Here is a 57,671-nt window from a genome sequence, read left to right as displayed (position 1 = left end):
CAGCGGTGAGAGCGGCGCCGGGAAATGACGGGCTGCGGGCGGTACGTAGCGAAGACATGGGAGTCGGGGGCTCCTTCGGGGCACGGACGCACCGAGGCCGGCGGCCTGGTGACGCTGTGGCACGTGCGGGCCACGGTGGCGCGGGCCGCGGGGGAGGCGCAAGCAATTCGTCCCTGGTCGAAGGAGCCCGGCGCGCTCTTGTCAGCGGTGGGGGCCCTCGCTACGTTCTCCCCACATCTCACCCGTGCCTCGACCCGGCTCGGCCGGGCCGCCTCCCCACCTAGGAGCATTCGTGAGGTTCCTCAGACGACTTCCAGCTCTGTTCGTCGCCGCCCTGATGGCCCTGGGCGGACTGTCGGCCGCCCCGGCACAGGCAGGGGAGGCCGGTGCGACGGCCGCACCCGTCTTCAAGGCGCCCTACCCCTGCGGCCAGCGCTGGACGTACAGCCACCACTCGGCCGAAGTACGCCGGGCGCTGGACTTCGTGCGTTCCGACGGGGGCCCGACGGCAGGCACCCCGGTGCTCGCCTCGGCGGCCGGCACGGCGACCCGGTACTCGCAGCCGAGCGGTGCCGGCAACTACGTGGCCATCGACCACGGCGGCGGCTGGAAGACGTACTACTTCCACCTCTCCGACTACTCCGTCCCCAGTGGCGCGGCCGTCGCCCAGGGGCAGCAGATCGGCGTCACCGGCAGCACCGGCAACTCCTCCGGGGCGCACATCCACTACGAGCAACTGCTCAACGGGGTCGGCCAGAACATCGTCATCAACGGGGCGGGCCTCTCCTACCCCGGCAGCTACAACCAGGCGTACCTGACCAGCGACAACGGCTGCGGCGGCGGCGGCAGTGGCCTGGCGTTCAACACGTGGGGCAGCGGGGTGAACGTCCGCTCCGACGCCCGCGTCAGCGCGCCCGTCGTCACGACCCTCGCCGGTCCGACGGCTGTGCGCGTGCTGTGCCAGAAGCAGGGCGACACCGTCAACGCCGAGGGATACAGCAACAACTGGTGGAGCAAGCTGCGTGACCAGAACGGCTTCATCAGCAACATCTACATCGATCACCCGGACGCGAAGCTGCCCGGCGTCCCACTCTGCTGAGCAGCCGCAGCGGGGACAACCCCAGGCGGTCCGGCCGACGCGCGGTTCCGGCCGGACCGCCCGCGCTTTCCGGCCGAACGGGCGCCCGGCCACAACCGAAACATGGCATGCATGCGTCATGCCGTTGATGCGCGTAGAGTCTCGCTGGACGGGCGTCACCAGCGCCCGTGACCGCCGGGGGTGCGCGTGCTGCGGGTGGACTTCACGAGCCAGGAACTGGTCCGCCTACGGGTCGCGTCCGGCGTGGACCCGCTCTGGGAGACCGCGCTGAGTCTGCACCTCCTGCAGAACCGCCAAGCACCGCTCGCATTCGGTACATGGCGCAGGGAGGTGGGCGCGGCCCTTCGGCGCTCCGGCCTGGTCCCCATGGCACGTGCCCTGATGCGGCTCTGCCCGGACGGTTCCTACTTCCCGGACTTCCTCACGCCCGGCCGCGGGGACACGGATCTGGAGACCGGGCTCGACCGGCTTCTCTCGACACCCCGACACCGCCTCCGCGCCGAGATCGTCCGGCTCCACGCTCATACGTCAGGCCCCGTCCCGGCCGGACTGCACACACTGGCCGACGGGTGCCCCATTGCGCTGCACCGCCTGGGGACGGCTCTGCGCGCCTATCACCAGGTGGCCGTCGAGCCCTACCTCACCACGATGCGCACGCAGGCGGCTGCCGACCGGACCGTACGCGCCCAAGCCGTCCTCAGCCACGGCGCGGAGGGTCTGCTGACCGGGTACGACCAACTGCCCGGGTGGCGCTACCGGGAGGGAAGGCTGCGCGCCCCGTACCCCGTCGAGCGCGAACTGACTCTGCGGGGCAGGACCCTGACGCTCGTGCCCGCCTTCTTCTGCGTACGCGCCCCGCTCGCGCTTGTTGATGACAGGCTGCCGCTGGTTCTGGTGCATCCTCTGTCGCCCGCGCCCGGCTGGCTCGAGCGCAGCCGCTCCGGCGGGGACGCCCCGGTGGCGCAGCTCATCGGGGCCTCGCGTGCCGAACTCCTGCGGATGCTGGACCGTCCGATGACGACGATGGACATCGCCGCGGCGCTGCGCCTCGCGCCGTCGACGGCCAGCCGGCACGCCACTGTGCTCCGCGAGGCAGGACTGCTGCTCTCCCGGCGTGAGGGTGTGCGGGTGTTTCACTGTCGGACAGGGCTTGGGCGGGCGGTGCTGGCGGGTGCTGTGGAGTGAGTTTGCAGGGGGCGTGATTCGGGTCGTCGCTCAGTAGACGTGTCCGGTGTGGGCGAGGGCTTGCTTCAGGAGCACACCTTGGCCGCCCGGCATTTCGTTCTGTACGGCCGGTGAGGCTGCTTCTTCGGGGCTGAACCAGACTAGGTCCAGTGCGTCCTGGCGGGGACGGCAGTCTCCGGTCACGGGTACGACGTATGCGAGGGACACGGCGTGCTGGCGTGGGTCGTGGAACGGGGTGATGCCCGTGGTGGGGAAGTACTCGGCGACGGTGAAGGGCTGTAGCGAGGTAGGCACGTGTGGCAGGGCAACCGGGCCGAGGTCCTTCTCCAGATGGCGTAGCAGGGCGTCACGGACGCGCTCGTGGTGCAGGACGCGGCCGGACACGAGGGCGCGGCTGATGGCTCCGTCCGTGCCGATCCGTAGGAGCAGCCCGATGCTGGTGACGTCGCCGCTCTCGTCGACGCGAACAGGGACGGCCTCGACGTACAGGACGGGCATCCGGGCCCTGGCCATGTCCAGTTCGTCGGTGGTGAGCCAGCCGGGCGTGGTTTCCGTCGTGTCAGACATCGCTTGATCATACTTACCCGGTGGGGATTGTGGTCAGGTCTCTGCCTCTTGGATCTGCTGCCGGAGCCAGGTTCCTGGACGACGGGGCCGGTGCCGAGGGCCGGGTGGTGTACGTGTCCGGCGGGTGCCAGGTCCGCTCGGCCGGGACTTGGTCCGGTCTACTTCCAGGGCTGGTGTCCGGGGTTGAGGGATGGCCTGGCAGGTGTGCTCGGAGGCCTTGACCCGTCGCCGGTGCATGGCCTGGTGGCGGGCCCGTCCGGGCCGGCAGGCGGACCCGTGTCGTCGAGGGACTTCGGTTGGGCGTGCAAGGAGCCTGCCGTTGGTGGGGCAGGGGTGGACGGGTGGTCATGGCCCCTGGTCTGTTACCGGCCGGGTCGCTGTATCCGGTGCCGGCTCAGGACCGGCAGAGGCATCCGACCGGGTTGCGGTCGCGTGGATGGCGAGACCAGCCGGCCGGTGCGCGGGCTGTTTTGCCGTCCGTGCTTGCGCAGGTCCTTCCAGGCGGCGTGTGCGGGGGCTGCTGCTGGGTCTACTGGGCGTCGCGTCGTCGCCCACGTGCGCGTTCGAATTCAGCGGCATCCGATATCCAGGGACCGTGTTGTTCGAGTGCGGCGCAGCCGCCGCGGACGAAGGCGCTCACGAGGTTCCGGTATTCTCCGATCCCGTCGACCAGGCTGTACTCGACCCGGTACTCCGGATCCGACCCGCCTTCCCCCTCTCGGACCGTCGTGACCCGGGCGACGGAGTCCGCGTAGAAGTGGAGCTGGATCCCTTCACCCATCTCCTCGTCCTCAATGGTGAACACCTCGTTGTCCCCGGCAGAGCGATCAGCGACGAACTCCCAGAACTCCGCGGTGGCAGTGCGGGGACTGTCCTGGATCCACTTCTTCTCGACGCCCTTGTCATCGGTGAACGACAGTGCCGTCTTCCGCGCAGTCTCGCCGAAGTCGGCGCGGTCGCCGGCGGCTTCCCCGTCGTCCCCCACGGGCGTGTTCCTGGAGCGGTCGGCGGCCTCCGAGCACATCAGGAAACTCACGGTACGAACCGCGTCATCGACGAGCTCAGGATGCGCACGGTGCACGGCCGCGTCGACGGCCGTCGCCATCCGGTCCCAGTCGCGCTTGTCCGTGGCGCGCTTTCCGCGTCGCGGATCGCGGCCGATCCGCATCCCGGCGCCCGCCTGCTCCGCGGTCGCGATCACACGCAGGACTTCGGGCAGCAGCGCGGGCTCGACGGCGTCGGGGTTGCGCTTCGGTACCGTCGCTCCGTGCAGGTACTGGCCCGTGTACGTCAGAACCGCGGCGTCGAGTGGACCGAGCACCACTCCGCGCGCGGCGCGACGGCGGTCGGCGTGGTACTTCTGAGCTCGCTTCTGGTCGGACGTCTCTGTCGTCGCGCGCATCGCCGCGCAGACCTGACCGCGCTCGAGCAGTTCGATGTCAGCTCCGTGGGCGATGAGCCGGCCCTTGTCCCACCGGATGTGCCCGAAGAGCGCGTCGACGTCCGCGGGCGCGGAGAGGAGAATCGGGTCCAGGAGCGCGACGGCAGCGTTCTCGTCGAGCCGGCCCCGGGTTCCGGCGTCATCGCACAGCGGAAGGACAGCGCTCCACAGCAGCAGGTGTCTGGCCAGATCCTCCCGGATCACAGCGAGATGGGCTTCCCCGATCGAGAACGTGAACGTGCGAGGCTCATGGTTGGCGTCGGCCCCGGCACCGAGCATCAGTCCCAGCTCGCCGTCCTCGCGGATCACGTTCGGGATCCAGCCGCTGCTGCGCGTGAAAACGACGTCTCTCATGGGACCAGTCTTCACCATGGGACGAGTGCCTTCGAGATCAGGCGTCGAAGGGCTCGGTTCGGCACCATGGGCCGCAGTGATCTGATCGGTGCGGCAGGTCGAAGTCGGCGGCGGCGGTCAGCCGTAGCCGGCGTCAAACGGGCGTCATGCGGGGTGGTACCTGACCGGACATGGTTCCCGGTGCGTACGTCCAGTGCTGTGACCGGGAGAGTTCACCGGGTAGCCGGGCGTTAGCGAGGGTCCTGGAGGAAGGCGATGAGAGCGGCTGTGAGTTCGGCGGGCGCGTCTTCTTGGACAAGATGGCCCGCACCAGCGATTGGCTCAAGTCGCGCGCCCGGGATGCGGGCGGCGAGCTCCCGTCCCTTCGTCAGGGGAATCCAGGTGTCGTCCTGGCCCCAGCACACCAGCGTCGGGATGCCGATCTCGCCGTACCGGTCCTGCACCTCGTCGGTGTAGAGCTGGTCGGCCTGGGCGATCTGCCGGTAGAAGGCCGCCTGGCCGAGGTCGCCAAGCCAGGGCCGGACGAGCCGGTCGAGGACTGCCGGGTGCAGGCCAGGGCTGCTGGCCGAACTTACGTACTCGCGCACCAGGGCGTGGTGCAGTGCGGGCGGCAGCTGCTCGAAGACCTCGGAGTGCTCACCGACAAGCCGGAAGAACGGGGACCCCCACGGCGCCAGCGCGACCGGGTCGACCAGAGCGAGCGCGCCGTAACGGGCGCCGTGCAGCAGATGCGCCCGCAAGGAGACGGCACCGCCGAAGTCGTGGGCGACGACCAGTGGTTTCTCCAGTTCCCAGTGCGCCAGGAGCTCGGAGAAGACCCTGCCCTGGGCAGCCAGTGAAACATCCTGGCCGGCGGACATCTCCGATGCCCCGTAACCGGGCATGTCCCACACGAACACCTGGTAGCGGCGGGCGAGTGAGCGGGCGACAGCGCGCCAGACATACGAGGAGAAGGGTGTGCCGTGGAGAAGGACAACCGGATCCTGGCCGGGTTGTCCGAGACTGCCCCAGCGGACGTCGCCAGACGTGCTGCGGAATGTCTCGGACAGCTGCCATTCACTCACGGGTGCTGTTCCTCTCGGTCGTGCCTCCGGCCCAAGCGGGCTGATCAAGCCGGGTTCAGTCCGGACGGTACCGTCACAGGCCGGCCGGCAGCGCCGCGCTCGGACAACGAATCCACCTTGTGCCTGGTCACGCGGCTGCGGGCGTGAGCGGTCTGCCGCCCCAGCGGATGCCTTTCTCGCTGCGGAACCGGGCGCGCTCCTTGAGTTGGGCGGCCAGGACGTCGGGGTGGCGGGCGTGGGTGTTGCGCCGGCGCAGGTGACGGTGCTGCTCGCGGGTCTGGGCGGTGTGGTTGGGGAGGTGGGAGTTTGGCGAGGGCGAACTGCCGCAGCGGTCCGAAGTGCGCTTCGATCGGGTTGGTCCAAGAGGCATTGGATCGGTGTGAAGCACAGCTCCACCTTTTGCTTCTTCGCCCAGGCGCGGATCTTGGTGCCCTTGTGCGCGGAGAGGTTGTCGATGATCACGGAGATCGGGGCGCCGTCCGGGCGGGCGGCACGGATCCGCTGCAACGGCTTGACGAAAACCGTAGGGGCACGTCACCGGCAAGGACGGAGCTTCCGCGCTCTACGCCGACTCCGTCAACTCATCACGACCAGCTACAAGAACGAATACGAGACTCGGCGGCATGGAAGTGGTCCATGATTTGAGTGGAGTAAGGCCAGCCGTGCACCTCGAGCTTGTGCGCCGATGGCCGGGTGCCCAGAGCAGGCACCGCGGCATCGAGCAGGCGTCCAACTGTTCCCGGCTCGTGGAGGTTGCGCCAAGAACGGTCGGGGAGACGTACGACCGTGCCCGCCTCGAAGCACGAGGTCGAAACAATTCTGTCCGGGCCTGGGGAGAAGACCAAGGTCACTCGGCGCCGAGGGCAGAGGTTCGCTGGATCAAGGCCCGTCGAATCCGTGGGGCAGAGTGAGAAGCCCTGCAACCAGGGCGAAGGGCCACGGGGCGGAGCTCTTGTTCAGTCTCTATTCCAAAGTGCTGGCGTGGTCCGTTTACTGAAGCGTTGCAGGAGTTTTCGAGCGGGTTTGGGATGTTTGCCGTCGGGGGTGATGTGATCTTGCGTGGTGGTCAGGGCCGCTGTCGGAGTGGGGTCGGAGACTGGCTTCTCGGGGGGCTGGGCGCTTCGTCTGATCCGGTCCCGGACGGTGTGGGCCATGGCGTGGTGGGATGGTTCGTGGAGTAGGCCCTCTGCGGACAACCGCTCCCACATGTGGAGCAGTTCTTGACCTCGGGTTGCTACCTGGCTCTTGTCCTGCAGTCGTTGCCATGCTGCGGTGGCTCGGGCGACTTCGGGGACGGCGCGGTTGAGGTCGGTGCCGCAGCGGATGCGTGCGACGGTCAGCGCGAGAGTGGTTGAGATCAGGTAGTCGCCGCGGAGGTAGGCCATGTAGGCCTCGATCGCTCTGGCCTCCAGCGACAGTTCGTCTTCCGCGCCGCGGCGCAGCGTCAGGTGTTCGCGTAGTGCGCTGGCGAGAACGAACGCGGTGTGGAGTTCGTTGCGTTGGGCATGTTGGATGATGCGTTCGACGCGAGCGAGCGGGGGGAACGACTCTTCTTCCGCGGCGGTTCGTTCGAGGCCGGGCGGTAGGTCCTCGCCTTCGGCGATGGTCCGGCTGGAGCCGTCGGGATACACCCGAAGCCGCGCGATCTGCCGGGCCCTGCGGTCGATCAAGGTCGCTGCCACCGGGGCCCCCAGGGTCCGGGCGAACATGGCTATGGCGTCGAGGATCGCCTCGTTGGACGAGCGGACGCCGCCCATTTGCACTAGGTGGCCGTTTACCACAGTGGATCCGTCCTCAGCCACGTACGCGTCGAGACGGATCGGCGGAGGTGCGGCGAGCGCGGGCAGGTTTCCCGTGTCGCGGGGTGTCAGCGATTGAGGCATTCGCTCAGGCTCCGAATCGGGACGGGCCGGGGCTGGGCATGGTGGCATCGGGCATTGTCGTGACCGTGCGTCCGGGCGGTGGAATGTGGACCATTTGCCCGCCTCCGATGTTCACGCCCATGTGCGTGGCGTCATTCTAGTAGATGATCAGGCCGCTGGGCTGTGTGGTTGCCGGGCCGACCCGGTCAGTGCCTGCCGCTAGCTCCGGGCCTGCGAGGTACGGGGATGGAGCGTCCCGGAGTCGCCCGTCCCGTGGAGGTGAGGGACGAGCAGCTCTCGATGAGGGATCCGCGGCATCCCGCACGTTGGTGATCGTATGGAGTGACGTTCCGTCGGCGCGCGAACTGTTGTGATCGAGCTGGAACAAGCCGCCGCACGAGACCACCAGGCCAACGTCTCCGAACCGCTCCGGTCCAACCCCGCCCGACAACACCTCCGAGGCGAAGGCATCGTCCGCGGCGGCTTCCACATCGACTACGACCGAGAGCAGGTCATCTGCCACCAGGGCCAGGTCAGCCGGGGCTGGTACGGCCCCTACCCGACTTCCTCACCCACCGCAGCCACACTCATCGTGGCCCGGTCCACCAAGAGCCAGTGTCACCCCTGCCCGGCCCGCGCCCAGTGCGCCACCTTCTGCGAAAGCAACCGCATCGTCGGCAACAGACACTCGACTGGAAGATCCGCGACGCGGTCCGCTCCGGAGTGGATCGAGCCGTGCACGAGTTCGCCCACGGTTACGGCATGCACTGCTACCGAGGTCAGGGAAAGGTCCACCTCCAGCACGTCCCGACCTTCATCGCCATCAACCTCGAGCGCCTCAGCGGCCTCCCAGAGACCGAGGATGCCGCCCGACCGCCTTCCAGACCTACCTCGGACAGCACCGGATCCCCCGGCGAAGTCCCGGCGCACTCCATGCGCCTGATCTCAAATCAGGCGCTCGGTGTGACGGCAGTGGAGTCCTGGATCGGTCTTGCTCCGGAGTGTGTGAACTCGCCGGGTGGTGGGCCGGAGCTGTTCCACGCGAACGTGTCGCCGCCCGGGCGGCGCCTGAGCGGGGATCCGGGTGTTTCCTCGCCGGTCGGCACGTTGGATGTCAGAGTTCGGGTGGCCACTCGCCGGCTGACCGGTCCCATCGCGTATAGCGGCGATCGCTATATACCGTGCTCCTTGGCCCTGCGCGGCTTACGTGGCGCCTTCCCCCAGGGTCCGGCAGGCCGTTCCTGCCTGACTCCGGCCACGAATTCGGCACGGGTCGAAACGGCCCTTGGCTTCGGGCGCAGGAGCGACTCTGCGTCCCATGGCTCGACATCCGTCCATCCGAATCCGAGGACAATCTCGTCGAAGACCGGTGCGAAGTCCGCACCGACCAGGTCCGGCATCTGGTGGCGCAGCCCTCGAACCCGTTCAACGAAGGTTGCGGGCAACGGCACGTGGTACACCTCCAGGTAGTGCGCAAAGTCCGCGCGCCATACCCATCTACCATCGGATACCAGCGACGAGCAGCCGGAGGTGTGCCGGTGGACCTCTCCCGTGACGACATCGACCCCCGCCTCCATGAAGTACGTGAGGTGATGGCCTGCGTCGAGATACTCGACGATTTCCGCTTCATCCGGTTCGGCGGACGCTTGCACTTGAGCCAGCAGCGGTCCCTGAGTCAACTGGCTCGAGTAGCCGAAGTCGTCGAAGAAGCCGAGCAGCCTCAGCACGCCTATCCCCTCTCAACCCTTCTGCGCAACAATCGAGGCGAGCATACGCAGGTTCGTGGACGGCCAGTCCGGCGCCCGCGTGAATCAACCGGCGAGCAGATCAAGGAGACACGCTCTGTAGGACTGACTGACCGGATGACGAGCGTGCCCTTCCTCACCCGCCGTGGGCGAAGTACCGGCAGTGGAAGCTGTGGACGCCGCTGAGAAAGCGGTTCGGGTCACGTCGATGCCGTCGAGATGGCCTCGCCGGCCGGAGGGGGCCGCCGCTGGGCAGCGGGAGCGCTTGCGGTGGGCAGTCCGCGCGTTGGCCCTACCCGGCAGGGTGGTTCCTGGCAACATCAATGGGATTCGAACATAGGGGGGTTCCATGCGTTTCGGTGTCCGCTTGCTCACTGTCGCCACCGCTACCGTCGCCACCGGAGTGCTGCTCGTCGGCTGCTCCGCGACCCCTGCCGAGGAGTTGGGAGACTGGTGGTCTTCGGGGGGTGACGACAGGGTCAAGGCGCTGTCCGACAGCTCGAGCAACGTCAACACGGCGAGCATGCAAGTGATGGACGACAAGCGCACCGCTTGTCAGGAGTTGCTGGCAGCGGTGGCCAAGGCGAAGAAGTACGGCACCCCTCCGAGCGAGAAGGCGAAGGGTTTCTGGGCGGAAGCCCTTACCGACTTCGAGCACGGAAGCAACGCGTGCGTCGCCGGGGTCGGCCAGGAGGACGAGCCCCGGACCAACGAGGGCATCCGCGAGGTGCAGAGGGCTATCGGCATCCTGGCTTCCGCGGTGTCCATGATCAGGAGCGACTTGGAGGCCAAGTGATCCGGTGATCCGCCGGGATCGCCCGAACCGCTGATCGCCAAAATTCCGGGGGCGCCCGGCCGGCGCCCCGGAATTTTGGCGATCAGGCCGGCGTCGAAGCGCGGCCGGAGTCACCGTGCCATGGAATACGTAGGCTCGTTTGTCGTACCGAGTCGCCACGGCCCTGGATCCTTTGAGCGTGTTGAGGCACCGCTCGACCTCGTTTCTGCGGGCATACCGGGACAGGTCGAAAGCAGTGGGGCGACCGCCTCGGCTCCCGCGTCGTCGGCGGTTGGCTCGTTTGTCTCGACGCTCGGTGATCGTGTGCCGGATCTGCCGTCGTCGCAGGCACTGGCGGTTTCGACGCGAGCTGTATGCCTTGTCCCCGCATACGTGGTCCGCTCTCGTACGCGGGCGGCCACCGACTGGACGCGGAACGCGGATGCGATCCAAGACCGTGATCAACTGCGGAGCGTCACCCCACTGTCCTGGGGTTGTCGGAACGGACAGTGGACGGTCGGCTCCCGTCACTGGCCAAGCGAATCTTCGCCGTCAGGCCACCCCGTGAGCGGCCGAGCGCCTCGTCGGAGCGATGCTCTGGGGGCTGCGGCGTCGCCCCGGCACACATGCCGGTCGGCGACGGGCCCCGGCGGCATGTTGGTGAGCCCGGCACACTGCGGAGTCCCACGCTCACCACCGTCCGGTCGATCCGGTCCGGTGTCAGCGGCGGCGAGGACGGCACGCAGGATCCTCTCCCACGTGCCATCGGTCGACCACTTGCGATGCAGGTCATGGTCCGTCTGCCACTTCCCGAAGTGAGGTGGCGGGTCCCGCCAAGGCAGGCCGGTCCGCAGTCGGAAGAGGATTGCGTTGATCACGCGTAGATGACAGTGCCAACGCCCGCCTCGCCCGGTGTTCGCCGGCAGGTGCGGTTCCAGCTGAGCCCACTCGGCATCGGAGAGATCACCACGCCCCACATCAAGCGGAACGGTTCACTCCTCAGCGAGTCGCTCGACTCATCGAGCACGGCCTCGTTTCCTGTCCGTGCCAAAGCACCAGGATGAGACCAGGGCGGCGTACAGCGGGGGCGTATGTACTGGTGGACCGTCCTGATCCCGATGCGGAGTCCTGCTGCGAGGCGGGCGTAGGTGTCGCCGCAGCGCCAGGTGGGCCAGGACGAGCAGGGCCTGCCGATCGCAGGTCAGGCGACGCCACCGTGAGCCGATCCGACGGCGGTGACCTGCGAGGAGGCCGGAGAGGTGTGGCAGGGTGCGGCTGGACAGATCGATGCAATGGGGGCTCCCCTGCTCGAGCGGAGCCGAGAGCTCGGGGAAGGGTAGACAAGCACGCGAAGGCTCCTGGCGGACTGGTGATCTTGGTCGTGAACCCGTCTACCAGGAGCTTTCTTCATGCCCGCTGCCGGGGTGCCCGTCCAACCACCCGTCAGGTTGGAAACGGCTCACTGAGACCCTGTTGTCGCAGGCGGAGTACTACGAAATCGAGATTCCTCACCAAGCCGAGATCGTCGAGAAATCCATTCGGAGGCAGACCGGCGGCGGCAAGGCTGGCGTGGGCGCGTTCGCGCTGGAAGGCTTTAGGGGGAGCGACGTTGAGTTCCGATCCACCTACAGTCTGCCCCCGAGCAGAAGGCCACCTTCAGCAAGTTGATCGATGCGCTGATCAATGACGCTGGCGCGGTCAAAGTCGACCCGGACGGTGAAACTCCCCTCGTCAGGGACGATCTGGTCCAGATCGAGGGATCGACGAGGACGGCGACGGCTGGGACAGCCGCCGCGAGGTGCTCCCGGCCGAAGCCGTACCGAAGCCGGATCAGGGAGAGCGGTGCGCGATCACCGGGAAGATGCGCCCCTGGCTCCGGTGGCACCAGGACGGGGCTGTTGCACATGCCGTAGCGGCATGTGGTGGGGTCGGGGCATCACGCACGAAAGGCTCTGTCTGCGATGTACCCCTCCTTCACGCCTCCCCGGCAGGTCAAGATCGGTGATGCCGCTGCGTTCGCCGGGACCACTCCACGCGCTATCCGCCACTACCACGAGATCGGTCTGCTGCCGGAACCCGAGCGCGGTGGGGACGGCCGCCGCCGCTACGGCCATGACGACATGATCCGCCTGCTGTGGATCCGCAGGATGGCTGATGCCGGTATCAGCCTGGACGACATGCGGGCCGCCTTCAGCGAGGCCCGGGGCGAAGCTGGATACGAAGCCTTGGACCACACCCCGCATATCGAATCGGTCCTGAGCAGGCTGGAGGAAACCTTGGCGGCGCAGGAGGCCGCCATCAAACGTCGGCGCGCGGCTGTCCAGCGCCTGCAGGCGGTGGGCAGCCCGCTGGGGCTGCTCTCCGAACTGGTCACGGACCGGCTCAGCCACCTGCCCCCGGAAGCGTTGCGCCCCTCCGATCTGGACGCCCTGCTGGTCACGGAACGGATCTTCGGGCCGCTCGGCGCCGCCATCCAGGCCGGCACGTTCATCGTGCTGGCCACCCACCCCGACCTGCGGGCCGAGGAGGACCGTCTTGAGGCGGCCGAGGCCGCTCTCGACGACGGCGTCGAACCCGACGACCCGCGCGTCGATGAGCTCGCCGTACAGCGATGCGCTCACCAGATGGCCCTGAATCAGGCTATCGAGGCAACTGGTCTCGACGCGGCCGAGGAGAAGATCTTCGAGATCTACGACGCCGACCTGAAAGGGGAGGAGAGCACAGAGATGAGTGCCGCCGCAGCGATCACCAAGATGCCCTACGACTTCTCTCCTGCCCGGATGCGCTGCGCGGAACTCGCCGGACGATTCTTCGGGGAGGCCCTTGCCGACGCCCACCTCGCGGGCAGTTGATCGCCTGTGCCCGGCACCGACGTGGCCGCGACCGTGCACGAGCCGATGCGTCCTGGAAGATCCAGCCCCAGTGCTCCTCCTCGACAGCCCTGCCTGCTCCATCGCGGAGGATGCGCCACCTACCCCGACCAGGTCGGCCTGGTCTCCCGAGAAGACGCCATGGTGGCACTCGCAGATGCCGACATCGAGCCCTGCGACATCTGCCGGCCGCAGACCGGACTGCTGAGCTGAGCTGACACTGCTCTGCCCCGCCCCGGCCGCGCGCCTGCCCCCCACCCAGGCCGGCCCGGCAGCTGCTTCCGCGGGATGGTCATGCCGCACGAGGCCAACGACCGACGGCCGAGTGGGCGGCTGCCGAATCACTGCGAGCCGCCCTGATGCCCCTGGTTTGCCGCGGGGGGACGAGAGCCTTCGCCGCCCTCCCGTGGCATTTCGCTGGTGTGGGGTAGTCGGTCGTGGTGAGGTTCGGCCAGTCGAGGAGAGGAACGTCTTTCATGCGTGCTCGGAACATAGGTGCGTCAGCCGCCACGGCGTTGGCGCTGGTGGCCGCCCGCGACCTCGTGCAGAAGAAGCACGCACTGCTGAGGAACTTCCCCGTGGTGGGGCACGCCAGGTACTTGCTGGAGAAGATCGGCCCCGAGCTGCGGCAGTACGTCGTGACGTCCAACGACGAGGAACGGCCCTTCAGCCGTGACCAGCGCAGCTGGATCTACGCGTCGGCGAAGGAGGAGAACAACTACTTCGGGTTCGGCACCGACAACGACGTCGAGCACGTCCAGGGTCACGCATACGTGAAGCAGCGCACGTTCGCCGGCCGGCTGCCCGATCTGCGCGACGCGCAGGCGCCGTTGCCCTCGGCCAAGGTGCTCGGCGGACCACGAGGCCGCGCGAAGGCGTTCCGTCCGGCGAGTGTGGTCAACATCTCGGCGATGAGCTTCGGCTCGCTGTCCGGCGCGGCCGTCACGGCGCTCAACAAGGGTGCGGCGCTGGCCGGGACGATGCACAACACGGGCGAGGGCGGCCTGTCGCCTTACCACCTCAACGGTGGGGAACTCGTCCTCCAGATCGGTACGTCGTACTTCGGCTGCCGCAACGAGGACGGGACGTTCAACCTCGACAAGCTCAAGTCCGTGGTCGCGAGCGGGCCCGTCAAGGCGATCGAGATCAAGCTTTCGCAGGGTGCGAAGCCGGGGCTCGGCGGCATGCTGCCGGGTGCGAAGGTGACCGACGAGATCGCAAGGATCCGCGACATCCCCGCGGGCAAGGACTGCGCGTCGCCGTCGCGGCACACCGCGTTCCACGACGTGGACTCGATGCTCGACTTCGTGGAACTGCTCGCCACGGAGACCGGACTGCCCGTCGGGATCAAGAGCGCCATCGGGGAAATGGGCTTCTGGGAGGAACTCGCCACCCTGATGGAGCGAGGTGATCGAGGGGTCGACTTCGTGACCATCGACGGAGGCGAGGGCGGCACCGGGGCTGCTCCCCTGATCTTCGCCGACTCGGTGTCCCTGCCGTTCCGCATGGGCTTCTCCCGCGTCTACAGCGTGTTCGCCGAGCGCGGGCTGACCGACGACATCACCTTCATCGGCTCCGGCAAGCTCGGCCTGCCCGAGAACGCCGTCGTCGCGTTCGCCCTCGGCGTCGACATGGTCAACGTGGGCCGTGAGGCGATGCTGTCCATCGGCTGTATCCAGGCGCAGAAGTGCCACACCGACGCATGCCCCACCGGCATCGCCACGCAGGACCCGTGGCTGACGCGCGGCATCGACGCACCCTCGAAGGCCATCCGGGCCGCGATGTACCTGCGCACCCTGCGCAGGGAGTTGCTGAGGGTCTCGGGCGCCGTCGGCGTCGCCCACCCCTCGCTCATCACCCCCACCGACATCGACATCCTCAACGGCGACTACGACGCCCGTACCCTGGCGAGCGTCTACGGCTACAAGGACGGCTGGGGCTCGCTCGGCCCCGAGCTCGCCGATGAGATCGCCGGGCTGCTCACTGCCTGAGCACGTCCTTGCCCCCTCGTCGGGTATGCGGAGATACGACTGCGGCCCGATCAGCACGCGACGTGACGAGTCTGTGCAGTCCTGTCCGGGGCGGCTCGGTGTCGGGAGCCACTCGTCCTGAGCGGTGGGGCGTGACCGCCTCAGGGATCTTCGTCGGCATCAAGCGCCGGCCGCGGGGCTGGGGTGGTCTCTGCGCTCGGGCGCGGCGCCTTGCGGCATGCTTTCCCCGCGGGTGCGTCCCGCAAGGCGCCTCTTCCCCTGGCGGTGACGCCTGAATTGTGGACCGGTTCCGACGGGTGGAAGATGACCCCCGGTCCGTCAGTCGATGTTGTTCATTCCCTGGTGTCGGCTGCGGGAACCCGTCCGAGGTCGCGGCCGCGCATGCGGTAGGAGTCGCCCTTGAGGGAGATCACTTCGGCGTGGTGGACGAGTCGGTCGATCAGCGCGGCGGCGACGGTGTCGTCGCCGAAGACCTCACCCCAGCGTCCGAAAGGCTTGTTGCTCGTGACGATCACGGACGCGTGTTCGTAGCGGCCGAGATGAACTGGAAGAACAGGTTCGCGGCCTCGGGCTCGAAGGGGATGTATCCGATCTCGTCCACGACGATCAGCGGGATCCGGCTGAGCCGGGTGAGTTCGTCGGCCGGGCGGCCGTCGGCATGAGCGTCGGTGAGGCGTGCGACCTGCTGGGCGGCGGTGGCGAACGCAAAGCGATGACCGGCCCGGCAGGCCCTGATCCCCAGCCCGGGCGCCAGGCGGGTCTTGCCGGTTCCGGGCGGCCCGAGGAAGATCACGTTCTCCTTCCCGACCACGAGATCGAGCGTCCCGAGGTGGGAGATCGCCTCTCGCTCCACGGACCTTTGACGGTCGAGGTCGAAGTCCTCCAGCGACTTGCGGGAGGGGAGCCGGGCGGCCCTGATCCCTCCCTCAGCGCCGACGGCGGTCGCGGCCGGCCTGATGATCAACAAGCGGATGGGCTGGAGCCCGCCCTTCACCGAGTTCAAGCGCGCCTGTCTCCACGCGGCTCGATCCGGCCGGTCTCGGTGCCGTGCTGGTCGCCTCGGCGGTCTCGATCACCGCGTTCCTCGGGGCGTTCGGGCCCTATGCGCAGGCGTTCTCGACGTTCCTGGCGTGCGGGCCGGCGCTTGTGCCGTGCCCGCTGATCGCCTGGCTGACCAAGGGCCGCTTCCACCTGGCTCGGACGAACACCGTCAACAGGCCCGGGGTGGACATGCCCGACGTCACCGTCACCCCACGAGTGCGTGGTGTGCCGCACCCACTACGCGCTGCCCGACATCGCGGACTGCCCGGCCCACGACGGTCCGATCTGCTCGCTGTGCTGCTCGCTGGACAGCCAGTGCAGGGACGTGTGCCGCAAGGAGCCCACTGCCGTGCCCGCCCTGCTGCCGGTGCCCCTGCCGCCCTCCTCGGGGCGGGACGCTGCGCGTGAGGCGTGACAGCGGCCCGGGCAGCGCGGCCCGTACGGGAGCCGGGCCGCGCCGCGCGGGCGGGTCAGAGCACCGAGTCGAGGTGCCCGAGGTGCTCGATGAGGTTCATGTTCTCGGCGTAGTCCACCGGGCAGTTGATGATCGACACGCCCGGGTCCGCCAGTGCCTCATGGAGCGTCGGCAGCAGGTCCCCGGCGGACTCGATGTGGTAGCCCTTCGCGCCGAAGCTGCGGGCGTACTGGACGATGTCCGGGTTGCCGAAGTCGGTGTTGGAGTTCTCCCCGACCTCCAGATCCATCTTCCACTTGATGAGCCCGTAGCCGTTGTCCTCCCAGATCAGCACGGTCAGCGGGATGTTCTCGCGGACAGCCGTCTCGATCTCCTGGGAGTGCATCAGGAACGAGCCGTCGCCGACCGCCGCCAGCACCTTCGTCTGCGGCCTGGCGAGCTGGACCGCGAGCGCGCCGGGCAGCGAGAAGCCCATGGTGGACAAGCCGTTGGAGATGAGGCAGGTGTTCGGCGCGTACGTCGGGTAGAGCCGGGCCATCCACATCTTCAGCGCGCCGGTGTCGACCAGCACGATGTCGTCGCGACCGAGCGCGGCGCGGGTGTCGGCGATGACGCGCTGCGGGGCGAGCGGGTAGCGCTCGTCCGCGGCGCCCTGCTCGAGTTCCTTGGCCAGCAGCGCGCGGGTGGCCGTGGTGTCCTCGTCGTCGATGGTCCAGCGCAGGCCGTCGAGTTCGGTGGCGAGGGCGTCGAGGGAGGCGGAGATGTCGCCGATGATGCCGACATCGACCGAGTAGCTGTCGTCCACCTCCGCCGGGAAGCGGTGGATGTGGATGATCTTCTTGTCACCATCCGGGTTTATCCGGGACGGGTCGAACTCCTGCAGCTCGTAGCCGACGGCGATGACGACGTCGGCCTCCTCGAACCCGAAGTTGGTGTAGTCGCGCCGCATGAAGCCGAACGTGCCGGTCGCGCACGGGTGGTCGTCGGGCAGGACGCCCTTGCCGTGGAAGGTGGTCGCCGTCGACACGTCGAGTGCGGTGGCGAACGCCGTCAGCGACTCCTCGGCGCCGCCGCGCGCCGCGCCGTGTCCGGCCAGGATCACCGGCCGGCGGGCCTCCCGCAGCAGCTCCACCGCCCGCTTGATCTGCTTCGGGGACGGCGCCTCGGGCTGCACGACGTCCCTGCGCAGCGGGCGCAGGTCCGAGCCGTCCGTCGCCTCGTCGACATCCTCGGGCACGGCGAGGTAGACGGCGCCGGGCCGCTCGGACTCCGCGGTCTTGAACGCGCGCCGCACCATCTCTGGGATGGCCCGGGTGGCCGGGACGTCCGCCGACCACTTCGTGACCGGCGCGAACATGCTCACCAGGTCCACGAACTGGTGGGACTCCTTGTAGTTGCGCTCCTTGCCGACCTGCGCGGTGATCGCGACGACGGGTGTGCTGTTCGTCATGGCGTCTGCGACGCCCAGCATCAGGTTGATCGCGCCGGGCCCCAGCGTCGCGGACATCACACCCGCCGAGCCCGTGAGCCGGCCGTGCATCTCCGCCATGAAGGACGCGGCCTGCTCGTGCCGGGTGAGGACGTAGCGGATCTTCTCCGAGCGGGCGAGGGCGTTGGTGAAACGGATGTTCTCCTCGCCGGGCACGCCGAACACCACCTCGACGCCCTCGTTCTCCAGGCAGCGCACCAGGAGTTCGGCCGCTCCGTCGGGGGTCTGCTTCCGGTGCTCGACGTCGCTCACGCTGATCGTTTCCTCTCCTGGGTTTTGGCCGCGCCGATGGGTCGGGCCGGTCAGCCGTCTACCCCGGCCGGCCGCCCGGACGCCTGCGGACCGGGTCTTACGAGCCAGACCCCTTGCAGGGGGTCAACTTTCAGGTGTCGTTACCGGTTCACTTTTCGGCCGTCGCCGACACCTCTCCGCCGTCCAGTCCGAGGACACCGCACTCCTCAGACGTGGCAGGGCTCGTGCTGCGTTGCGACGGCGGCAGCCCGGCGTCCATGTTGGCATTCCAGCGGCTGGTCGCCCAAGCCGTCCAGGCGCAGGGGATCGCCATGCACTATGCCGACGAGGACGACCCTGAGGCCGCCGGTGAGGCCATGGGGCAGGCGCTCAGCGCGGTTGCCCTAGGGTTCGCTGCGGCGGCGCTCACTGGGCTTGCCGCCGATACCGGCCTCAACTTGAGCCTGGAGCAGAAACTGCGCAGCCAAGTGCTGCGCGCGCCGTTCCGCCCGCTCCGGGTTCTTGCCGAGGCCGCCTTTTGCGGCGGAGGTTGGCCAGGTGCTGTCCGATCGGTACGGGGTCTCCGCCAGCCGGGTCGTCCCACACCTGGTCCTGCCGGGGTGCGAGGTGCCCGCCGGCCCGCCGGTAGGAGCGGAGCGCGGCGAGCTTGTTCTCCCACGCCGCCTCCTCGCCCGGCTCCCACACCATTCCGGCTTCCGGCGCGTCCAGGAGCGTCTTGCGCCGCTCCTCCAGCTCACCCGCCCGCAGGGCTTTTCGCTGTTGATGGACCCATCGGCCAAGCGGGAACGCCTTCGTGACGCCGACCTCTACCTCAACGTCGTAGGGAACGGCGTGGACGCCGGTGATCCCGTTCTCCGCCCGCCACCGGATGCCCGCAGCATCTGGGCGACCTGCTCGGTGCCGCCGAGCTGCTTGACGCGGCACCGCATCTGAGCGCCCGCGGATTTGGGTGGTGGGCGGGTGAACGCCTTCTGCACGGCGGCGTCCAGGCCGTCCCCGATCAGGCTCATCGCCGCCGTTCTCCCCGCTCGCTGCTGTGGGTGGCACGGTATCCGGAGTTACTCATCGGTCACCCGGTCTGTCCAGAGTCCGAGTCTGTGATCCAGCGCCCTTCGGCGGAGTCGTGCACGTACGCCGGCCTCCCCCTGGTCCCGCTTGTGCGGAACGGCTTCCCGCCGTCCGTGATCCGCACCGTCCCGGTCCGGCCCCCGGCGCTCCACTCCAGCTCCAGGTACCAGCGGCAGTCGCAGCCCGCCGTCCGCGCGGAGACCAACAGCTCCTCGGGGTCGGAGGAGGTGACCTTGTACGGGAAGGAGACGGCCGGGATCTTCCGGACCTCGGCGCCGGAGGCGTCAAGGCCGTCGACGGGCCTCGCGAGCGGGCGCGGCCGGTCGAGGTCCACGGCGAAGTGGCGCGGGGTGACGGCGCCGCCACAGCCGTTGTCCATCCGGTACGCGTTCCACGGCAGCGGCGCGGCGCGGTCGACCAGGCGCACGTGCAGGGCATGGAGGACGACGGCGTCGGACGGCGACCGGCCATGGACCGTGATCCGCACCAGCGCCTCCCCGCCGTGCACGGCACCGTGCGTCCCGGCCCACGCCCCGGAGTCGGCCGCGACCGGCGGCGGGGCGACCGCGCGGGGGGCCCGGTCCACGAGGTAGGTGTGCCCGCAGCCGCCCTCCCAGAGCTGGGAACCGATGCTCCAGGTGAAGGGGAGGGGGGCCGGGGTCCGCCCCGGAGCGGTGGAAGCGGGAGCGGGGGCGGAAGCCGTACGGGTGGGGTGGCCGAACAGGGCGGCGGCGAGGGCGAGCATGACGAGGGCGACGGCGGCGGCGACGAGGAGGGGGGCGGGGGTGCCACGACGGGGTCGGGCGCGGGGCGCCTCCGGCGCGGACGGATCCGCGGCGCTCGGGTCCGGGGCGGGGCCGGGGCCCGGTTCCGGCGCGGACGGTTCCGGGTTCGATTCCGGCGCGGCCGACACGGCCGGCACAGACGTGGCCGCGGGCGAGGCCGCTCGGCGGCGGGCGCGGTCCGCCTCAGTCCAGGCCGCCTCCAGGGCCCGCCGTTCCTCCTCGTACGCCCCGCACAGCAGGGCGAGGCGGTCGACCACGGCGAACTCCTCCGGGACGGTCGCGCCCGAGCAGTAGCGGTGGAGGGTGGACGCGCTGACGCTCAGCCGCCGGCCCAGCGCCTCGTAACTCCTCCCGTCCCGCGCCTTCAGTGCGCGCACGAGCCCCGCGAACTCCTCGACGGCGGCGTCCTTCGGCATTCCATCCCCCTCGACCCTGCGTCCCATCCTTCACGTCCTTGCACGTCAGCTGGGGTGGAATGGTTCCGGGACGGCTGGTGGGCGCGTGCTCGTTGCAGCCGGCGGGCGCCGGCCCCACGCTGGTTGAGCACTGACCGAACGAACGACCCGACGGGGGATCCATCACCATGAACAAGCTCCGCACCGCACTCGCCACCGCAGCCGCTGCCGCACTGGGCCTCGCGGCTCTCGCCACAGCCCCGGCGCAGGCCGCTGCCCAGCCCGCCTTCCTCGCCGCCTCCCAGATGCCGCCGTCGTCGACGCCGTGGACCGCCACCCAGGTCTTCACCGGCGTCCCGGAGAACGGCGGCGTCCTCTGCGCCCCGTACAAGATCCCGGCGCAGAACACCCGCTACCGGGAGTTCAGCACCGAGCTCGACACCAACGGCGTCCAGGTCACCACCGTCGCCCGTACCGAGGCCGACGCCGTGAAGCTGGTCGACACCCTCCGCGGGGCCCTCGCCGGCTGCGGCCCCCTGCTGGAGCAGCAGAACCCGGGCCTGCAGGCCGTCAGCGCCTCCCACGGCAAGCTCGCCGTCGAGGAGGGCGCCTGGGTCTACAGCCTGGACACCGCCGACCCGCAGATCGGCATCTCCGACATCCACCTGTTCTCCGTCGGCCGCGACGGCCGCACCGTCACCCTCGTCCGCTGGGGCCAGATGGGCGACCTCGAGGACGCCCCGCTGACCGCCTTCCGCACCACGACGAAGACCGCCGTCAACAAGCTCCACTGACCCGGGGGCTGACCACAGCTCGACAGCGGTGCGGCCGGAACCCGAGGGCGCCGCTGTCGTGCCCACCTGCTCCGCCGGCGGCGGAGAGGGGCCGGACTGCTGCCGGGATTCCGCACAGCCGATGTGCGGTCACCGCGCGACGAACGAACGCCCGTAGCGGTACGCGTCCCGCCCCGCCGGTCTCACCGCCACCACAGCGCGAACCACAGCTCCATCCGGACCTCCGCGTCGTCCAGGTCCATGCGCGGCCGGGCTCGGAAGAGAACTGATCCGTCGGCGCCATGGTCATCTGAGATCCTCTCGATCGTGTCTTCGGGTTTGGTCGGCTGCCAGCACCGACCAGTGGGAGTTCGACCGCCACGTCACCGGGACTCCCACCGGGGAGCGCATCGCGCTCGGGTTCGTCCGCGTCGCCCAAAGGGACGGATGGACGCTTACCGGCCTCGGCCGCCTGGACTGGGACGGTGCCCAGTTGACCGGGGTCACGTCGGAAGCGTGACCCCGAGGGGCCCGCCACGGCGAGCCCCTCGGCCTGGGTGGCGCAGGGTGCCGACGGGAGGCAACGCCCGTTCTGGCGATGCGCCCGAAATGGCCTGACAGCCCCTCAGGCCCGCACCATTGAGGGAACGATGTAACCGCAGCGGGGCAACGACGCAGGACGTTGTTGCCCCCGCTCCATTTCGAGTGCAGGCGTTGCCATGGCCAGGATTACGACCCTCACGCCACCGCTGCCGACGTCACGGCGCAGCTCGGCTAACCCGGTCCGCCCGCTCATCTCCCGCCGAAGGACAGCGGCCGGGCGCTCGGCTCAGTAGTCGTCGCGTTCGGAGGGCGGTCCGGTACTCCTCGATGAGGTCGCAGGTGCACGTGCCGCCTTCGTAGGACGCCTTGTCGCGTTCGTCGTGGTGGGTTCGCTGTGGCGGGCCTGTCGGCGGTGCGGGCTGCAGGGCGAGTCGCGCGGGGGCGGCCTCGATAGCCGGTGGCGGTCCGGCCCAGTCCATGCCCAGTTTCGCGAGGGCGGCGAGCTGGTCGGTGTCCAGCCGGTCCCTTCTGGATTTGGTGTTCGAGATCCATACGCCCAGCTTCACGACCGCCGGCTCCGCCTCGCCGTCGACCACGATGATCTCGCTGTGCCCGCGAGGTACCGGCCGGTCGGCGCCTTCCCGTGCGACCCACTGCGTGAGGGCTGCCAGGCCGCGCTGGAACGCCTGCTGCGCCTTGCTCGGGCCCTTCGTCGCACGCGTGGTTGCCGGGGCGGGAGACGGTGCCTGGTCGGGTTGTACGCCCAGCGTCGACAGCCGCTGTTGCTGCTCGGTCGCCAGCTGCCCCCAGGTGCCCGGATTCTTCTGCCTCCGGAGCCACTTGCCCAGGTCGTCGCCCTCGAACAGCACCCCGGGTTCGATGGCCGGCAGGACGCCGTCGGCGTCGACCAGGTCGGCGAGGACCCGGTAGTGCCGTTGCCAGTTCAGCGGCCACGGGCAGTCCCAGTCCGGGTCGATCTCCGTCAGCTGCTGCGCGCGTGCGACAGCCCGCTGCGGGTCCTTGCCCAGGCCGCCCTTCCGGCGCAGGTTCGCCATGTGCTGCCCGACCGGCATCATCGCCTGACCCTCGCCCCACACCGCGTCCTGACGCGGCGCGAGGTGCCCGGTGGCCCGCCGGTAGGACCGGAGTGCGGCGAGCTTGGCCTCCCAGGCTTCCTCGCCTGGCTCCCAGAGCATCCCGGCTTCTGGCGCGTCCAGCAGCGTCTTGCGTCGTTCCTCCAGCTCCCCGGCCCGCAGCGCCTTCCGCTGTTGGTGCACCCACCTGCCAAGCGGAAAATCCTTCGTGACGCCGACCTCGACCTCGACGTCGTAAGGCACGGCGTGGACGCCGATGATCTCGTTCTCCGTCCGCCAGCGGATCAGCGCCTGATAGCCCTCCAGCCAGACCAGGGACTCCGGCCGGTAGACCCGGGTCCGCAGGAACGCCGCGATGGTCGCCGCGTCGCGCGGGCTGGAGAAGTGGAGCAGGGCCGCTTCGGCGGCGGCCTGCGTGTCGTCGTCGTGCTCCTGGTCCCGCCGTCACCCTCACCACCAACCCCGGCGATCCTCCCGTCTTCATCGCGCCGGACGTGTACCTTGCGCTTGCCGCTCGTGAGCGCCCGGGAAGCGAGCTGCTCAACAAGTCGATCATCATGAGAGCGGATCCCCTGGAGGACCGCTACAAGGGGGCGGAAACTGGCGCTGGCGACCATGTCGGTGGGGTCCTCGCCGGGCTCCAGGAACACCGGCACGATGATCCTGGCGACCTTGGTGGAGCCGTCCTTGTTGAGCCTCAGCGCCCGGCCGATGTTCTGCACGATCTCCACCTGCGATCCGCGGGTGTCCGCGAAGCACACGGCCTCCACGCCCCGCTCGCCGGTGATGTCCACGCCCTCCCCGAGGACGCGAACGCTGGCGAGGAACGCCCGGTGCACCCGGCGCCCGGCCGCGTCGATGCCGTTGGCGAACTGCCGCAGAGCCTCGCGCCGCTCACTGACGAGGTGGTCGCCGCACAGCCACGCCGACCACACGCGGTCTGGGGGTACGTGGCGGCCGGCTTCCAGCTCGTAGAACTCCGCGTCGATCGACGACTTCGGCAGCTTGTCAGCGGCGGCCAGGTCGGCGTCGGACGCGTCGTTGACGTACAGCTCGGCAGCGGTCTCCGGCAGCTTTTCCGCGAACGCGGCGGCCTCCTCCATCTTCTGGTGGAACGTCATGACCGTACGGAGGCTGTACGCCGCCGCGTGCTCCAGGAGCGCGGTCTGCAACAGGGCCAGGCGCCGGCCCCGCCGCGCCTCCTCCGACTCCCCGAGAACCGGCGAGGGATCGCGGATCTCCAGTACGTCGATCTCGAACCCGGCGAGGATCTCCCGCTCGATGGCCTCGCTCAGCCCGAGCTCCGCGAGCCACGCGCCGTACGTGCCCTCCGGGTCGTCGGCCATGCTCGCGATCTCCGCCTCCTGGCCGCCGGCGCCCCGCTGCGGGCTGGCCGCAGCGAGGATGCGTGGGGTCGCCGTGAGGTAGAGCCGGAAGTCCGCCGGGATCCGGGCGTTGTCGTGGATCGCCGCCCACGGGCGGCCAAGATCACCAGCGGTTCCGTGGGCCTCGTCCGTTTTACCGAATGCCGTCGTGTATGACATGTCGCTGATCTGGCAGTCCACGTGCCGTACGTGTTCGTCATGGTCGGAGTGCCGTCATAGGACAGGCTGTGGGGATACGAACTCCCGGATAGCGTCGGCATGTGGCGGGCCTGTCGCCGACGGGCTGAACGGGGTGCAACGGGAGGCGGGGCGCAGGCTAGGGCCGGCCGACGAGCCCTGGCCGAGGTGCGCCGAACCGGACCACTACAAGCCGCTCGACGCGCCCGTAGGGCCGGAGCCGGTCGCGATGGTCCCGGTTAGTCCAGCTGTATGCACGGGATGTGCCCGGACTTGTCTTCCCCGCCAATGCTGCCTCGTTTGGAGCGCGGGGTCATCTTTGCCAAAAGCCAGTTGAGATGGTGCCCTTGGTGGGGAAGGGTCTGTGGTCATGGAGTTCTTCTGCTACCACCGTGATCGGCCCGGCTCTCTCGCGTTACGCGAGGAGTTGCTGGAGGAGCACTGGTCCTACATGGACCGGTACGCGAAGGAGCTGATCGCTCGCGGCCCGACCTTCGCTGATGATGGTGAAACACCCACCGGCAGCGTGCACATCGTCGATCTGCCCGATCCCGCCGCTGCCCGTGCGTTCGCCTTCGACGAGCCCAACTACCAGGCCGGCGCGTACCGGGATGTGCTGTTGCGCCGGTGGCGCAACGTGCTGGGGCGCACCATGTGGGATTTCCCCGGTGGCCCAACCGGTGGCAACCGGTACCTGGTGCTCGGTCTCGGCGAGGGTCCGGCCGCCGATCTTGTCCTGCCGTTCGACCGGGACGAGCTGGTCGCGTACGGGCCGTTGCTGTCCGGCGACGGCGACACCTGGCTGGGTACGGCGGTGCTGCTCAGGGCCCCGGATCCGGAGACGGCACGAGCCGTCCTGACTGCGGACCGGTACGCGGACATCGAGGTCCACGACTGGGAGTTCGGCGGGCGCCGATGAGCCGTGGAGACACCGGGTCGATGTCATCTCCGGACCACATTGACCTGGGACAGGAGCGGTGACGGTGGCGCTGCGGGCGGTCCCGCTCGTGGGCGGGCCGGTGGAGTTACGGGGCGCGCTGGACCTGGAGACCACACAGGCAGGGGTGATGCCGCGCCGGTTGCCCGCGTGGACCAAGGAGCAGTACCAGGACCCGTCGGTCTACGGGGTGACCGTGATGCCCTCGGGGGTGCGGCTGGTGTTCCGCACCGATGCGCACACATTGGAGTTCGAGGTACTTACCTCCACCGGCCAGCTCGATTCCGACCCCCACCCTCGCCCGACCGGGATGCTGGAGTTGCTGGTGGACGGCGCCTTGGCCGGGCGCCAGCAGGCGCCGGTGGGCAACGTGCTGCGGATGGCGGGCCCCGGGGCCGTACAGCGACTCGTCCCGGGCGAGCCAGCAACCGTACGGTTCGCCGGGCTGCCGGCCGGCATGAAGGGTGTCGAGTTGTGGCTGCCACAGCAGACCCCAACGGAACTGGTGGCCCTACGCGCAGACGGTGACGTACTGGTACCGCTGCCGGACGGGCGGCGCCGCTGGGTGCACCACGGCAGTTCCATCAGCCACTGCATCGAGGCCGACGGCCCGACCGGGACCTGGCCGGTGGTGGCAGCTGCGCTCGGAGGGGTGGAGGTGATCAACCTCAGCCAGGCGGGCAATGCGCTGCTGGATCCCTATGTCGCCCGGACGATCCGCGATACGCCCGCCGACCTGATCAGCCTCAAGGTGGGCATCAACATCGTGAGCCTGTCCGCCTTCCGGCTGCGGACGTTCGGCCCGGCGGTACACGGGTTTCTGGACACGATCCGGGATGGGCACCCGGACACCCCGCTGCTGTTGATCTCTCCGGTGAGCTGTCCGGCCCTGGAGGAGGCTCCCGGTCCGGCCGCGACCGGCCCGGACGGCAGGCTCGCTGCCCTGGGCGACCCGGCCGATGTGGCCGGCGGGGTATTGTCGCTGGCAGTGGTCCGTGCCGAGCTGGCCCGGATCGCTGCGGCACGACAGGCGTCCGATCCCCACCTCCACTATCTCGACGGACGCGAGCTGCTTGGCCCGGACGAGGCAGATGACCTGGCCGACGGCCTTCACCCCACCGCCGCCGCATACCGTCGAATGGGCAAGCGCTTTGCAGCCCACGCCTTCGCGACCGACGGTCCCTTCCGCGCCTTCGCGACCGACGGTCCCTTCCGCTGAGTGAGCTGGGCTCCGCACCCTGCACCAGGTGTGGAGCTTCCACGCTCCTCCGGCCGGAGATGGGCGGTGGGGGATTCAGGGCACTGCTCGCCAGGATGGGTTCGTGTGATCTCTTCCTCTGGAACGTCGTTGTCGCCGTTGGGGCAGCGGTTGCGCGTGCTGCTGAGTGCAGAGCGTGTCGTCGGTGACCTGCGGCGCTACTTCGGCATTGGCATGCCGCCCGGCGGGGTGGCGTTCACCGGCAGTCGGTTCGAGCATCTGGCCGGCGGGGGAGACCGGCCGGGGATCGCCGATCGGATCACGGCGGAGGATCTGGTCGCGGTGCAGACCTTGTCAGTGACCGTTCCGGCGCCTGTCGCGCTGGACATTCTGGAGGGCCGCCTCGGCGCGCAGCTGTCCGGTCTGCTGCACGCCATCCCCAGGGACATCGACATGGCCGATGCCCCAGCAAATGTCTTGGCCGATGGCTCGCCGGCGGATCAGGCCTGGCATCTCCTTCGTGACCAGCCCGATGTCGGATGGGTGATCGCGGGCAAGCTCCTGGCCCGCAAGCGCCCGCGGCTGCTCCCGGTCTACGACCGCGTCGTCCGCTGCGCTGTCGGCCGACCACCGTCATTCTGGCTCGCCCTCCATGCCGCGCTGCGCGAGGACGATGGCGCTGTGCACCGTCAGTTGCTCGCGCTGCGGCAGATCGCAGGGGTGCCGGAGACGGTGAGTGCTCTGCGGGTATGCGATGTGGCGGTGTGGATGGGGCACCGGGCGGAGGGTCACGCCTGTCCTCGTTGACTTCTGCAGCGAGGTTGCGCCTGCGGCGTTCTGGCGTGTGAGGGTGACGGACTTTACCAACCATCACCGAAGTGTGTGGGACGTTCGTGTGAAGTGGTCCGCCGGTGCGGGGGAGGGGTGTGGACTCGGGGCAGGAGTGCTGCCAACGGGGCGGTTCCCGGTTCGGAGGGGACGGCACATGATGGATGGCCGGTTGGTGGTGGGCGAATTACGGGTGCAGGAGATCGTCCGCGGGGACGGTCGGGTGTCCTACACGGTCGTGGACACGGACTGCATGCTTGTGGCGGAGGCGGACGGGGTTCCTGCGTTCTTGCCGGGCGGGTACGGACCGTACGTACGCGTATGTGCTGGTGGATCATCTGCGGTGGCTGCGGTTCGCGGGTCTGGATACAGGCGCGGTGTCGCTTGAGGACCTGCGGCACTACATGGCGGCTTTGGGAGCGGACTACCCGGGGCCCTTCGGTCTGCCGTGGCGCGAGGGGAAACGCCCTTAGAGCTCGTAACACGATCATGATCGGGCCTTCTTGAGTCGTCTCCAGCAGATGAGGCTGCAGGCGAGGGAGATGAAGGCGTCGTGGAGTTCGGTGCGGCGGTCCCAGCGGATGGCGAGGCGTTTGAAGTGGTGGAGCAGGGCGAAGGTCTGCTCCACCACGTAGCGGAGCTTGCCCAGGCCTTTGATGTTGGGTGAGCCCTTGCGGGAGATGACGGGCAGGATCCGTCGGTGACGGAGCTCGTCTCGGTTGGGGTTGGAGTCGTAGCCCTTGTCGCCGAGCAGGGCGTCGGGCCGTCGGCGGGGGCGGCCTGGACGGCCCGAGACGGGCGGGATGCCATTGACCAGGGCGAGGATCTGGGTGACGTCGTTGACGTTGGCCGCGGTCGTGATGACCTTGAGCGGGATGCCGCGTCCGTCGCAGATCAGGTGGTGTTTGCTGCCCGTCTTCCGCCGGTCGACCGGCGACGGACCGGTGTCGGCGCCCCTTTTTTCGCGCGGATGTGGGAACCGTCCACACACGCACGTGACCAGTCGAGCTCGCCGGCCGCGTTCAGTTCGGCGAGCAGGACCCGGTGCAGCCGGTCGAAAACTCCTGCCTTCTGCCACCGGTCCAGCCGCCGCCAGCATGTCTGTCCCGAGCCGAACCCCAGCTCCAGCGGGAGCAGTTGCCAGGCTATGTCGTTGTAGAGGACGAACAGGATGCCCTGGAGGCAGAGCCGGTCCGACACCGGCCTCGGCCCCGGCGACCGCTCCGGCCACGGCGGCAGCAACGGCTCGATCAACGCCCACAACTCATCGTCCACGATCCACGGTCGAGTACCCACACCTTCACGAACGGCGGAATCGTCACACCGGTTACGCCCCACCAGCACACTTCAGCAAGATCGTGTTACGAGCTCCTAGGCGGAGGAATAGCCGGCGGCCTCTTGGGTGGTTCGGCGAGCCTTCTTCCGAAGTAGAAAGGAAAGTAAATGGGCATAGGGCTGTTAGCGGTCGTCGTAGTTCTGCTCGCACTCTGGAGTGCTGTGTTTGGCAGTTCCGCGATTGCTTATCCGGTGGGGGCGAGGGACTAACCTCCCGGGGCGCGTTATGACCGGCCCTCCGACAGGAAAGCATGTGGTACTTCTGAGGGGATGCGGAGTAGTTCTCGTATTAGGAGCCCTGTGTCTGACGTTTGTGTGAGGAGCTGACCGAGCGCGTCGGACATGCTGCGGGGCCCCGGGGGAGCAGCCATGACGTTCCCGGGGCCCGGCTTGCTGGACTCGTAGGGGGCGACGACGGGCCGCCGCTATCTGGCACGCCCTGGACATGAACCAGCCGCCGCCGTGCTCCACCGACCCTGGCGGCGGCGCGTACAGCGATAGCTTCCCCGCCGCCTACCTCGGAGTGATCTGCGGAGACTCCTGCTGGCCGACCAACCTTGCGACCTGTCGGCACAACGTCACTGTCGACCGCGTGCGCCACCCGATGTATGGCGCGTTCACCGTCAACATCCGGCTGTGCGCGCCTTCTGGCCCGCCCCCGCAGAGCTGAAGATGAGGATCACCGCCCGGAGATCCTCCGACGTGCTCATGGTGCAAAACCTCCGCGATCCAGCGACCCCGCTGTCCGGGGGTGATCCGCACGCGCCGGGCCCTCAGTGAACGGGTCCGGACCCGGGCGGAGCTCCAGAGGACGGCGGCGGAGCGCCAAGCCCGCGCAGAGGCCGACGCACTGGAGTCGGCGGAAGCCGCCGCCCGCCGCGACGCCGCCCAGGCCCAGGAACAGGCCGCCGAAGCGAGCTCCGCACCGCACGCATCCGCGAGGAGGCGGCGCGCACCACCGCCGAGGCGGAGCGCCGCGAGCAGGAAGCGGAGCGCACCGCCGCCCAACGCGCCGAACACCGCCGCCAGCAGACCCCGGCGGAACACCAGGCCGCGGAGACAGAACTGCGCACCGCCCAGCTCCGCGAGCAGGCCGCCCGCATCGAGGCCACCGCCCAGGACACCGAGGACTACGCCCGCCTCACCCAGCACCGGCCGCTCCGGCGCCGGCATCAACGCCTTCAGCGCCCGCTGAAGGTCCGCGATGTGCTCGCCCCGCGCCGCCAACTGCTCCCGCAGGGCTGCTTAATCAACGCAGTAACGATAAAAATCGACACTGTGTAGACTTCTTGTTCAAGGGAGCGAACTGGCTCCCGGCAAGACCTCTGGAGGAACAGTGCGGAAGCAGAACTGGCTCATCACCGGCGTCAGCACCGGTCTCGGACGTGCCTTCGCCGAGGCCGCCCTGGCCGCAGGTCACACCGTCGCCGGCACAGTCCGCTCGGAGAAAGACCTGCGGGCCTTCGACGAACTCAGGCCCGGTAACGCTCACGGTCGTCTGCTGGACGTGACGGACGACGACGCCGTCCTCGGCGTGATCGCCGAGGTGGAGCAGAGCGTCGGCCCTTTGGATGTCGTCGTCGCCAACGCCGGCTACGGCCTGGAAGGAACCTTCGAGGAAACCCCGCTGGCTGAGGTGCGGCGGCAGTTCGAGGTCAACGTGTTCGGGGCCGTGGCCACCCTGCAGGCGGCGCTGCCCCACATGCGCCGACGTCGCCGCGGACACCTGATGGCCGTCACCTCCATGGGCGGACTCATGGCCGTGCCCGGCATGTCCGCCTACTGCGGCAGCAAGTTCGCTCTCGAAGGCATCCTCGAGGCGCTGGGCAAGGAAGTCGCGCAGTTCGGCATCAACGTGACGGCGATCGAACCCGGCTCCTTCCGCACCGACTGGGCCGGACGGTCCATGACACGCGCCGCGCGGACCGTCGACGACTACGACGAGCTGTTCACCCCCATCCGCGAAGCGCGGCAGAAGGCCAGCGGCAACCAGCTGGGCAATCCGGCCAAGGCCGGGGACGCCCTCGTGCACATCGCTTCGCTCGAGCGCCCGCCGGCCCACCTCGTCCTGGGCTCGGACGCGCTGCGACTGGTCACCGCCGCGCGCACGGCCGTGGACGAGGACATCCGCGCATGGGAGGCACTCTCCCGTACGACCGACTTCGCCGACGGGGCGCAGCTGTGATGCCCGGTCACCATCCCGCGCGGAGTCGTCGCGCCGCCGAACGCAAGGGGGACCTCCGGGAGCAGGCCATCCTCGACACCTGCGAGGCCCTATTGGCGGACAAGGGATACGACGCCATGACCGTCGGTGACATCGCCCAGGGCGCCGGCATCACCCGCGGCGCGTTGTACTTCTACTTCGGTTCCAAGCAAGAAGTGGTCACGGCACTCGTGGCCCGGACCGTGGAGCACCTGTGGGAACGATCCCGGGCCACCGCGCAGACGGAGGAGCCGCGCCGGGCCGTCACGGCCGCCATGCAGCGCACGGTCGAGCTGTGGAACGAGCACGGCCTGGTCATGCGCACGGCTATCGACCTCTCATTGACGGTGCCTGAGGTCGGCAAACTGTGGAACCACACGGCTGACCTGTTCATCGCGGCCATCACCGCCGTCCTGGAACGTGCAGGGATCCAGGCGGGCACCGCGCCGGACCAGGCCCCGGCGATGGCACGTGCCCTGTGCTGGATGATCGAGCGCACCTTTTACCACGCCTCACAGGAATCCCGCGAGCAGCTCCACCATGCCTCGGCGACGTGCGAACACATCTGGCTGACCAGCGCCGGCCTGACCGCTTGAGGTAACCGCCGTAGCCGCCATGAAGCGCGGTCACCCATCCCTACCGATCCAGCCGCCAATGATCCAGCTGACCGCTATCAACCCCGTGGCCCGCCGCCTCACCCGCGAGACCACCCCCAACTGGCGTGACACCGAGACCAAACGAAGCAGACATCGGGTGAAACCCGCACTCACAGCTCTTGGCCCACCGCATGGAGGCCCAGTTCAGGGCCCTGCGTCAGTTCGCCCTCGACGGAACCGACCACGCCACCCACAAGGAACAGGGCAGCATGCTCCGCCGCTACATCATCTGACGGAACAAGAACGCCGACGACAAGTGCCTCACTCTCCTCGCCCACAGGGTGAACGCCGCCTGACCCGCGCCGTCAGCGTCTGTCTCGGGTCGTCAGGTCCGGGTCGGTGGCGCACTCATCGCTGCCGTCAGGAACGTGATCGCCCATTGCCGGGCCGCCTCGCCCGCTACCGGGGGCGTGCAGCCTGGGGAGGGCTGCTGGTGGACCTCGAGGCGGTCGACGGCCATCACGGCAAGGATCCCCCGCATCCGGAACCACAGCTCCTCCGGGGAAAGGCCAGGCCGTGCGCGTGCGAAGGCTGCGAGGTAGCGCTCACGGACCGTTTCCTCGCCCGGTCCGGTCCAGCTGCGCGCCTCCTCGGCCGGGTCGCTGAGGATCGTCACGATCAGCCGGGACGTCCGGGCGCCGCCCTCGTCGTCGGCCGACATCTCGTCGAACAGAGGCCCCGCGAATGCCTCCACCAGCTCGCCGACCGGCGGGTCGGGGGTCCGGGCGAGCAATGTGTCTAGCCCTGCGCACTGGGCCGCGTTGATGGGCTCGATCACGCGGCGGGCGACCGCGGCCATCAGCTCCGCCTTCGACCCGAAGTGGTAGCCGACGGCGGCCAGGTTCGCTCCGGCGAGTTTCGTGATCGCGCGGACCGAGGCGCCGCGGTATCCGTGCTCGGCGAAGAGGTGCTCGGCCGCGTCGAGAAGCTGGGTGCGGGTGTCTGAGGTCGCCACGCGACGGACTCTACATATGTTTGAATGAAACGAACGTATGATTAAATCGAACGGGTGAAAGAAGGCTGTCATGAAGCTGCTCGTGTACGGCGCCGGGGTTTGCGGCAGCCTGTTCGCCGCCCGCATGCATGAGGCCGACCACGACGTCTCGCTCCTCGCCCGGGGTGGTCGCCTGACCGCTCTACGCCAGCACGGCGTGCAGCTCGCCGAGGAAGACAGCCCAGCCGTCCGGCGGGTACCGGTACCGGTGATCGAGCACCCGGGCAGCGAGTACGACCTGATCACCGTCTTCGTCCGCACCCACCAGGTGGACACTGTGCTGGAATCACTCACCGGCGTCCAAGGTGATGTGCTGTTCCTGCTCAACTGGGCAGCCGGCCCGGAAACGCTGGGCGCGGCGATCGGCCACGAACGGGTGCTACTCGGCTTCCCGGTGACGGGCGGCACGATGGACGGCGACGTGATCCGCTACCGCAAGGGCAGTTTCCTCACCCGTCGGGTCGCGATGCCGATCGGCGAACCCGACGGCCGCACCACCCCGCGACTGGAACGGATTGTGGGGACGTTCCGAACTGCCGGGATCAACGCCAAGGCCGAGCCGCAGATGGACGCCTGGCTCAGGACGCACGCCGCATTCGAGGTGCCTCTAGGACAGGCGGCCCACGCTGCGGGCGGCCCGGTAGCGCTGGCCGACGACCCGGACGCGGTCCGCAACATGCTCCACCTCATGCGGCAGAACCTTGCCGCGATGGAGACACCGCCGGTACCACGCGCGTTCGCCGCGTTGCGGGCCCTGCCGCAAGGACTCCTCGTGGCCGCGCTCCGGCGCTTCCTGAAGAGCCCGACGGCCGTGCACAGCGGACTCAACGACCCCTCAGCTGCCATGGCGGCCGAACTCGAGCAGCTAACCGAACAGCTCCGCGCCCCTGCGAGAGCCCGCTCCCACATTCGGCCGTTTGCCGAGTGACCTGCGCAGACACGCACGCGTTCATGCACGATGGCAACGGCTAAGCAGGGGGCCGCGGTCAGAGGCGGATCAACCGCCGGCCAGGGCCATGAGGAACTGAGTTTCCGCGTCGTCCCTACCTGCGCACACTCTGGGGACCGCAGTGAGGACGCTCAGGGCTTGGCACCACCCCAGCACACGTTGAGGAGACAGAGCAGGAACCAATGCTGCCAGCTCCTCGATCCTCTGCTCCAAAATGGCTAGATCCGCGACTCCTTCAAGTATCCAGTCCACAGCGTCGAAGTCTGGATCGCCCCACGTCGGTCTCGGATCGATCGCCACCATGCGGGCGCCCGGACCAGACAGCACGTTGGCCGGATGGAGATCACCATGAACGAGCCCCACGGGTCCACTGGCTGCAAGTTCCAGGGCCGCCGCTCGGGCCTGACTAAGCACCGTCGGGGCAACTGGGCCGTTCACGCGAGCTGCAGCCAGCCTGCGGTCGGTCAAGTCAAACACGAAATCGATCCGGTGTGAGAGGGGCCGGAGGACCGAATGCTCTCCAGGTGCGGGAGAAGGGACCCGCAGATCCCGCAACAGCGCCGCGACCTCGAGCAAACTCCAAGTGAGCTGCCGCACCGGCACTCCCGGTTCCACATTCTCAAGCAGCAGGGCCCCGGCGGCGAGGTCCTCTGCCAGAAGAGTGACAACCGACGGCGTTCCCGCCCAGGCCCGCAGAGCTTCAGCCTCCTCACGGGCAATCCCGGACTCCGGCGTGAGCTTCAGCCACACCGAGGTGCCGGTGTCACGTCTCAAGCAGCGGAACACCCGCGAGGTGCCTCCGCCACTCGCCGCGACAGGTTCCAAATCCCAGTGAGCAGCGAGTTCACTGAGGAGAGCCGGCAACTCATCACACCAACCGAGCACATCAGCGCCGAACCGAACGACGAGTCGATCCCGGACCTCAGGAGCGACGCAGGCCAACTCTTTCAACGCGTTCCCCTACAGGTGGTCGATGCAGTCCCAGGGCATCCTAAGAGGGCGGTTCGTGATTCTTTGAGTTTTTCTGTCGTCGCCTGATGGTGTGGGTGCGGGCGGAATCCGCTGGTCCGCGGCCGGTGGTCTGCTGGGGTGGCGGGGTGAGTGAACGGAAGCCGTACCCGAGCGACTTATCGGATGGGCAGTGGTCGTTGATCGAGCCGGTGATCACAGCCTGGAAGGACCGCCACCGCTCGGTCTGCGGCCACCAGGGCGCCTATGCGATGCGGGAGATCGTGAACGCGATCCTCTACCAGGGCCGGACCGGCTGCCAGTGGGCCTACCTCCCCCACGACCTGCCGCCGAAGAGCGCGACGTACTACTACTTCGCCGCCTGGCGCGACGACGGGACTGACCAGGTCATCCATGAACTCCTGCGCTGCCAGGTCCGTGAACAGGCCAGCCGATTAGAGGACCCGACCCTGGTGGTGCTGGACACCCAGAGTGTCCACGCGGCTGCCGGGGTCCCCGCCTCGACGACCGGCCGGGATCCTGCGAAACGGGTGCCGGGCCGCAAGCGGGGGCTGGCCGTGGACGTGCTGGGCCTGGTCATCGCCGTCATCGTCCTCGCCGCGAGCGCGCATGACAACGCCGCGGGCATCGCCCTGCTCGACCAGGTCGCCGAGAACGCCGGAGGCGCCGTCGAGAAGGCGCTGGTCGACCAGGGCTTCAAGACCGCCGTGGTCGCCCACGGCGCCCTCGTGGGTATCGATGTCGAGATCGTCGAACGCAACCCGCAGGACAAGGGGTTCGTCCCGCAGCCGAAGCGGTGGAGGGTCGAGCAGACCTTCGGGATCCTGATACTGCACCGGCGCCTGGTCCGCGACTACGAGCACCGCTCGGCCTCCTCCGCGTCCCGCGTCTACTGGGCGATGACCCAGGTCATGGCCCGCCGGCTCACCGGCGCGAGCACTCCCACCTGGCGCGACCCGCAGACGGTGACCGCGTGAACATCCAGCCCCTCCTCGACGCGCTCGGCATCCAGGAGGACGCCGACCGGGCCCTGGCCGACGACCTCCGCACACGGATCGTCGAACTGCAGACTCGACTGCGGGAAGCCGAGACCCACCTCGAACACCTGGCCATCACCCGCAAGACCGTCACCGCCCTGGGCGAACGGCTCCCCAACCACCCGGTCTCGCCCGACCTGCCCGAGCACCCGGACTACCCCCGCATCCTCGCCGTCTTCAACGAGGCCACCGGCCAGCTCCGGGCTCGCGATGTCTGCGAAGCCCTCGACCACGAACTACTGCCCAAGAACATCGAGGGCACCCGCGCCAAGCTGAAACGCCTGGTCAAGCTCGATGTCCTCACCGAGATCGACGCCGGCAGCTTCACCAGGAAGCAGTAGCCGACCGAGCGCCGTGACCAGCAGCCCTGCCCCAGCCCCACCCGGAAATGGACATCAATTCACGAACCGCCCACTAAGAGGGCGGTTCGTGACTCTTTAGGTGCTTCTGCTATCACCTGATGGTGTGGGCGTGGGTGGAATCCGCCGGTCCACGGCCGGTGGTCTGTTGGGGTTGCTGGGTGAGTGAACGCAAGCCGTACCCGAGCGACCTATCGGACGAGCAGTGGTCGTTGATCGAGCCGGTGATCACGGCGTGGAAGGACCGGCACCGCTCGGTCAGTGGCCACCAGGGCGCCTATGCGATGCGGGAGATCGTGAACGCGATCCTCTACCAGGGCCGGACCGGCTGCCAGTGGGCCTACCTCCCGCACGACCTGCCGCAGAAGAGCGCGACGTACTACTACTTCGCCGCCTGGCGGGACGACGGGACCGACCAGGTCATCCACGAACTTCTGCTCTGCCAGGTCCGTGAGCGGCCCGCCGATTAGAGGACCCGACCCTGGTAGTGCTGGACACACAGAGTGTTCATGCGGCTGCCGGGGTCCCCGCCCCCACGACCGGTCTGGACCCGGCGAAACGGGTGCCGGGCCGCAAGCGGGGCCTGGCCGTGGACGTGTTGGGCCTGGTCATCGCCGTCGCCATCTTCGCTGAGAACACGCACGACAACGCGGCAGGCATCGCCCTGCTCGACCAGGTCGCCGAGAACACCGGTGGCGCTGTCGAGAAGGCTCTGGTCGATCAGGGCTTCAAGAATCAGGTCATCGTGCACGGCGCCCTCGTGGGTATCGATGTCGAGATCGTGGAACGCAACCCGCGGGACAAGGGCTTCGTCCCCCAGCCGAAGCGGTGGAAGGTCGAGCAGACCTACGGGATCCTGATATTGCACCGGCGTCTGGTCCGCGATTACGAGCACCGGCCGGCCTCCTCCGCGTCCCGCGTCTACTGGGCGATGACCCAGGTCATGGCCCGCCGGCTCACCGGCACGAACGCTCCCACCTGGCGCGACCCGCAGGCGGTGACCACGTGAACATCCAGCCCCTGTTTGACGCACTCGGCATCCAGGAGGACGCCGCCCGGGCCCTGACCGACGACCTCAACGCGCAGATCGCCGAACTGCAGTCCCGGCTGAGGGAGGCCGAGACCCATCTCGAACACCTGGCGATCACCCGGAAGACCGTCACCGCCCTCGCCGACCGGATCCCCACCCCGGTCGGCCCGTCCGACCTGCCCGAGCACCCGGACTACCCCCGCATCCTCGTCGTCTTCAACGACGAGACCGGGCCGCTGCGGGCCAAAGACGTATGCCAAGCCCTCGACCACGAACTGCTACCGAAGAACATCGAAGGCACCCGAGCCAAGCTGAAACGCCTGGTCAGACTCGGCATCCTCATCGAAGCCGACACAGGCAGCTTCACCAGAAGGCGATAGCCGACGGAGCCTCCACCAACCACCCTGCCCCAACCTCACCCAGAAACAGACATCACCTTACGAACTGCCCTCTCAGTAACTCCTATGCCGGCGGCGCCTACGGCAATTTCGTCCAAACGGCTCGACTGGCCGACAACGACGGATTCTGGCTCAAGGTCACATCATCCTGACCCCGAGGTGAGATTCGCTGCCCATCGTTCAGCTCAACTGTGAGGACACGAAAACGGTGGGCAGCGGCCCCTTGACAGCACCGGCTTCCACTCGAAGACCGAACTCAGTCTCCACCGCCTCCAGAGCAGCACGGGCGTCGTCAAATTCCTCCGGCTCATCCTCCAGGAAGAAGCCGGCATGCCGCAGAGCTGTATTGAGGCGGTCGGGGTCCGACCCGGCCGCAGGCTCGAACAGCCACGTGCTGCACGTCGCGATGACCTCCCCATCGCGAGCCTGGGTCACATGCGTGGTGGAGTCGAGAAGCGACCACACACTGATCGCCTCCGTACCCCGCGACAGCCGCCGCAGCACCGGCTCCATGTGCGCGACACCCGTCTGCCCGTTCACATCGAACAGGTAGATCCACTCAGCATCGGCGGGCTCATAGATCCGGACACCCCAGCTATCGAACCCCAAATGCTCGATCGCGTTGTCCAGCCGGTACTCCCGCAAAGCTCCCTGGACCACGATCTCCAAGCGGTCAAGAAGGTCCTGCTGGGTCAACCCCCGGACCGCCGTCACACAGAAGTACTCACTGCTCAGCACCCCAGACAAACGGTCCACGTCAACTTCATCCCCTCAACACCCCGACAGCACCCTGCCACGACAGGGTAATCCGGTCCTGCCACCTCTGTGCGAGCGGACGGACCGTCAGGGGCACCCTCCGGGGCCACGAAGGGGGTCCGGGGGGTGGGCTGGCTGCTCGTGGCCGTGGCCGCTTTCGGGGTGCCCCTGGTGGGTGTGATCGGTTTCGCCGCGTCCTATCCCACGTTCAAGAGGTTCGCCGTCGACAACGGGTTGCCCCGGACCACCGGTCTCCGGATCTGGCTTCGTTGATCTCTATGACTGCTCGATAAAGCCACTGCCGAAACCGCCGACCCGCTCAGGCTGATGCGGCTCTTTGGGATCACAGAGAAGACCGCCATGCATTACGTCGGCACCGCCCGCCCCGAGCGCACCGCGGGGCTGCCCGGGTGACGCTCAGAGCCTGGAGGTCCTGCTGGAGCCGTGTCGACCAAGATCAATGTCAGGCGACGGTCAGGCGCCGCAGCGGTACTTCTTGGCGAGCTTGGTGGCGGCCTCCTGCACCACGGCCGCATTGTTGCGGATCGCGGGGGCGTCCCGGTCGACGAGGTCCTTCTCCTCCTCTTCCCCCTTTTTCGAGGGCGCCATGAGCGTCACCGTGATGTTCGGCGCCGTCGAGCCCATGCGGGCGGCACAGCCGGCGGGCAGGTTGGCCTCGGCCTTATCGGGAAGCGCCCAGCCGGTGAAGCCGGGGCCGAGGGGGACAGAGTTCTTGGGCTTGTAGTGAGGGTCGTTCCGGTTGTCTTCGATGATCAGGGTGTAGACCCCTCGGGGGGAGTCGCTGTCCGCGTTGGCACGCAGCACCTGGCACCCCTTGAACACCGCGTAATCGGTGCTCTTGCTCTTTCTCTTCCACTCCTCCGTGCTGACCTCGCCCCCCTTGCCATCGTCGATCAGTTCCGCCGTCTGCCGGCTGAGCGCCCCATGACACAGCGTCTGCGGTAGCGGCGGCTTCTCGTCGTCAGGCCAGAAACTCGCCGTCACGACGCCCACCCCGGCGGCGCCGAGCACGATGGTCAGCGGCAGCCACTTCCTGTCCATGTCTACGGCTGTCCCATCTTCTTCTGGGCGTCCTCGATACCCTGCTGGTACCAGTTCTCGGCAGTCGTCTGGAGACCGTCCTCGTACTCGCCCGGGCTCGCGTCCAGTTCCTCCGTCGTGATGCCCTTCTCGGTCGCCATCTTCCGCATCATGGCGTTCATCTGGTCCTCGCCGTTCTCGAAGTGGTTGACCATGTTCTTACGAGTTTCCTCGTCGACCTTGGCGTTGAGCTCGTTCATGTACCCGGCCGTGCCGGCGTCGACCGTGCGCTGGAGCGCGTCGCCGACGACGGGGATGGCCGTCAGGGGTGCGCCGATGGCGTGGTAGTTCATCCTCTGGTTCCAGGCGTTGGTGTCCTTCTCCGCCTGGCCGAGGTCATAGATGACGTCGCCGCGCACGCCGTCGAGGTGGCCGAGAACCGACGCCGACTGCTTGACCCAGGCGCGCATCTCGGGATCCTCCTTGCGGTACGAGTCCGGCGGAAAGCCGTTCAGTCCCTCGGCAATCACCACGCTCTGAGAGTGGTGCATGACACCGAACGCCTTGGGGTCCTCGGCGACGCCGCGCATGAGACGGGTGAGGTCGCCCCGCTCGATCGTGAGGTTGTTGAAGTCGGTCGGCCCGTCCATGTTCTTGCCGAGGATCTGGTGCACGTCCGAGGCGTAGTCCCCGATCATGTTGCCCATGCTCGTGCGCATGGCCAGGGGCACGGAGCTCTGGGTCCCGTAGGTCTGCTCGCCGGTGTACTCCTTGGCGATCCGCTCGAAGATCGCGGCCTGCGCGCCGTCGTGCTGGGCGGGGACGCCGTGCAGCGGACTGCCCGGCTCACGGCCGGTGGCCGCGGCCTCCAGGGCGGCGCCGAACTCGGTGCGGGCCGAGGTGCGCTGCGTCTCCTCGGGCATCCTGAACTCGACCTCGCCGCCCGGCCACTTGCGGTCCTCCAGGAAGTACTTGAGGTTGTCCGTGGTGTTCGGGTCGAAGTAGTGCGTGGAGGCGGAGGGGTTGCGGCTCATGGCGTTCATCAGACCCTTCACCGGGTCCTCCTGCGTGCCCTGCCAGTTCTTCATGACGCCGTCGTAGGCGTCGTCGCTGTCCGTCTCCCACTCGCGGATGGTGTCGCCGACCTCGTGCAGAAACGCCTCGCCATAGACCGGGTCGCCCTTGTCCTTGTCGTACGGGGACGCGCTCTTGTCGTTCGGGTCGTACGCCTTGCGCCGGCGTCGGCGGCCATCAGGTCCGTGAGGTCCTTCAGGGGCGCGGCGCCGCCCCCAATGGCGCCGGGGTGGCGCGTGGGCAGGCCGTTGCCGTCGCGGGCCGTGGTGATGAGCTTGTCGGTCCAGGCCGAGGTGACACCGCCGGGGGAACCTATCGAGGAGTCGGGTCCGGTGGCGGTGGCAAGGGAGCCGGACAGGGCCTTGTAGAGGCGGGCGTCGGCGGCGGAGAGCTGGCCGTCGCGGCCGCCGTGCTCCAGATCACCGGCGAGCAGCAGCACGGCCTCCTGCTGGTCGCGACCGTTGTAGCTGAGGTTGGTCATCAGCTGCTCGGCGAAGGCCGGCGAGTCCTTGCCGCCCTCGGCCAGCTTGAGCAGCCGCTCGCGCTCCTTGTCGTCGAGGTGCTCCCAGCGGGCGTACAGCTTGGCGGCCTCGCGGCCGTTCTCGGCCTGCTGCTTCTCCTCCGCACGCATCGTCTTCGCATCGGCGACCCCGCCGAGGTCGGTGCTGCCGAAGTCGTTGGGGTGATTCTTGATCAGCGCGCGCAGGCCCCAGGCACACAGCTCGTCGGCCTCGTTGGCCCGCTTCAGGATGCCTTCGATCTTGCCGCGCAACGCCTCGAACTGCGCCTCGGTGGCAATCGGTTCGGTGCTGTCCTTCGACCGGCGGTCGGGGTGGACACGATGGCTGAGCACGCCGTTCTGGTAGATGGTGATGCCCGGCGGAGGGGTCTCGTACGTGGCCTTGAGGTCGTCATGGGCGGTCTTGAACAGAGTGTGGGCGTCCTGGAGAAGGTCGCGAACGGATTCCGCCTCGATGACGGCATCACCGAACTCCTTGGCCGTCTTCGCGACGAACTCCTTCGTCACGGAGGCGTTCTCACCCCGCCAGGTGGACTTGTCGGCCTTGCTCTTCATGGCCGACGCATCGGTCTTGAGGCGCGTCAGCTTGGCGATCATCTCGGTCCATTGAGTGACCGCGGTGTCCATCGGACCAAGCTTGGCATTCAGGAGCTGCTCGAACGTGGGCATCGCTGGGGCTCCTTACCGGAAGAGCTGGCTGATCTTGGACGCGGACACGGCACCCTCGCTGCCCGGCGCAACGGGTCCGATGATGCGCAGCTGCGCTCCGATCCACTCGTCGTTGGCCTTGCTGGACTTCTTCGTGTAGTCGAGGTGGTTGGAGATGTGCGCGCATGCCTGGAGGAGGGTCTTCGCCTGCGTCTCCCAGGTCTTGTTCACCTCCGAGAGCGCGGCACCGGTGTCGAAGCCGTCACCCTTCAGGCTGCTTCCGGCACTCTCGCTCGCCGCGCTTGCGTGCTTGCCTGCGGGCTCCAGGCCGTTGAAGAGCCCGTTGGCGGCATGGCCGATCTCGCCGAGGTCGTCGTCTTCGACCACGTAGTCGGCCGAGCCCGGCGTCGTCGAACCGCCTGTACTGCCGGCTTGGTTCAATCTCATGGTCACGGCTGCCTTGTCCGCGGCCCACTCCTCTTCGAACGACATCGTCAGCACCCCCGTGTTGCTGGGCGTAAACCTGCCCGTCGGCCACGCTACCCATCTGGGTGACGAACGGCCACAGATGATCGATCATACGTACGGGTTCCCTGGGATCGAGCGCCGCCGGGGGCTGGCCAGGTCGCAAGGCTGCCGACGTCCCAGTTGCGAACTGCCCAGGCGGGCCGAAGAGTCTGGTCCGGATGCCGCACCGTGACCGGATCCGCAGACATCAGCGGCTCGATCCGGTCCCACTAGGGAGACCTGGGCTCCTGGCCCGCGTCTCCTTCGAGATGCCGGTCGCCGGGAAGAACATGACCGTCGAGCAGTTCCGGTGCCGCTCTCACTGGGTGAGTGGACGAGACGAGGCGGACCCGTCTGGCGGCTCGGCACCGAACTCGCACGCGACACCGCACTTGACCACTGTGTGGCGCGCGGGTTCCGTGCTGGTCAGGGACAGGATCCTGCCAACTCGCTCGCTTCGCGGAGGCCAGCGCGGAAGCGTCCTCCGGCGCGCAGATCCTCGATGAAGGCCGCCACGGTCTGGCGGAACTTGCGGCGCTGTTCCGGGGTGAGGCGGCCCAGGTCGGCAGCGAAGCGCGGCAGGGTCTCGTACGTAGGCACGGTGAACCTCCAGGACGCACGAAGCCCCCGACCGGTCGGCCGGGGGCGGTGGTGGCTGTTCGTGTTGAAGGGCGTCGGTGACGTGGTGTGCTCAGCGGTGGTGGGTTGTCGGGGGTGCGGTGCAATGGTGCGTGCTCGATGACGGTTGGAGTCGGTTGCCATGCGTTTTCGTGGCTGGTGGTGCTCGTGGGGCGGCGCGCAGCATTCGCACGGCCGGGGTCAGCTCTCGTAGCGGGCGCGCATCAGGTCGGCCCACTCCTGTGCGCGGGTCATGTCGCCGGCGCAGTTCTCGCAGTGGGGCACCATGTCGGTCCGGCTGCGGTACGGCGTGTTCGAGCGGACTTCGACGGTCGTACGCAGCGTGAGGGGGCGACGGCACAGCGGGCAGAGGTCTCCGTGGAGCAGCTTCGTGTTCATGCGGCGGACTGTGCACACGTCGGCGGCTTACCGTCTCGGGCTGGTGTGACGGCCCGCCTGGCGGGCCCCACGGTAAAGATTCGGTGATGGCCTCCCGCCCGGCGGGAAGGACTCCGGATCGCGCTTTTCCGCAGGTCAAAGCCGGTGTTCCATGGCCCGGTGATCAGCAAATCGGAGGTCCGTCCGGGTGACGGGTGGCGGTACTACTTCCGCGGCGTGATGGTCGGCGATGGCCACCGCCCCGCGGGTACGCCGCTGCGCGTCGCCCAGGACGAGGCTGGTGTCCCGCCCGGGATCTGGAGGGGCCAGGGCCTGGCCGCGGTCGGCCTCACGGCCGGGGACGTGGTGACCGAGCGGCAGGCCGAACTGCTCCTGGGGGAAGGCCGGCACCCGGACGCCGACCGGATCGAGCGCGAGCGCCTGGAGGCGGGCGACGATCCGGCGAAGGCCCGGCGGGCGACCGTGCTGGGCAGGCCCATCGAGCACAACCGCTCCCCGAAGACCGAGAAGGCCAAAGAGCGCACCCCCTGGCTGGGCATGGACCTCACGTTCCGGCCGCCGCCGACGGCGCACATCGCGTGGGCGCTGATGGATGACCAGCGGCGCCTGGTGCTGGAGTCGTGCCAGGACACCGCCGTGGACAAGACGCTGAAGTGGCTGGGGGAGTCGGTCGCGCAGATCCGCTGGGGCAGCGGCGGCAAGCACCGCGCCCCGGTGAAGGACGGGCTGATCGTCGCGGTGTTCCGGCACTACGAGTCCCGAGCTGCCGAGTCGAAGCCGCTGCTCCACGATCACGCCGTGGTGTCGATCCGCGCCCGGCGGCCGGCCGGGGCAGGGACGTGGGGCAACGTGTCGGCGGACACGCTGCTCGCCCACATCGTTGTGGCCGACACCCTGTACCTCCTCTACTTCATGGAGGAGGTGTCCGCCCGGCTCGGATGGGCGTGGGAGCCGCGAGAGGTGACACCCGGCCGCCGGCCCGTCATGGAGATCGCGGGAATCGACCAGCGGCTCATCGGCTGGCAGTCGACGCGCCGTCAGCAGATCGAGGAAGCGCTGTTCGTCCTCACTGCCCAGTATGTGGAGGAGCACGGGCATGAGCCGGGGGAGAGGGCCGCCTACGGGCTGGCCTGCCGGGCCGCCGACCGGACGCGCCCGCCCAAGCGTAAGGAGCCGCGGTCGCTGTCCGAGCTGCGCGAGGGGTGGCGGGAGTCGGCCATCGCTGCGTTCGGCGCCGACGTCGTGGACCGGCTCGCGGAGCGGGCGCGGGCGGCGGCCGCGGCGGTGTGGGCGCGGGTGCGGCCGGTGGTCGACGTCGTCCTGGCGGCCGTCGACACCCTGGCCGTGGTCTACGTGATGCGTGGTGCGTTCAAGCGCCACCACCTGCTCGCCGAAGCGCGCCGCTACCTCTCCTACGTCCTGCGCGGCCGCCCGCACCAGCCCGGCCTGGACGAACGGATCGTGCAGGCGGTCGTCGACGACTACACCCGCCCCGTCGGCCGGGGCTTCAAGATGACCGCCGACCTGCACGCCCTGTACCCGCGCGACACGGAGGACCAGGCCGTGCTGCGCCCGCTGACCCGCAACCGGATGCTCCCCCTCTACGCGAGGGCCCGGCTGGCCGCCGACGCGCTCTCCGCCCGGGTTCACGCGGTGCGCCGCTCGGAGCGTCTGGGCTCCCGTTTCCGTCCGCACACCGTCGCCGTGCCCGGCGCCTCGAGGTCCGTCCCGCGGCTCTCGCGTGCGGACCGGAAGGCCGGCCGCGCCCAGGAGCAGGGGACCGATGTTGCCGCGCTGGAGCAGACCCGGGCCACGATCGAGGCCGCCGCCAAGATGGCCGCCAAGCTCCAGGACGGCGTCAGGGAGCGCGCCGCCGCCCTCCACTCCGCGCCGCAACCCGCCCCGGCGACGTCCCCGCCACCGCACACCCAGCAGCCCGGCGTGCAACAGACGCCGGGCCGGACACCCACTGGAGGAGTCGCATGACCACACCGGAGGAGAACCCGGAGATCCCGGGAGTAGAGGACGCCCTCGCCCGAGCCCGCGCAGCCCACAAGAAGATGGCCGCCGCGCTCGACGAGGACCAGGGGCCCAAGCTCGACGCGGACCTGGGGTGGCAGCCGGTCTGGAAGCGGCCCCGGAAGCGGAAGTCGAAAGCGGCGGAGAAGCTGGAGCTGCACAAGCAGCGGCGCCGGCTCCAGGACGCCGGGAAGCGCCGCCTCGCAGTCGCGCCGGCCCCGCTCCCCGCAGAGCCGGATCGGCAACGCGGCCGCGCGCCGCGATGCCCGCGCCCTGTCCCGGGGTGCGGCACTCCAACGCCTGGCTGTGGTGACGATGCCCGGCATCGTCCACCGAGTGGAGCCGACGATGTTCAGCATCCAGTGGCGATGCACGACATCGAGTGGACTCCACCGTGGTGCGCACCGGATAACGATGGACGCCACTCCGGTGCGCACCACGAAGTCCGCCACCGCACCCGGTGCGCTTCGCGACGATGCCCGGCATTCTCGCGCGCACCACGATGTTCGGCATCCGATGCTCCGCACGCACCCGGTGCGCACCGTCCGGGTCGTACGCATCGGCGGCCCGACCCCTTGTCCGCCTCCGGGCGGGAGGGCAGCGACCCCTTGTCCAGGTTCGGGCGGGCGCACGTTTCCCCTAATCCAGTGCGTAAGCAGTCGTCCCGGGCCCATGCAACGACCCGGGACGACTGCTCGCACAGGACAGCAAATGCCTGGATCCCCCCTGGCCGTCAAGGCCTCCTCAAAGAGCGGCATCGCTGTCCGATGCGGGGTTCGCGGTGATGACGCGGGCGCCGGGCTGATGCCTCCGTTTCCCCGGGCCCTTGAGGCCTCTGTCAAGAGCGGCGCAGCCCGGCGCCTCCGTGGTCACCGCGAAACTCCCGGGGACTGCCCGGACGTTGACCGTCACGGCGCGAGCCCGCTCCAGGGTCAACCTCTTGTTTATCCGCGAGCCCGCGAGCTCTGCCGAAAGATCGAGCCCCTGGAGTGCGCTGGTGTTGCGAACGGCTACTGAGATGGCGGACCAACGAGTCCTTGGATTAGGGCGCCGCGTGACCCGCATGTGCTCGTGACCTGCATAAACAGACGGATCTAGGAGGATAGTTTGACCGTGTTCTGCGGGATCGACTGGGCAGAGCGCCACCACGACGTCGCGCTCGTCGACATAGCTGGCACTCTGCTCGCAAAGGCCCGTATCACTGACGACGCGGCCGGCTACGACAAGCTCCTGGCCATCCTGGCCGAGCACGGTGACAGCCCAGAAGATCCGATACCGGTGGCCATCGAGACCAGCCACGGCCTCCTGGTCGCGAGCCTGCGCACCGGCAGCCGTCAGGTCTTCGCGATCAACCCGCTCGCCGCCGCCCGCTACCGGGACCGCCACGGCGTCAGCCGCAAGAAGTCCGACCCGGGCGATGCCCTGGTCCTCGCGAACATCCTGCGCACCGACATGCACGCCCACCGGCCCTTGCCGGCCGACTCCGAACTCGCCCAAGTCATCACGGTCCTGGCCCGAGCCCAGCAGGACGCCGTCTGGACTCGGCAGCAGGTCGCCAACCAGGTCCGCTCGCTCCTACGCGAGTACTACCCCGCTGCTCTGCTGGCCTTCCAGGGCAAACAAGGCGGTCTGACCAGGGCTGACGCCCGCGTCATCCTCACTCTGGCCCCAACCCCCTCCAAGGCCGCGAAGCTCACCCTCGCCCAGTTGCGGGGCGCCCTCAAACGCAGTGGCCGCCTCCGCGGCTGCGACGCGGAAGCCGAGCGGCTGCGAGACGTCTTCCGCGCCGAGTACGCCCACCAGCTGCCCGGCGTCGAGGACGCCTTCGGCCACCAGCTCCTGGCCCTGCTCAAGCAGCTGGACGCCACCTGCGAGGCCGCGGACGACCTCGCGAAGGCGGCCACAGCCGCCTTTCACCAGCACGCCGACAGCGAGATCCTGCTCAGCTTCCCAGGCCTGGGTCCCATGCTCGGCGCCCGCGTACTCGCCGAGCTGGGCGACGACCGGGTACGGTTCGCCGACGCCAGGGCGCTGAAGTCGTACGCCGGATCCGCCCCCATCACCCGGGCCTCCGGCAAAAAGCGCTTCGTCGGCCGCCGCTTCGTCAAGAACAACCGCCTCATCAACGCCGGCTTCCTCTGGGCCTTCGCCGCCCTCACCGCCTCACCCGGAGCCAACGCGCACTACCGACGCCGACGCGAGCACGGAGACTGGCACGCCGCCGCACAACGGCACTTGCTGAACCGCTTCCTCGGCCAATTTCACCACTGCCTCCAGACCCAGCAGCACTTCGACGAACAACACGCCTTCGCACCCCTCCTCCAAGCTCCTGCGGGACCCAGAAGCCCGGGCAGCGGCGATGTCAGTGCAGCCGTCTAGAGTCCCCGCGTGACTGAGCCTTCTTACCTGTCTGAGGTCCGGGAGTCATACGACACCGTGGCCAACGCCTACGCCGCCCTCGTCAAGCCCCCATCAGAGCTGGACCCGTTGTCACGCTCGATGCTGACCGCGTTCGCCGAACTTGTGCAGGCATCTGGCCTCGGACCGGTCGCAGACCTGGGCTGCGGCCCGGGCAAAGTGACGGCGCACCTCGCCGGGCTCGGGGTGTCGCCGATCGGCATCGACGTGTCCCCGAAGATGATCGAACTGGCGCGCACCGCCTTTCCGGACCTGCCGTTCTCGGTGGGCTCCATCACCGCCCTGGAGTTCGCAGACGACGCGCTCGGCGGTATCCTGGCCTTCTACTCCACCCATCACACGCCCCCCGAGCTGCTGCCGCTCGTGTTTGCCGAGTTCCACCGCACCCTGGCACCCGGTGGGCATCTTCTCCTCGTGGGTCACGTCGGTTCCGGTGAGCACCGTCGTCCTACACAGGCCTATGGCGGCCTTCCCGTGTCCTTCGAGTCCTATCGCCTGCCTCCAGGCCAGCTTGCGCAGTTGCTGAACCGGGCCGGGTTCACCATCGACGCTCAGCTGGTGCAGGAGCCCGACGAAAAGCTGACATGGAAGATCGCCAGCTTCCTTGCCCACAAGCCGATCTCCCAGGAGGCCAGCTTGACTTCTTAGCCCCTGAGATGTCTTGACACGGGCCCGTGTCAAGAGGAAACGCGCCGCACCGGGCGCACCCGGAACACCGCATCGAGTGGGCTCCACTCAGTGGAGCCCACCGCGTGGAGGTGCTGGCCGCACCGGGTGGGCATCCACTCGGTGCGGCCAAGGCGCGGCTACTGGTGGGCGCCGGCTGGGGGGTGCATCGTCCGGGCGCGGTCCCGGTGCTCGTCCCGCATCGTCTCCAGAGTGGTGGCGGTGTCCTCGTCATCGGGGTCCGGGATGACGTCCAACGTGAACCGGATGATGGTGCGGGCGATGCCCAGCGCGCCGGTGGTGGGGGAGTCCCGCGCCCAGTCCCGCAGCGCGGACAGCAGGATGCACCCGACCTCGTCCAGGGCGAAGGAGTCCGAGCACGGGTCGTCATCTTCCGAGACGGCGGTGGCGGGGAAGACGATGTCCTCGGCCAGCCGCAGCAGCAGGAAGGGCAGCTCCGGGTCGGCGTCCGCGCGGCCGGCGACATGGCTCCCACCGCCCAGCTGCAACGCGATGACGTAGTCGAAGGCGCGCTCCACCTGCTCCTCGGTGAGCGGCGTACGGGGCGGGATCAGATACGGCATGAGATCTCCTCAACTGCGGTCACCGCGTGAATCACGACGACTCCCCAGCAGGATTCAGCCGCGCCCCTGTGGACAGAGACCAGAGATTTCTCCCCCACTCCAGAGAATGTGATCAATCGGTCCGCCAGGGGCAAACCCGGCCCCCTTGTCCAGCTTTCGACTCGGACGCAGGCCCTGGCGGCCGACCCTTCGTCCAGGTCGGCCGTACTGCCGCGAGCGCCGCGTTTTCCCTTGACCACCCTGGCTAGCGGCCGCGATCAGACAGCGGACAAGGGGTGGCTCTGCACGATGGCGCCGGCCCTGGCGCGTACGGCACCGCTTCCTGCTGTGCGCGCCAGGGCCGCGCCTCTCGTCCGAGGGGTGCGGAGCCGACCGGCAGGAGAAGACCACCGTGACGACCACCGCCCACCCGATGCCCGAGCCGGCCTTCACGCCGACACACAACCTGTCCCAGGACCCGAAGACGCTGCCCGGACAGGGGCACACTCACGGACCCACTCACGGGCCCGATGCCGGACTCACAGCCGACGCGGGCCCCGAGAGCGTTGTGCCTGCTCGCAAGGGGGATTCCCCCTTCGTCCGGGGTGCCGACTCCTCCCTAGTACCTGCTTCCACCGAGTACGGAGTGGAACATGATCTGCGGATACTGCAGCTGCTCGCCTGCACCCGGGTCGCCACGCCCCACCAGCTCCACACCTGGCTGACTCCGATGGCGACGGACTCCAGCACCATCCGCAAGCACCTGCGCAGCATGGCGAAGGACGGCCTGGTGGCCGCGAACACCAAGCGGCGGCCGCACATCTGGTTCCTCACCGACGCCGGCCTCGCGGAGGCACGCCGCGCCGGGCTCGCCGAGCACCGCACCACGACGGTGACCGGTGAGCACGTCGCCGCCTCTCCGGCCTTCGCGCACGCCCTGGCCGTCACCGACACGGCCATCGCGTTCGGCCGCGATCTGGCGCCGGACACCAGATTCGGCACGGCCCTGGGCGAGGTCGGCGACTGGGAGGTCGAAGTCGCCCACCCGCTGGGAGCTGGCGGCCTGCTCATCCCGGACGCCGTGCTGCACCTGCCCGTCCAGAACCTGCCGCACGTCTTCGTCGAACTGGACCGCGCCACCATGTCGCTGGGCAAGCTGATCAACAAGGTCGCCGCCTACGACCGCTACCGCCACTACACCCACCGACCCACCGGCCCGCGCCCCGCACGCCCCACCGGCGCGGGCCCCGCCGGACTGCCGGACTGGTTCACCCGCTACCCCCGAGCCGGAGCAGAAATGAAGTTCCCACCCCTGCTGATCATCCTGGCAGACAAGAAGAAAACCGCCCTGGACAACCGAACCACCGACACCCTCACAGGCATCCGCACCCTGCGTGGCATCCGCCGCCGCGAACTCGCCGTCGGCATCACCACCCTCCCCAACCTCCAAGAACACGGCCCCCTGAACCCGATCTGGCACAGCGCCACCAGCGACAAGCCGCTGCGCCTGGCCACGCTCATCAACGGACGACGGGAGCACGGCGGCGGGTGACAGCCCGGCCCCGCAGATCGTTGATCCCACATGCGGTACCAATCCGTGGATCAAGATCCCCGGCACGGCCTTCGACATCGCCGCGGGCGCCGACGGCACCGTATGGCGCGTCAATGCCGGTGGTTACGTCTACTGGTACACCGGCGACCAGCCGAGCTGATCCCCGTTCCGTCACACGTGTGGGCCCGAACCGGGACGGGATCGGGGGCCCACGCCCATCGGCGGAAGACGAACGAGGTCCAGAGCCTGGGCTCAGCAGCGGCCAGAATCAAATCCTCGGGCTGGTGCATTCGAGCGCTGCCCTCTTCGCGGGGCCGGACTGTTCAGAAAAGTAGGTTGCGGGCGGGGTGAACTGTGACCTCGGCACTGGGGAAGAGAGCCTGGTAAGGGGCCGGTTCCAGTCCTGTGGAGTGCTGTTCCGAAAGCAGCTGAACTGTGCGGACCTGTGGGCAGGTGTCGGATAGTGGCGTGAGGTCAGTGTCTTCTCGAATGTTCGTCACGTACACAGCCTCGAGTGTGGGCAGGTGCGGGGCGGAGAAGAGACCGGGGAGGTGCTCCACCGCGATGCTTATCGTGCTGAGACGCGGGAGTGTGGCGATCTCGGCCCAGTCGCTGGGGTCCAGGTCGCCCATATCGTTTTGGATGTTGAGGAATTCCAGCGCTGGCCAAGCGCTCAGACCGCGCAGTCCGGTCTCTGCGACGGCGTTTCCTCCCAGTGACAGGGTGGTTAGAGGAGCATCCTGCGGGAGGGCGGACAGCCCGCCTGGCAGGGGTGTCGAGGTGGTGAGATTTTGGAGTGTGGAGAGGTGCTCCAGCCCGACTGTCCCGCCAAGGTCCCGGATAAACAGCGAGGTCAACCCCGTCTCCGTCAGAGGCGTCAGGTCCTCAACTCCTGGACAGCTCACTAGATTCATGTTCCGGACCGAGGGTAAAGAGGCGAACGGCCGCAGGTCGCTCAGCAGGGTGTTTTCGTAGAGGCCGAGGTACTCCACCCGCTCGGGCAAGGCCCTCAGTATGTCTGCAGGAGCGTGGTCGCCTGTAACGCCGATTCGTGTCCGATTGCCGAGGCGTGGCAGGGCGCGTACCTGTGAGGGCGAGGTGGCGAAGAGGAACAGGTCGTGGGTGTCGACGTGGGCCATTACCTCGTCGGCGTACACCTCTGCATCGAAGAGATTCCACGCCCGCATCAGATTGATCCGGACTCCCTGCGCGGAATGGTTCCGGTATCGCGCCAGCACTGGCACCGCCGCGTCCGTGCCGACCAGCGCTGCCGTCGCCGTTACCGCCTCGGCTTCGTCGTCGGACAGTGCCCGCGGGCCTGGTAGCAATTCCAGGATCAGCGGACCGGTCTGTGCCAGTTCCTTGACCTCAGTGTCCACGCGGGGAGGCAGCAGCGTCGCCGCCGCCTCCTGGACCCTGCGCCGCACGGCCGGATCGAGCTCTGTGGCGTGTTCCAGGCACGCCATGGCCAGCAGGTGGACACGCTTGTCAGGGGAGGCCGTCAGTAGATTGAGTAACTCGGCCCGCTCACGCGGCCGGCTCTGTGCCACCGCCATACGGATGACATCCGCCCACTGGTCGTCGGCGGCGTGCTCTACCAGCAGGCCGAAGTCGCCGGCTTCCACAGCCGCCCGCGCCCCCAGGTAGTCCTGGAAAGTACGGTGTACGAAGTGGATCGTGTCCGGGCCCGGGGAGAGCAGCAGACCGGTGCGAATCAGGAAGTGGCGCAGCACGGCAGCTGCGTCCCCGACGACTTGCGCCGCCGGAATCGCAGGCAGTACCTCCGCGATGATGCTCTCTGCCCGGCTGCGGTCCATCTCTGTACGGCCGTTACGAATGAGCCAGTGCGCTAGTCGCTGGAGGAGCTGCAGCTGAGGCTCCTCGCTCAGCTCGGGGGATGCCATGTCGCGTTCGCGGTCGCGGCGGACCAACAGCAGGGAGAGAGCGGAGTCGTACAACTCCTTGCGGCCATGTGGGAGGTAGCCACGCCGGTCCCGGTGCAGGGCGCAGATCAGGCCGCACATCAACGGATTTGTGGCAAGGCGTCCCAGGTCCGGTTTGGTGCGGACGGCGTCGCGCAGCTGGGTCTCGTAAGTGGCCAGGACGGCATCTTCGTCGGGTGCGCCGGTGGCGGCCGCACGGTGCCAGCGTTTGATGAAGGCTGCCACATCCGATGGGCTCATTGCGGAGAGGCCGAGTTCCGCGAAGCCGTCGGAGGCGAGCCAGTCCTCGCGGACTGCGGAGGGGCGTGAGGTGACGAGCCACCGGTTGCCGGGGTAGGTCTGCACCAAATCGCGCAGCCAGGTCCGTGTACGTTCGCGTTCGGGCTCTGGCACCTCATCGAGGCCGTCGACCAAGACGAGTCCGCGCCCACTGGCCAGGACGCGGTGCTCCCAGCCCTCCGGCTGACTGCCGGCCAGAGGGCAGCCGACGGCGGCAAGGAAGCGCGCGGGGGAGGGCAGGCGTTCGCCGTGCCGGGTGAGAGTGCGCAGAGGGAGCACGAAAGGGATCCGGCCGATGAGGTAGGTCATATGGTCCGCGGGTTCGGTCGCCGCCGACACAGCGAACCACTGGATCAGCGTGCTTTTGCCCGAGCCTGCAACCCCGCGCAACAGCACTCGGTCGTGGTCGGCCAGCGTCTGATCGGCGGGGGCAGAAGAGGAGACAGGGGAAGCCGCCTCTGGCCCGAAGCCGAGTTCTTCCCGGTGACCGATTACATCCAGGCTGAGGTAGGCAGCGTCCAGCGGCCATCGATCCGGCGAGTTGCTGAGATCGATGCCGTAGATCGTGAGATTGCCGTGCTTCTTGGCAATGTAGTTGAGGTAGCCGCGCTCGAAGGCTGTGTCCCGAGCACCCGGGCGTGGGGTACGGGAGAGCACCTCATCGACCTTCGCGACGAGGTCAGCCTGCGTCCGAGTCTGTTCCACCAAGGTACGAGCCACGAAAGTCGAGCGGCGGGTGAAGAACTCCAGGATCTGCAGGCAGGCCCACTCTGTCGCGGAGTCGAGGAAGAACTGAGCATCGGATGACAACCCATCTGGATCGGGCCCCTCGTGACGCAATCTGTGCGCCATTTCCCGATGACCGAGCCGCACGGCCTGGACATCGCTCATGTCCAGATCTCCTAGGGCGAGCAACCTTCGGGCCAGTGCATCGGCCACGGCACCCCGCTCCTGAGTGTGGAAGGGACGTTCGCCTGGCGAGTTGATCGCTTCCTGGACCAGATGCTCCGCGAGCTTGTGCACGTCCTTCTCACCTAGCGTGCGCTTCTCACCACGAAACGAGACCAGGTCCTTCATTCGCACGGGCTTGTCAACCAGGCCAGCACCAGGCCCGTCCGCCACGAAGAGTTTTCTGATCAGTGAGCCGACTAGACTGGAGGCCAGCCTGCCACCGAGGACCACAGGATCCATCCGCCACCCCCATGTATTACGGAATGGGGGGAGCCTAGACGGTGGTCACGACAGCTGTCCCTATACTCCCGTAGCTCGAACATCCCTCGTCGCCGTCGGACAGATAACGGCAGTGTTGCCGCTATCCGGGACGGCCGTGTCCCCCTCGTTCGTGCGTATGCTCCAAGCAGAGGGAAGCGCTCGTGAGCCACATATTCGCGCACGTCTACGAGTAGCGGCCGGGGCGAGATTCTCGGCACCGCCTACAGCGACCACGACCTGGTCGTGTTCCTCGATGGCGCTGGCGTCGCCGAACCCGAGGCCATCCTGGACGACCCGCAGTGGGTGGAGTGGCGCGGCGGCCCCGCCCACCAGTTCCACGCCGCTTGACGGAGGCGGTGGGGCCGGGCGCAGCATGTGCAGCGGCCCCACCGCCGGTCAACCGATCAGCTTGTGCAGCACGGGAACGCTGCCCCCAGCGGCCACCAAGCCCGCCGCGACGGCCGCGGGCACGGACTTGTCGTGGAGGAACATGAGGCCGCCCATGACGAGGCCGATGATGACAGCCGCCAGGAACACCACGGCGGCGTGCACCGACAGCAGTGGGGTCTCCGACAGCATCCCTGCGCTGGCCAGGCCGAGCGGTTCGGGTCGGATGGGTATGGGGGAGTGCGGGTGCGGGTCCCGAGACATCGGGAGTCTCCTACGAGGCGGAGGAACAGAGGCGGCGGACACCTGTGGTGGTGTCGTCCGCGTGGAGGTGGCGCGCGCCTCGCGGTCGGCGTTCCTGCTGCGGCTCTCTGGAGAGCGTCCCTGTGGGGCTTCGGCCCGGCCCAGGGTGGGTGTGTTCAGCGTAGCGGCGATCGGCGCGGCTGTTGCCCCGGTTGTCTGGCGGGTGGTCATCGGTACTGCCTCCGACGTGAGTTCGACATGGCGAGCGGGACAGTGACAGGACTCAGGTGCTTGCGTCTCGTCCTGGCGGGCACGGCTCCCCCTTCACCCCGTAGGGCCGGAAGCCGGGGCTCGAACAGCAGCGATCGGGAGAAAATATCCCGGGCACGACGAAGGCCCGGGCACCTGGTCCGGGCCTTGCGCTGTCGAAGTCCTCTATCGGGTCGGATGCCAGTAAGGGAGTCGGTTACCTTCTGTCTACTCGTGCTTCCCCGGGGCGGTTGGCGACTGGGACTGGTCCGATGACCCGCTTCGACCGCCGACGGGTGACATCGCGGCCCAGCCGTTCATTGATCCCACATGCCTGTACTGCCTGCCGTCACCTGAAGAGATCGAAGCCGCCCGCACGCCCGCCGGTGGCTGGAAGCGCGACCAGCTCGCTGAGTGGGGTGTTCCGTGGCCACCGCACAAGGGCTGGAAGGGTGAGCTGATCAAGCGCTGGGAAGTCGCGCGCCAGGACGGCGTACCACCGCCGTCCCTGTCCAGCCCGGCCTCGGCCGAATTCGCACGGAGACGGTTGACCTCGGCTGACGGAACGAGGGTCGGGTCGGCCAGGATCTACCCTGTCCGGCCCCATTCGACTGTTAACCAGGTGGATTGTGATCTTCAGTAACGTGATGCTGACGAACGTCTGATTTCAGTCATTCTCGCCAACTCTGTCTCTCCTTGCCGGCTTCTCTGGAACCGTTCTTGATTGCAATGAGTGATCGTTAAGTCACTCGGTGGATCTTGGATGGGGGCGAGGGCCGTGTTGGAACAGGCACAGCTGGTGGGAATGGCGGGGGCGGCCGCAGCTGCACTGGTCGCGGAGATGACCAAGGAGAGCTGGGCGTCGATGCGCTCTCTGGCAGCGCGACTTTTCCGGCGCGGTGGCCAGGAGGAGGAAGAACGCCAGCTCGCCCGGCTCGACGCTGACCAGGTGCAGGCGGCCACGCTGGATCAAGCGGCCCTGCGGGAGAGGTGGAACCGGCGGCTGCTGACCCTGGTGGAAGACTTCCCCGAAGCAGCCGACGACCTGGCGGCGATGGCACGGCGCAACCCGGAGGAACAGCAGGGCGGGGTGAACCAGAGCGCGGAGAACAACACCGGCTCCGTCATCCAGATCGGCAGGGACAACTCCGGCAGCTTGAACACGGAGCGAAGGTGACCACGCCAGACGGGCAGGGTTTACCCCAGCCACGCACCAGCCCGCCGCTATTCGGGCAATCCGCTGTCGGCAACCTTGGCCCGACCGTCCAGGTCGGAGGTTCCAACACCGGCAACATCAACATCACGGGCCGACCAAAACTACCGGTCATCGCCATTGCACGCGGTGACCGAGAAGCAGCCCTGGAACCGCTCTGGGCACACACACCCACGCCGCAGCAGGCCGCAAATCTCCTTGCTGCACATGGCCTCGCCGTCATCGTGGGAGAACGCGGCACGGGACGGCGTATCTCAGCAATCCGGGCCCTGCACACCCACCTTGCTACCCCCGCAGGCGCTCCCCAGCTCTATGACCTCGCAGCCGACTGGGAGGACGACGAGGTCCCGGAAAGGGAAGTCCTGCCTGACCCGATCGCCGGGCACGGCTACCTGATCGATGCTGCCTCGCGCCTGATGTCCGAGAACGCCGCCCGTGCCCTCATGGCCTGGGCGGAAGAGCTGCACGCTGTTGGCAGTTGCCTGGTCATCACCGGCAGCCAGCGGGACTGGCGCGGGGACAACCGCTTCGAGATCGGCGCGGTACGCCCTGACGCAGTCCAGGTCGCACGCAATCACCTCGCTCATGCCGGCAGTCACGCACAGGCGGGGTGGCTGCAAGCGGATCCCCAGCGTGCTGCGACACGCGGCCTGCTACGCCAATCCGCCACCGACCGGACCGTGGGCATTCTGTCCGACCTCATCACGCGCACCGTCAGCCCCGGTGACGCGGTCGCGATCGCCGGACGCCTGCGCAACATCGACCCCGATCGACTCGCCCGTGCTGCCGAACACAAGGAACGCCCACCCGAGTCGCCGGAGTACCAGCAGGGGGTCAGGGAACTGCGGCGCATCCGGGAGGAGGTCCTGCTGTGGACCAACTTCCTGGAGGAGAAGCTCGCCGGCTCAGGTACCCGTGGCCCGGACCGGATGATGCTGCTTGCCGCTGCCTACCTCGAAGGCGCCCCTCTCGAACTGTGCATCAAGGCGGCCACCGCGTTCGGCTCCCGCGATGAAGCGCTCGCACGCCGCTACCGGGAAGGCCGCAGCCCCCGGCGTCGGCTGGCTGACGTCGGTGTCGAAACGGCCGACGACACTGCTGCCTTCCACAGCCGCCCCGGCTTCGCCCTCTCCGCCATCCGTACGGACTGGCACCACTGGGCCGATGAACGAGAGGAAACCAGGGACTGGCTCGCCCGCATCACGGCCCCTGACGGCATCGCCAAAGACTGGGCCGAGCAGATCGGATCCCGGCTGCTGGACCTGTCCATCACAGCGGTGGAATCCCCCTTCTTCCCTATCCTCGACACCTGGACCACCACCTCCCCCGACGAACAACGCCTTCGCATCGTCACCGCACTCATCACCCGAGCCGCGGAGACCGAAGAACTCGCGCGAGCCGCTCACAAACAACTGCTGGACTGGGCGACAAAGGGCCACTCCCATCGCCGAAGGGTCGTCGCTCAGGCCTGCAGCGGCCGCTACGGGATGCGATGGCCGCACATGGCCTTCGTCCGGCTACGCCACATCCTGGCCCTCGACGACGAAGCAGCCCACATCGCCGCCGGTGCCCTGAGCACACACGCGGCCGCGAGTACCGACGGGTTGCAACGAGTCGTCGACACGGTTGAGACCTGGTTCGAGAGATACCCGACTCATCTCGCCGGGCCCCGGGCTTTCCTAGCGCTCACCGACCCCACACACAGCGTCCTGGACGCCCTCATGAGCGCGGCACAAGCAGCCCCAGCCATCCGGGACTTCTTGATCAACGGCTGGATGCAGACCCTGCGACAGCCGGACGTGCGCGACCACGCCCACCAGATCCTCCTCGGCTGGGCCCGAGCCGCCCACGAGGGCCGGCTGAACCGCACCACGACGTTCGGCATCCTCACCGACGTTCGCAACGCCCACACCCCGCTCGATGCCATGTCCCGCTTCCTGTACGGAAGCCCGGACCAAGACGACAAGGCACTGATCGAAGCGCGCTTCGCCCTGGCTAACCTCCGGTGTGAAGTGCTGTTTAAGTGTCAGTGGCTGAATGTCATTTTGCTGGCAGCGCTGGAACCTGAGGTTGCTCATCTGGCCTGGTGTAACTACCCGCG

47 protein-coding genes and 9 pseudogenes (1 of these 56 running past the window's edge) are annotated in these 57,671 nt (G+C 68.4%); 27 read left to right on the top strand and 29 right to left on the bottom strand.

Going from position 1 to position 57,671, the window contains the following annotated elements:
* Positions 1 to 58: the beginning of a hypothetical protein gene (locus AB0I83_RS27960; protein ID WP_363306599.1), read on the bottom strand. It extends 1,298 nt beyond the left edge of the window; only the first 58 of its 1,356 coding nucleotides appear in the window; it begins with the start codon at positions 56 to 58; its stop codon lies off the left edge, out of view.
* A 234-nt stretch (positions 59 to 292) separates the two neighbouring features.
* Here AB0I83_RS27960 and AB0I83_RS27955 point away from each other — a divergent pair, with 234 nt between their 5' ends.
* Both AB0I83_RS27955 and AB0I83_RS27950 read left to right on the top strand, forming a co-directional pair.
* Positions 293 to 1,099, top strand: coding sequence for a M23 family metallopeptidase (locus AB0I83_RS27955; RefSeq protein WP_363306598.1), 807 nt, complete (start codon positions 293 to 295; stop codon positions 1,097 to 1,099).
* Between the two features lie 195 nt (positions 1,100 to 1,294).
* A complete protein-coding gene (locus tag AB0I83_RS27950) occupies positions 1,295 to 2,284 on the top strand; it encodes a helix-turn-helix domain-containing protein (RefSeq protein WP_363306597.1) in 990 nt (329 codons plus the stop codon).
* 30 nt (positions 2,285 to 2,314) lie between these two features.
* On the opposite strand, the gene AB0I83_RS27945 is transcribed toward AB0I83_RS27950, so the two are convergent.
* From AB0I83_RS27945 to AB0I83_RS27915, 7 genes and pseudogenes are all read right to left on the bottom strand, one after another.
* The gene (locus tag AB0I83_RS27945) at positions 2,315 to 2,851 is read right to left on the bottom strand and encodes an NUDIX hydrolase family protein (RefSeq protein ID WP_356537415.1); all 537 of its coding nucleotides are present in this window, start codon (positions 2,849 to 2,851) and stop codon (positions 2,315 to 2,317) included.
* A 529-nt stretch (positions 2,852 to 3,380) separates the two neighbouring features.
* Positions 3,381 to 4,646, bottom strand: coding sequence for a DUF6357 family protein (locus AB0I83_RS27940; protein WP_363306596.1), 1,266 nt, complete (start codon positions 4,644 to 4,646; stop codon positions 3,381 to 3,383).
* A gap of 230 nt (positions 4,647 to 4,876) precedes the next feature.
* Positions 4,877 to 5,710 carry an alpha/beta hydrolase gene (locus tag AB0I83_RS27935; RefSeq protein ID WP_363306595.1) on the bottom strand — a complete coding sequence of 278 codons (834 nt, stop codon included), beginning with the start codon at positions 5,708 to 5,710 and terminating at the stop codon, positions 4,877 to 4,879.
* A gap of 127 nt (positions 5,711 to 5,837) precedes the next feature.
* A pseudogene (locus AB0I83_RS27930) lies at positions 5,838 to 6,217 on the bottom strand (transposase); the annotation flags it as partial.
* 449 nt (positions 6,218 to 6,666) lie between these two features.
* A complete protein-coding gene (locus AB0I83_RS27925; protein ID WP_363306592.1) occupies positions 6,667 to 7,593 on the bottom strand; it encodes a hypothetical protein in 927 nt (308 codons plus the stop codon).
* A gap of 597 nt (positions 7,594 to 8,190) precedes the next feature.
* Positions 8,191 to 8,376, bottom strand: a complete 186-nt coding sequence (locus tag AB0I83_RS27920) for a hypothetical protein (RefSeq protein WP_363306591.1) — start codon at positions 8,374 to 8,376, stop codon at positions 8,191 to 8,193.
* 368 nt (positions 8,377 to 8,744) lie between these two features.
* Positions 8,745 to 9,299, bottom strand: a complete 555-nt coding sequence (locus AB0I83_RS27915; RefSeq protein WP_363306590.1) for a hypothetical protein — start codon at positions 9,297 to 9,299, stop codon at positions 8,745 to 8,747.
* Between the two features lie 385 nt (positions 9,300 to 9,684).
* Here AB0I83_RS27915 and AB0I83_RS27910 point away from each other — a divergent pair, with 385 nt between their 5' ends.
* Positions 9,685 to 10,113, top strand: coding sequence for a hypothetical protein (locus AB0I83_RS27910; RefSeq protein WP_363306635.1), 429 nt, complete (start codon positions 9,685 to 9,687; stop codon positions 10,111 to 10,113).
* 93 nt (positions 10,114 to 10,206) lie between these two features.
* On the opposite strand, the pseudogene AB0I83_RS27905 reads toward AB0I83_RS27910, so the two are convergent.
* Positions 10,207 to 11,069 (bottom strand): annotated as a pseudogene (locus AB0I83_RS27905) (IS5 family transposase); the annotation flags it as partial.
* 110 nt (positions 11,070 to 11,179) lie between these two features.
* Positions 11,180 to 11,381 (bottom strand): annotated as a pseudogene (locus AB0I83_RS27900) (transposase family protein); the annotation flags it as partial.
* Between the two features lie 672 nt (positions 11,382 to 12,053).
* Here AB0I83_RS27900 and AB0I83_RS27895 point away from each other — a divergent pair.
* From AB0I83_RS27895 to AB0I83_RS27885, 3 genes are all read left to right on the top strand, one after another.
* A complete protein-coding gene (locus AB0I83_RS27895; protein WP_363306589.1) occupies positions 12,054 to 12,944 on the top strand; it encodes a MerR family transcriptional regulator in 891 nt (296 codons plus the stop codon).
* Positions 12,945 to 12,950: 6 nt separating this feature from the next.
* A complete protein-coding gene (locus tag AB0I83_RS27890; protein ID WP_363306588.1) occupies positions 12,951 to 13,175 on the top strand; it encodes a DUF6233 domain-containing protein in 225 nt (74 codons plus the stop codon).
* A 263-nt stretch (positions 13,176 to 13,438) separates the two neighbouring features.
* A complete protein-coding gene (locus AB0I83_RS27885; RefSeq protein WP_363306587.1) occupies positions 13,439 to 14,953 on the top strand; it encodes an FMN-binding glutamate synthase family protein in 1,515 nt (504 codons plus the stop codon).
* Between the two features lie 332 nt (positions 14,954 to 15,285).
* Here the strand turns inward: AB0I83_RS27885 and istB are convergent.
* Positions 15,286 to 15,947: pseudogene (istB, locus tag AB0I83_RS27880) on the bottom strand (IS21-like element helper ATPase IstB).
* Between the two features lie 270 nt (positions 15,948 to 16,217).
* On the opposite strand from istB, the gene AB0I83_RS27875 reads away from it, so the two are divergent.
* Positions 16,218 to 16,409 carry a hypothetical protein gene (locus AB0I83_RS27875; protein WP_363306586.1) on the top strand — a complete coding sequence of 64 codons (192 nt, stop codon included), beginning with the start codon at positions 16,218 to 16,220 and terminating at the stop codon, positions 16,407 to 16,409.
* Positions 16,410 to 16,464: 55 nt separating this feature from the next.
* Here the strand turns inward: AB0I83_RS27875 and AB0I83_RS27870 are convergent, their stop codons facing one another.
* From AB0I83_RS27870 to AB0I83_RS27855, 4 genes and pseudogenes are all read right to left on the bottom strand, one after another.
* Positions 16,465 to 18,150, bottom strand: coding sequence for an acetolactate synthase large subunit (locus AB0I83_RS27870; RefSeq protein WP_363306585.1), 1,686 nt, complete (start codon positions 18,148 to 18,150; stop codon positions 16,465 to 16,467).
* A 461-nt stretch (positions 18,151 to 18,611) separates the two neighbouring features.
* A pseudogene (locus AB0I83_RS27865) lies at positions 18,612 to 19,020 on the bottom strand (helicase associated domain-containing protein); the annotation flags it as partial.
* Positions 19,017 to 19,160, bottom strand: a pseudogene (locus AB0I83_RS27860) (XRE family transcriptional regulator); the annotation flags it as partial. The pseudogenes AB0I83_RS27860 and AB0I83_RS27865, both read right to left, overlap by 4 nt.
* Positions 19,161 to 19,219: 59 nt before the next feature.
* Positions 19,220 to 20,419: a helix-turn-helix transcriptional regulator gene (locus AB0I83_RS27855; RefSeq protein WP_363306584.1), complete on the bottom strand. Its 1,200-nt coding sequence runs from the start codon at positions 20,417 to 20,419 to the stop codon at positions 19,220 to 19,222.
* A gap of 167 nt (positions 20,420 to 20,586) precedes the next feature.
* On the opposite strand from AB0I83_RS27855, the gene AB0I83_RS27850 reads away from it, so the two are divergent.
* Positions 20,587 to 21,192 (top strand): hypothetical protein, encoded by a 606-nt coding sequence (locus AB0I83_RS27850; protein WP_056789649.1) that lies wholly within the window; start codon positions 20,587 to 20,589, stop codon positions 21,190 to 21,192.
* Between the two features lie 989 nt (positions 21,193 to 22,181).
* Here the strand turns inward: AB0I83_RS27850 and AB0I83_RS27845 are convergent.
* Positions 22,182 to 24,352: pseudogene (locus tag AB0I83_RS27845) on the bottom strand (Helicase associated domain protein); the annotation flags it as partial.
* A gap of 388 nt (positions 24,353 to 24,740) precedes the next feature.
* Between AB0I83_RS27845 and AB0I83_RS27840 the strand changes: the two are divergent.
* The 3 genes from AB0I83_RS27840 (at position 24,741) to AB0I83_RS27830 (ending at position 27,312) form a co-directional block, all read left to right on the top strand.
* Positions 24,741 to 25,289, top strand: coding sequence for a YciI family protein (locus AB0I83_RS27840; protein ID WP_363306583.1), 549 nt, complete (start codon positions 24,741 to 24,743; stop codon positions 25,287 to 25,289).
* A gap of 58 nt (positions 25,290 to 25,347) precedes the next feature.
* Positions 25,348 to 26,526, top strand: a complete 1,179-nt coding sequence (locus tag AB0I83_RS27835; RefSeq protein WP_363306582.1) for a GDSL-type esterase/lipase family protein — start codon at positions 25,348 to 25,350, stop codon at positions 26,524 to 26,526.
* A 105-nt stretch (positions 26,527 to 26,631) separates the two neighbouring features.
* The gene (locus AB0I83_RS27830) at positions 26,632 to 27,312 is read left to right on the top strand and encodes a DUF6308 family protein (protein WP_363306581.1); all 681 of its coding nucleotides are present in this window, start codon (positions 26,632 to 26,634) and stop codon (positions 27,310 to 27,312) included.
* Between the two features lie 508 nt (positions 27,313 to 27,820).
* On the opposite strand, the gene AB0I83_RS27825 is transcribed toward AB0I83_RS27830, so the two are convergent.
* Positions 27,821 to 28,629 (bottom strand): IS5 family transposase gene (locus AB0I83_RS27825; protein WP_363306580.1). Its coding sequence is split into 2 segments (ribosomal slippage): positions 27,821 to 28,309 and positions 28,312 to 28,629, totalling 807 coding nucleotides; the frame shifts between segments, so codons are not numbered across the junction.
* A gap of 711 nt (positions 28,630 to 29,340) precedes the next feature.
* Here AB0I83_RS27825 and AB0I83_RS27820 point away from each other — a divergent pair.
* The 3 genes from AB0I83_RS27820 to AB0I83_RS27810 all read left to right on the top strand — a co-directional run bounded on the left by AB0I83_RS27820 (position 29,341) and on the right by AB0I83_RS27810 (position 31,467).
* Positions 29,341 to 29,448: a hypothetical protein gene (locus AB0I83_RS27820; RefSeq protein WP_363306630.1), complete on the top strand. Its 108-nt coding sequence runs from the start codon at positions 29,341 to 29,343 to the stop codon at positions 29,446 to 29,448.
* A gap of 556 nt (positions 29,449 to 30,004) precedes the next feature.
* Positions 30,005 to 30,853, top strand: coding sequence for an oxidoreductase (locus AB0I83_RS27815; protein WP_363306579.1), 849 nt, complete (start codon positions 30,005 to 30,007; stop codon positions 30,851 to 30,853).
* Positions 30,853 to 31,467, top strand: coding sequence for a TetR/AcrR family transcriptional regulator (locus AB0I83_RS27810; RefSeq protein ID WP_363306578.1), 615 nt, complete (start codon positions 30,853 to 30,855; stop codon positions 31,465 to 31,467). The genes AB0I83_RS27815 and AB0I83_RS27810 overlap by 1 nt, the downstream gene beginning before the upstream one ends.
* 385 nt (positions 31,468 to 31,852) lie before the next feature.
* Here the strand turns inward: AB0I83_RS27810 and AB0I83_RS27805 are convergent, their stop codons facing one another.
* Positions 31,853 to 32,482 (bottom strand): TetR/AcrR family transcriptional regulator, encoded by a 630-nt coding sequence (locus AB0I83_RS27805; protein ID WP_363306577.1) that lies wholly within the window; start codon positions 32,480 to 32,482, stop codon positions 31,853 to 31,855.
* Between the two features lie 70 nt (positions 32,483 to 32,552).
* Between AB0I83_RS27805 and AB0I83_RS27800 the strand changes: the two genes are divergently transcribed.
* A complete protein-coding gene (locus AB0I83_RS27800; RefSeq protein ID WP_363306576.1) occupies positions 32,553 to 33,449 on the top strand; it encodes a 2-dehydropantoate 2-reductase N-terminal domain-containing protein in 897 nt (298 codons plus the stop codon).
* A 69-nt stretch (positions 33,450 to 33,518) separates the two neighbouring features.
* Here the strand turns inward: AB0I83_RS27800 and AB0I83_RS27795 are convergent, their stop codons facing one another.
* Positions 33,519 to 34,421, bottom strand: coding sequence for an aminoglycoside phosphotransferase family protein (locus AB0I83_RS27795; protein WP_363306575.1), 903 nt, complete (start codon positions 34,419 to 34,421; stop codon positions 33,519 to 33,521).
* Between the two features lie 146 nt (positions 34,422 to 34,567).
* Between AB0I83_RS27795 and AB0I83_RS27790 the strand changes: the two genes are divergently transcribed.
* The 4 genes and pseudogenes from AB0I83_RS27790 (at position 34,568) to AB0I83_RS27775 (ending at position 37,245) form a co-directional block, all read left to right on the top strand.
* Complete coding sequence (locus AB0I83_RS27790; RefSeq protein WP_363306574.1) at positions 34,568 to 35,416, top strand: IS5 family transposase; 849 nt, start codon at positions 34,568 to 34,570, stop codon at positions 35,414 to 35,416.
* Positions 35,413 to 35,817, top strand: coding sequence for a hypothetical protein (locus AB0I83_RS27785; protein WP_363306573.1), 405 nt, complete (start codon positions 35,413 to 35,415; stop codon positions 35,815 to 35,817). Before AB0I83_RS27790 ends, AB0I83_RS27785 begins: the two co-directional genes overlap by 4 nt.
* Positions 35,818 to 35,996: 179 nt before the next feature.
* Positions 35,997 to 36,844, top strand: a pseudogene (locus AB0I83_RS27780) (IS5 family transposase).
* Positions 36,841 to 37,245, top strand: a complete 405-nt coding sequence (locus tag AB0I83_RS27775; protein WP_363306572.1) for a hypothetical protein — start codon at positions 36,841 to 36,843, stop codon at positions 37,243 to 37,245. Before AB0I83_RS27780 ends, AB0I83_RS27775 begins: the two are co-directional and overlap by 4 nt.
* Positions 37,246 to 37,443: 198 nt before the next feature.
* Here the strand turns inward: AB0I83_RS27775 and AB0I83_RS27770 are convergent, their stop codons facing one another.
* Positions 37,444 to 38,019: a DUF6461 domain-containing protein gene (locus AB0I83_RS27770; RefSeq protein WP_363306570.1), complete on the bottom strand. Its 576-nt coding sequence runs from the start codon at positions 38,017 to 38,019 to the stop codon at positions 37,444 to 37,446.
* 126 nt (positions 38,020 to 38,145) lie between these two features.
* On the opposite strand from AB0I83_RS27770, the gene AB0I83_RS27765 reads away from it, so the two are divergent.
* Positions 38,146 to 38,292, top strand: coding sequence for a hypothetical protein (locus AB0I83_RS27765; RefSeq protein ID WP_363306569.1), 147 nt, complete (start codon positions 38,146 to 38,148; stop codon positions 38,290 to 38,292).
* A 201-nt stretch (positions 38,293 to 38,493) separates the two neighbouring features.
* On the opposite strand, the gene AB0I83_RS27760 is transcribed toward AB0I83_RS27765, so the two are convergent.
* From AB0I83_RS27760 to AB0I83_RS27735, 6 genes are all read right to left on the bottom strand, one after another.
* Entirely contained in the window at positions 38,494 to 39,081 is a 588-nt protein-coding gene (locus AB0I83_RS27760; RefSeq protein ID WP_363306568.1) for a hypothetical protein, read from the bottom strand.
* A 2-nt stretch (positions 39,082 to 39,083) separates the two neighbouring features.
* Positions 39,084 to 40,214, bottom strand: a complete 1,131-nt coding sequence (locus AB0I83_RS27755) for a DUF6571 family protein (RefSeq protein WP_363306629.1) — start codon at positions 40,212 to 40,214, stop codon at positions 39,084 to 39,086.
* Positions 40,145 to 41,323 (bottom strand): hypothetical protein, encoded by a 1,179-nt coding sequence (locus tag AB0I83_RS27750; RefSeq protein ID WP_363306567.1) that lies wholly within the window; start codon positions 41,321 to 41,323, stop codon positions 40,145 to 40,147. Before AB0I83_RS27750 ends, AB0I83_RS27755 begins: the two co-directional genes overlap by 70 nt.
* 12 nt (positions 41,324 to 41,335) lie before the next feature.
* Entirely contained in the window at positions 41,336 to 41,749 is a 414-nt protein-coding gene (locus AB0I83_RS27745; protein ID WP_363306566.1) for a hypothetical protein, read from the bottom strand.
* Positions 41,750 to 42,235: 486 nt separating this feature from the next.
* The gene (locus AB0I83_RS27740; protein ID WP_363306565.1) at positions 42,236 to 42,409 is read right to left on the bottom strand and encodes a hypothetical protein; all 174 of its coding nucleotides are present in this window, start codon (positions 42,407 to 42,409) and stop codon (positions 42,236 to 42,238) included.
* A 219-nt stretch (positions 42,410 to 42,628) separates the two neighbouring features.
* A complete protein-coding gene (locus AB0I83_RS27735; protein WP_363306564.1) occupies positions 42,629 to 42,826 on the bottom strand; it encodes a hypothetical protein in 198 nt (65 codons plus the stop codon).
* 219 nt (positions 42,827 to 43,045) lie between these two features.
* On the opposite strand from AB0I83_RS27735, the gene mobF reads away from it, so the two are divergent.
* From mobF to AB0I83_RS27715, 4 genes and pseudogenes are all read left to right on the top strand, one after another.
* Entirely contained in the window at positions 43,046 to 44,812 is a 1,767-nt protein-coding gene (gene mobF, locus AB0I83_RS27730) for a MobF family relaxase (RefSeq protein ID WP_363306628.1), read from the top strand.
* Positions 44,809 to 45,158, top strand: a pseudogene (locus AB0I83_RS27725) (hypothetical protein). Before mobF ends, AB0I83_RS27725 begins: the two are co-directional and overlap by 4 nt.
* Positions 45,159 to 45,952: 794 nt before the next feature.
* Positions 45,953 to 47,224 (top strand): IS110 family transposase, encoded by a 1,272-nt coding sequence (locus AB0I83_RS27720; protein ID WP_363306563.1) that lies wholly within the window; start codon positions 45,953 to 45,955, stop codon positions 47,222 to 47,224.
* A 9-nt stretch (positions 47,225 to 47,233) separates the two neighbouring features.
* Positions 47,234 to 47,911 carry a class I SAM-dependent methyltransferase gene (locus AB0I83_RS27715; protein ID WP_329212013.1) on the top strand — a complete coding sequence of 226 codons (678 nt, stop codon included), beginning with the start codon at positions 47,234 to 47,236 and terminating at the stop codon, positions 47,909 to 47,911.
* A 158-nt stretch (positions 47,912 to 48,069) separates the two neighbouring features.
* Here AB0I83_RS27715 and AB0I83_RS27710 read toward each other — a convergent pair whose 3' ends face one another.
* Entirely contained in the window at positions 48,070 to 48,513 is a 444-nt protein-coding gene (locus AB0I83_RS27710; RefSeq protein WP_363306562.1) for a hypothetical protein, read from the bottom strand.
* Positions 48,514 to 49,138: 625 nt separating this feature from the next.
* Here AB0I83_RS27710 and AB0I83_RS27705 point away from each other — a divergent pair.
* On the top strand, positions 49,139 to 50,044 hold the full coding sequence (locus AB0I83_RS27705; protein ID WP_363306561.1) for a replication-relaxation family protein: 906 nt from the start codon (positions 49,139 to 49,141) through the stop codon (positions 50,042 to 50,044).
* A gap of 323 nt (positions 50,045 to 50,367) precedes the next feature.
* On the opposite strand, the gene AB0I83_RS27700 is transcribed toward AB0I83_RS27705, so the two are convergent.
* Together AB0I83_RS27700 and AB0I83_RS27695 are read right to left on the bottom strand one after the other, a co-directional pair.
* Positions 50,368 to 53,457, bottom strand: a complete 3,090-nt coding sequence (locus AB0I83_RS27700; RefSeq protein WP_363306560.1) for an NACHT domain-containing protein — start codon at positions 53,455 to 53,457, stop codon at positions 50,368 to 50,370.
* Between the two features lie 417 nt (positions 53,458 to 53,874).
* Positions 53,875 to 54,129: a hypothetical protein gene (locus AB0I83_RS27695; RefSeq protein WP_363306559.1), complete on the bottom strand. Its 255-nt coding sequence runs from the start codon at positions 54,127 to 54,129 to the stop codon at positions 53,875 to 53,877.
* Between the two features lie 1,006 nt (positions 54,130 to 55,135).
* Here AB0I83_RS27695 and AB0I83_RS27690 point away from each other — a divergent pair.
* Together AB0I83_RS27690 and AB0I83_RS27685 are read left to right on the top strand one after the other, a co-directional pair.
* Positions 55,136 to 55,534, top strand: a complete 399-nt coding sequence (locus tag AB0I83_RS27690; protein WP_363306558.1) for a hypothetical protein — start codon at positions 55,136 to 55,138, stop codon at positions 55,532 to 55,534.
* Positions 55,531 to 57,671: hypothetical protein (locus AB0I83_RS27685; RefSeq protein WP_363306557.1), on the top strand; the 2,141-nt coding region annotated here is incomplete at its 3' end. The genes AB0I83_RS27690 and AB0I83_RS27685, both read left to right, overlap by 4 nt.

Source organism: Streptomyces sp. NPDC049970 (assembly GCF_040660235.1).
Classification (GTDB): domain Bacteria; phylum Actinomycetota; class Actinomycetes; order Streptomycetales; family Streptomycetaceae; genus Streptomyces.
Note: the sequence above shows the minus strand (reverse complement) of the source record. Positions and strands in the feature narration are given on the sequence as shown.

Bases quoted from the DNA above. Each gene is read 5' to 3' on its own strand.
- AB0I83_RS27760 (WP_363306568.1), bottom strand. From the start codon at position 39,081: ATGGACAGGAAGTGGCTGCCGCTGACCATCGTGCTCGGCGCCGCCGGG.
- AB0I83_RS27710 (WP_363306562.1), bottom strand. From the start codon at position 48,513: ATGCCGTATCTGATCCCGCCCCGTACGCCGCTCACCGAGGAGCAGGTG.
- AB0I83_RS27745 (WP_363306566.1), bottom strand. From the start codon at position 41,749: ATGAGATTGAACCAAGCCGGCAGTACAGGCGGTTCGACGACGCCGGGC.
- AB0I83_RS27925 (WP_363306592.1), bottom strand. From the start codon at position 7,593: ATGCCTCAATCGCTGACACCCCGCGACACGGGAAACCTGCCCGCGCTC.
- mobF (WP_363306628.1), top strand. From the start codon at position 43,046: ATGGTCGGCGATGGCCACCGCCCCGCGGGTACGCCGCTGCGCGTCGCC.
- AB0I83_RS27945 (WP_356537415.1), bottom strand. From the start codon at position 2,851: ATGTCTGACACGACGGAAACCACGCCCGGCTGGCTCACCACCGACGAA.
- AB0I83_RS27735 (WP_363306564.1), bottom strand. From the start codon at position 42,826: ATGAACACGAAGCTGCTCCACGGAGACCTCTGCCCGCTGTGCCGTCGC.
- AB0I83_RS27885 (WP_363306587.1), top strand. From the start codon at position 13,439: ATGCGTGCTCGGAACATAGGTGCGTCAGCCGCCACGGCGTTGGCGCTG.
- AB0I83_RS27850 (WP_056789649.1), top strand. From the start codon at position 20,587: ATGAACAAGCTCCGCACCGCACTCGCCACCGCAGCCGCTGCCGCACTG.
- AB0I83_RS27895 (WP_363306589.1), top strand. From the start codon at position 12,054: ATGTACCCCTCCTTCACGCCTCCCCGGCAGGTCAAGATCGGTGATGCC.
- AB0I83_RS27820 (WP_363306630.1), top strand. From the start codon at position 29,341: ATGAGGATCACCGCCCGGAGATCCTCCGACGTGCTCATGGTGCAAAAC.
- AB0I83_RS27855 (WP_363306584.1), bottom strand. From the start codon at position 20,419: ATGCCGAAGGACGCCGCCGTCGAGGAGTTCGCGGGGCTCGTGCGCGCA.
- AB0I83_RS27700 (WP_363306560.1), bottom strand. From the start codon at position 53,457: ATGGATCCTGTGGTCCTCGGTGGCAGGCTGGCCTCCAGTCTAGTCGGC.
- AB0I83_RS27840 (WP_363306583.1), top strand. From the start codon at position 24,741: ATGGAGTTCTTCTGCTACCACCGTGATCGGCCCGGCTCTCTCGCGTTA.
- AB0I83_RS27810 (WP_363306578.1), top strand. From the start codon at position 30,853: ATGCCCGGTCACCATCCCGCGCGGAGTCGTCGCGCCGCCGAACGCAAG.
- AB0I83_RS27940 (WP_363306596.1), bottom strand. From the start codon at position 4,646: ATGAGAGACGTCGTTTTCACGCGCAGCAGCGGCTGGATCCCGAACGTG.
- AB0I83_RS27750 (WP_363306567.1), bottom strand. From the start codon at position 41,323: ATGCCCACGTTCGAGCAGCTCCTGAATGCCAAGCTTGGTCCGATGGAC.
- AB0I83_RS27800 (WP_363306576.1), top strand. From the start codon at position 32,553: ATGAAGCTGCTCGTGTACGGCGCCGGGGTTTGCGGCAGCCTGTTCGCC.
- AB0I83_RS27695 (WP_363306559.1), bottom strand. From the start codon at position 54,129: ATGTCTCGGGACCCGCACCCGCACTCCCCCATACCCATCCGACCCGAA.